Raw genomic sequence first — 54,616 nt, forward strand, 5'->3', positions numbered from 1 at the left:
CTGCTTGACAAGATGCGGACTTGCGGGGATGTACTTCGTGACATCGCCTCGCGAAAGGAACAGCGCAAGAGGGACGCACCCGCGAAGCGCCGGGCGCAAGATAAGGCCCAGCAGAAGTCAGAGTCGGAATCCGACCAGTCTACACTAAAACCGAGTGACCCGTGGACACCGGAAAAGACTCCGCGTGACCGCTACCTTGGTGAGCAGACAAAACGGAGAGTCTCGGATGACAACCTCGGCCCACCATAGGTCGAATCATTACCCCGGGGTCGCGGGACTCCTGAGCGACAGCTATCTCTTTTTGAGGTGGTTTCCGATAGTACGAGGGCATTCTCGCCCAATTTCTCACCAAATCCTCAAAGTGAAGGTCTCGAATGCCGAGTTTTCGTGCAAGACCTTGGTGCATCTGATAAACTGGACGTGAAAGCATGATTGTTCGATAGAGGTAAAATGGCAAATTTCGGGCTTTCTATGCCTTGTACGCGGGGTTTGGTGATGAAAATGTGGCACGTTCCTGTGCCAGTCCCCCTTAGACTATTGCGGCTAACAAAGGACGGGCAGGGCCGGTCCCGTTGGAGTCGCACTTGTTCGAAGTCAGGGCACGTTGGACACCACATCAAATATGGCATGTAGCCGCCGAAATTCTTAGAAAAATAAAAACCGCTGTGATTTATCGTATCTCCCGGCTGTCCACGATGAGATGCGATGTGGCCCGCCAGTGAGTTGCCTCGGTTGAGTTTGGCACGATGAAGAATCGGCAGGTAATGGCACGGGAAAAGCATACATGATGACGTTCGTCACGACCGAGACCGAAGATTCCGGCGTGGTCGTGAAGCAGGTGACGAGTCGATAAAGGACTCGCGCATGGGCGACCTGATGGCTCGATACGACGAGGAGACATACGAGGTGGTTCGGACAGCACTGACATACAAGGTTGACGGCGTACTCGTGACCGTCCAAGAGCCATCCATCGTTACGAGAGGTATGCTTATTTTACACCATATTGACGAGTTCATATGGATATGGAGAGACCCAACCCACCGGATGGAGTCCGCGACCTCAACAGTCAGCCAGCGGTGGCGAGCGACCGGCGACTGCTCGACCTGCGTGACAAACTGGAGGTGGGCTTGCCCGATGAGGTGTTCGACGACCTTTCCCGGTGGCCGATGCCTGATGAACCCGAAGCTGAGCAAGACGACGCGTATCGTGAGCGGGCGCTGGCGTACGTCAAGGAGTGTATTGAGTACCGCGAGACTATCCGTCCAGATTCGCTTCGCGCGCCCGAGGAACTGCCCGAGGAGGTAGAGCGAGTGACGGCGGGAGCGTGGGTGTGGTATCACGGCGACTATGAGGTGGAACACTCACGCCCTGAGACCGATGCGAAGGACGTGGAGGCTGGGAAGTACCTGCTGTTCGCGCCGGGGGACGCGCGGGTGCTTGAGGATGTTGTGCTGGAGGAGTTTCAGCAGAGGCCGTACACAGGGGCGAAGCTCCCGACGAAGCCGGGGAAGAAAGAAGACTGGGTGCTGTGTCTCTACCAGCCAGATAACCGCTACTGGTACGATGTGAAGGACGCTCACCACAACGAACCGACGGTGCGATTTCGGGGATTCAAGACGAATGCGGCCACGAAACGCGGAGACTACTCCGACCGCTTCGAGAACGCCCAGTAACGCCTGAACTCTTACTGGGACATATTCAACGTGCTTGTCGTGGGGGACTGCGACGTACGGTGGGCGGCTATTTTTCTCTACGTTCTTTCTCTAACAGAACACCGGAATCACAGCCTTTCTCATCGGTCGAATTCGTCCAGTCGTCGGTCACGGTCCAGCTACTTCCCTCTGACAAGCAAGTAACGAGGCTCTCCTCATCCATGTCATATAGCGCCGCCTCAAGAACACGGGACGCGGGTACATCCTCTTCGAACGCCGCCTGCACCCTCTCTACGCGTTGCATCAGCCCGCGAAACGGGGTGGGTTCAGTCTCAACCTCGACGATGACGCAACTCACGCCGTCACGGTGGTCTAACCACTGGTCATTATTGGGGTCAACATGCATCGTCTCGTATCGTCGGTAGTCTATGTCGAAAGACATCAACTTCTCCGATGCGCTGGGTAGTAAAAAATCTATGTCAGACATTTGAGTTGATGTACTTGAGTACGTTTGTTCGTACGTACACCGGCACGTACATGGGTACGTACGCCCGAATCTACGGACCTGAATGAGAATCGTCTAATTCATGCCAGCCAACATGAGTGCTCTCTTATACATCTACATCGTACCCACATTTGGAGAAGAAGAAATGACCCTCAGAGATTCCGTTTGGCACGCCGTGATGAAGCAGTTAATAAAAACCGGCCAATTCCGCATCAGCGACCTGCCGTTCAACGAATCACAGCGTACCACCGTCCGCAGGACGCTCCGAGAGATGGAGAAGCAGAAATGGCTCTCCCGCGAAAGCGACCGCGCGGCTACGTGGCGTATGGGCGAGTTAGCTGAGCTTCACCTGAATGTCTCCGCTGACAAAATAAAGGCGGCTAAGGCATAGTCTGACTCGTTAACCCCCGCCGTGTCAGACTGGGACGGCCATTAGAGGTCTCAGCATCGTCCTGATTCTCATGAGAAAACTCGTCTATCGCTAGGTCCCGGACCCATCATCCGGTCCGAGACGCTCACACCTCGCCGCCGAGGACGGCCAGCGCGTTACAGTAACCTTGGAGCTTAGCCTCCATCTCAGGTGAGAGGTCATCTCGGTCTTGATAGGGTTCAAGCAGGCGACGGACGCGGGCGCGAGCGTCATCAAGGTCCGTGGGGTCGTCTAAATCATCGAGCAAATTGTTGATGTCTTCAAGATTCTCCTCATCGTCAAGGAGGTGCTGGCGCTCCTCGATGGTAGCTCGGTCGTCGGAGCCATCGGAGTCTGACCGGTCGCCCTGCTCAAACATCCACGCCCACGCCGCGTGAAGGTCCCGCTCGCTATATCCGTCGGGCAGGTCGTCGATGTCGATTGTTGCCGTCGCGATGGCCCCGGGCTCATCGGCATCCCGGTCGAAGACAGAGAGCCTTGGTCCGCCTCGCCTGCTATCGAACGATACGTCTATGTGAAGTGGCGTGTCTCGGGGCTTACTACTGCGCTCGACGGCCTCGGGAAAATCCACCGCGAAGTGAAGCGCGGCTCTAACCTGTTCCTCGCTCAGGTGCGGATAAATCTTCTTGCCAGCGATGTCTTTGATGCCGAATCCAGCACGATAAAAATCCAGTATGTGATAGACTGCGATACGATGCCCGTCCAGCCGGGGCGAGCCGCCCAGCGTGTCCCGTGTCGATATGATGTCGATTACCTCATCATCGATGTTGTAGCTGGCCTCGGGGAAATCTGGCATACCCTTCGTTCGATGACTACTGACAAAAGAGCGCCGCACAGTTAATCGTCCGCTGGAGCGAACCTGTGGTCAGAGAAGAGTTGATGAGCGTTCTGAATGAGGGGTGGGTTACGTCAGGTCCGCGCCTGCTGGATGCCTTTCTTGATGTCCTCAATTACCTGCTGGAGATTGTATCCCTCGGCGGGCCGGACTGAGTAGAAGTCTAACCAGACGGTCTGAGTCTCCGGTTCAAGATTGTAGTGGATGTTGTATCCCCGGAACGGTCCGATAGTAATGAAGACGCGCCACTGGTCGTTGATGGCGTCTGCAACCCGCGTCGCGGTCTCCAGTTCGCCCCGGTTGAATTCTGGGCTTTTATAAAACACACGGGAATGGTTAGTGGCCGTTACGTTCGTCGAGTCGTTATCTACTTGACTCATACTCGGACCAACGAAAAACCCATGTATATACTCTGGTATCTTGCTGAAAGCCCCGATAACAGCGTTTAGAAGGCATCTATTCTCATTTTGGCAGTCAGTGGACTTGTCGTGGAACTGGTCGCATCCAGTGTATCCATCGACAAACCAGTCGCTTACAGAGATTGTAGATGGAAGAAGTATAGTCCTAGCTGGATTCGAACCAGCGTCATCGGCCCCAGAAGCCGATAGGATTGGCCACTACCCTATAGGACTGCACCATATTTGCTAGGGTTTCAGTTTCCCATTTCGCTTTCTTGTATTACCGGTTTGACACCGGCCCGACCTTATTTGCTAAGGTTCGAGTTTGTGTTGCCGGTGAAGGCAACCGAACTCAATCAGCCCTTGGGACTTGACCGTTTTAGGCGCTTTGAAACGCCATGTATCCCGTTGCCCCCAGAAGGCTTCAGGATTGGCCACTACCCCATGGGACTGCTGCACCCACGTCTACCCGGTGGTCCCTTGTAAGCGTTGCGCGATGGAATCGGGCGTGTCATACGCCAGCAGACGGCGCATCGACCGGCCGGACATCGACACCGCTTTGCCACGCTGTGTGCCACAGTCGCGTATGTACGTCGGACGCTTCGTCGTCGTCGCGCCCGAGGTCGGCGCGTACCGCGTCTCCTCGCGCTCGTTCCCGAACCGCCAGGCAGTCGACCGCGACGGCACGGTCACCGTCGAACCGACGCCGGACGCCCCGGAGACGGACAACCCCTACATCTCCTACAACGGCGTCCGCGTGACCGGGCGCGGCGCGGTCGTCGGCAACGGCTCCCACGTCGACCCCATCGCCGAGAAACTCGCGCTGGGCTACCCCGCTCGCGACGCGCTGGCCGAACCGCTGCTGGCGCTGGACTTCGAGAAGGACGACTACGACACACCCCGGATCGCCGGGATCGTCGGCCTCGACGAGTCGGACCCCACGACGACCGCCGACGGGCCCGGCGCGGTCGTCGGCACCGTCCGCCGGGACGCCCTGCTCGTCGAGGAGGTCACCGAGCCGACGCTCGTCGCCACCTACGAGGAAGACAGCCCGACTCCCTTCGACCTCGCCGCGACGGACGCCGAGGGCGCGGCCCACGAGGTGTACGACCACGAGTTCGAACACGCTGTCTGTGCCGCCGGCGTCGCCGGGACGGCCGGCGACTTCGACGTCACCGTCTACAACGGCGAGTAAGGTCCCCTCGAGCACCGACACTCAAGACCCTCCAGCGGGTACCGTCGGGGCATGAAGGTTGGGATACTCTCGGACATCCACGGGAACCGCGTGGCGCTCGAAGCCGTCCTCGAAGACATGCCACCGGTCGACCGGCTGGTCTGTGCCGGCGACGTGGTCGGCTACAACCCCTGGCACGCCGACTGTATCGACGCGGTGCGCGGCGAGTCAGGGGCGCTGCCCGACGGCGTTCCCTGGCCCGACGCGCCGGTGCCGACGGTGATGGGCAACCACGACCGGGCGGTCGCCAGCGAGACGCCCTTCGCGTTCAACTCGATGGCCGCCGCCGGCGTCGACCACGCCCGCGACCAGCTCGACGACGCGCAGCTGGCCTGGCTCGCCGACCTCCCCGAGGAACGGCGGGTCTGCGACGACCGGGTGAAGCTCGTCCACGGCCACCCGCGGGACCCGGACCACTACACCTACCCCAGCGAGTTCGGCCCCGGCCTGCTGGGCGACGAGGACGTCCTCGTGATGGGCCACACGCACCACCAGCACCACGAGGGCTACGACGAGGGCGTCGTGATGAACCCCGGGAGCGTCGGCCAGCCCCGCGATGGCGACCCCCGTGCGGCATACGCCGTGCTGGACCTCACCTCGATGACGGTCGAGGACCGCCGGGTCGAGTACGACATCGAGGCCGTCGCCGACGCGGTCGCCGACGCCGGCCTCCCGCGGCGAATCGGGTCACGACTGGCCGAGGGTCGCTAGACGGTCGAACAAAGAGCCACAGGCAGTCCCGTCGAGGGCCGGTCGCGGGTCAGAACTCGTCTTGAATCAGGCTGAGCGCCTGCTCGCGGTCGTCCCACGGGATGAACACGGAGACGGACGTCGCCGAGGTGAGGACGTCGTAGATGTGGACGTGTGCGTCGGCGACCGGTTCGATGACCCGCAGCGCCAGGTTGGGTTTGCTTGGGTCGCCGGCGGTGACCCGGATAACGGCGATGTCGTCCTCGACGGTCACCGAAGAGAGCGTCTCGTCGTCGACGATGCGGTCGTGGAGCAGTGCCTCGACCTGCTGGGCGTCGTCCTCGTCGACGTAGAAGGTCAGCGAGTCCATCCCCGAGGAGTTGGCCTCGATGTTGATTCCCGCGTCGCCGATGGCAGAGGAGAGCTCGGCGAGGATGCCGGGACTGTTGCGGATCGCGCGCCCGGCGACGGTGACACAGGCCACCGGGTTCTCCTGGAGGTCGATGAGGCTCTGGAACTCGCCCTCGATGGAGGTGCCGCCGGTCAACAGGTCGCCGTGCTGATAGTGGGCGACCCGCACCGAGAGGTCCGCGTCCTTGTAGGCGAGCGCCGACGGGGCGACGACCTCGGCCCCGCGGAACGACAGCGACCGGAGTTCGTCGACGGTGATCTTCCCGACGTTGCGGGCCCCCTCGACGACGCGGGGGTCGCCGGTCATGACGCCCTCGACGTCGGTGACGATGACGACCTCGTCGGCGTCCATGTAGTTGCCCATCATGACCGCCGACGTGTCAGAGCCGCCGCGGCCCAGCGTCGTGACGTTGCCCTCGTGGTCCTGGGCCAGGAAGCCCGTGATGACGGGCACGACGTCTTTCAGTTGGCCGGCCAGCGCGTGGGCACGCTTCCTGGTCTCCTCGACGTCGACCTCGCCGTACTCGTCGGTGATGATGGGCCACTCGTCGCTGCCCGGTTCGAGGAAGACGGCGTCGATCCCCCGGGCAGAGAGCGCCCCCTTGAGCATCCGGACCGAGGTGCGCTCGCCCATCGAGACGATCTCGGCGCGGTCGGCGTCGTCGGCCTCGTACTCGATCTCCTCGAGGAGCTCGTCGGTAGTGTTGCCCATCGCCGAGGCGACGACGGCCACCTCGTGGCCCTGTTCGACCGCCGTCGCGATGGAGTCGGCGGCCCGGTTGATGCGGTCGCCGCTCCCCAGACTCGTCCCGCCGAACTTCGCGACTACCCGCATACTATCACCCGCACGATGTGAGTGTGAGTCATTGGCAGCGCGTTCGCCGTCGTTCCGGTTAACTGTGTTCATCTGCTGTGGTTTCCGGAGTGGTAGGGACCGACACACCGTTTATTTGGATGGAAGCCTGAGTGACAGGTATGGAGATTCGTGACGCCGTCGAGTCAGACGCTGGGCGTCTCGCCGAGCTCGCCGACAGCCCACCCGACGTGATGCGCAACCTCATCCACGACCGGACCGTGCGCGTGGCGACAGTGGTCGGCGAGGACGGCGATGACCCCGAGGTCCGTGGCTTCATCAGTTTCGACGCCGGCCGGGGGACCGTCCACGTGACACAGCTCGCCGGCCCGGCCGACGTCTGCGAACGACTGCTCGACGAGCCGATCGCCTTCGCCGGGCGCGAGGGGATGGCCGTGGAACTGCTCGTCCCCGACGGTTCCGACGACGTCGAGTCGGCCGTCGAGGCCGTCGGCTTCGACGACACCGGGTCCGGCCCGCAGTTCGACGGGCGGCCGACGGTCCGCTACCGACTCGAGTCAGAGCGCGTCCGGCAGTGACCCGGGCCCACCGCCCTCCCCGCGAGTGTAGCCGGCATGAGTAACACAGAGCGCGTCGTCGTCGGGACGCTCGTCGCCCTCGTCGCCCTCGTCGCCGTCGGACTGCTCTTTCTCGGTCCCGTCGGCTGGTTGCTGGCGGCGGCCGTCGTCGTCGCGACGATTGTCCTCGCGGACTTCAGCGGCCTCTTCGAGGACGAGACGCGACCCAGGCAGTGCAACTGCGGCCAGTGCGGGGCCCCGAACCCGGTCGACAGCGACAGCTGCGGGCACTGTGGCGCGGCGCTGGCGAGCGAGTAGGCGGGTCGCAAGCGACACCCGGGTACGCAAGCACGGGGGCGTGTTTCGTCCGAGTGCCGCCGGCGCGCTCACCGCGGCGGGAGCGTCTCGAGGTGCCGGAGCGGGCGCAGGTCGCCGGCCGCGTCCCGGTCGGTCAGTTGCTGGGTGAACGCCCCCCGGTAACTGAGGACGTGCCCGGCAAGCGGGTTCTCGACGGTGGCGAGGACGTGGTACCGCTCGCCCGACTCGTCGTAGCGGTCCCGAACCTCGAGGTCGGCCTCGAGCGGCCCCGGCAGTTCGACGTATCGGTCCCCGAGGTGGGCCCACTGGCGGCCCGCCTCGACCACCAGCGCACCGTCCTCGACGCGGGGGTGCAGTTCCGTGGCGACGGGCCCGCCGCGTCCGAGGAAATCGAGCAGGCGCTCGCCTGCCTCGTCCCAGACGGTCACGGTGTCGAAGCGTCGGGTTCGCCGGTCGAAGTGGAACTCCCGGCGCGTCGTCATGGCCTCGTGGCCGTCGAGGTCGTAGCCGGCCGTCGTCACCGTGAACGGGACGTCGTGGCCCGCCTCGGGGAAGAGCATGTCCCGGGCCGTCATCGCGTACAGCGCCGGGAGGACGTGGGTGCCCCGGAGGATGTCCATCTCGCCCCGGCCCACCGTCACGCCGTCGTCGGGCCCGATGTCGTAGCGCTCACGGACCTTCGGGTGGAGGTCGGCGGCCGCCGACCCCAGCGCCCGTTCGTAGACGCCGGTCATCGGCACCACTCGCGGCGACCAGTTTCGACACTCGGCGATGCGTCCGTTCGGTTCCGGAGGGCGGTGTCCATACGCGCGACTCTTCTCCTCCAGATGACAAAAAGTCCCCGTCGACGCCCGCCGGCGTTACTTCTTCTTGCGGAGTTTCCGGTAGAGGTACGCGAGGCCGATCCCACCGGCGATGAGGGCCGGAATCGACGCCGAGTCGGCGGCCTTCGACGCCTGTCGCCGGACCGTCTCCCCGACCGACGACCCCTCGTCGATGAGTTCGAGGATGGCGTCGGTGTCGTTGGGCACGGGTTCGGGGTCGTTGCCCGCCTCGGCGGCCGCGTCGGGGTCTTTCAGCAGGTGGCCGGTCGTGAGACAGACCACCGATTCGTCGTCCTCGACGTCACCCCGGTCGCGGAGTTTCCGGAGGGCGGCCACGGACGCGGCGGAGGCGGGTTCGACGCCCACGCCCTCGCCGGCCAGGGCGCGCTGGGCCTCGGTGATCTCCTCGTCGGAGACGGCGACGGCGGTGCCGCCGGTCTCGCGGATTCCGGGCAGGGCCTTCGGGGCGTTGACCGGGTTGCCGATGCGAATGGCCGTCGCGCGCGTCTCGACGTCCTCCCAGCGGCGGGTCTCGTCGTACCCCTCCTCGATGGCCTCGACCATCGGCGCGGCGCCCTCGGCCTGTGCGCCGGTGAGTTTCGGCACCTGGTCTTCGGTGATGGCTCCGGACTTGACGAGTTCGCGGAAGCACTTGTACAGCGCCGCGGTGTTGCCGGCGTTGCCCACCGGGAGGACGATGCGGTCCGGGTACTCGCCGTAGTCGGCGTAGTGTTCCTCCATGATCTCGAGGCCGATGGTCTTCTGGCCCTCCAGGCGGAAGGGGTTCAGCGAGTTCAGGAGGTAGGCTTCCCCGCGCTGGGCGAGGTCCTGCACGCGGTCGAGACACTGGTCGAAGTTGCCGTCGACCTCGAGGATGCGGGCCTGGTGGAGCGCGGCCTGGGCGATCTTCCCGGCAGCGACCTTGCCGGCGGGCAGGAGCACGAGCGTCTCCATCCCGCCGCGGCTGCCGTAGGCAGCGAGTGCCGCGGAGGTGTTTCCGGTCGACGCGCAGGCCAGGCGGTCGACGCCGACCTCCTGAGCGACGCGGACGCCGACGGTCATCCCGCGGTCCTTGAACGACCCCGTGGGGTTCATCCCCTCGTGTTTGACCCGGAGGCTCTTCACGCCGGTCTCGTCCTCGAGTCGGGGGACGCGGTGCAGCGGCGTGTTCCCCTCGGGCAGCGAGACACCCTCGTCGAAGGGCAGTGCCGCCCTGTAACGCCAGACGCCGTCGCCCTCGCCCTCGAAGTCCTCGAAGGTCGGCAGGTCGGCGTAGCGCGCCTCGAGCAGTCCGTCACAGGACTCGCAGGTGTAGATGACGTCGTCGAAGGGGGCGAAAGTCTCGCCACACTCGATGCAGGCGAGCCAGACGCCGTCGTCGGCTTCCGGAGGTACCTCGTCGGTGAGTTGCAGGTCGGCCATTGTCGGTGCCACGGCGCGGGGAACAAAAAGTCGGGCGGTTGCCGGCCGGACCGTTCAGGCCGCGTCGAACCGGTCGATCTGCTCGTGGACGGCCTCGGCCCACTCGTTTAGCGTCTCGTGCATCAGGTCGCGGGCCTCCTCGAGCGGCGTCGCGGTGTACTGGTAGACGTGGCCGCCGCCGTCGAGCAGGCGCCGCCGGCGCTTCGCGAGGGACTTCTCGCGGAGCGTCGACAGCGACCGGTTGACGTTCGACCGGTCCCGGTCGAGCTCGTTTGCGAGCTCCTCGACGGTGCTGCCCGGATTCGACAGCAGCGTCTGGTAGGTCCGTACCTCGTGAGACTGGATGCCGAAGACACACGCCATCACCTCGTCGAGCGAGGGGTCGTCGTCGACCATGAGTTCGCGGAACCGGTTCGGTGAGGGGTTGACTGCCATGTGGGTACAGTAGCACCGCGTGCCGCATAAACGGGGTCGTTACCCGGAGCTCACCTGGTCGGGGCCTCCGGGATCAGGCCTGCGCGTAGCCCTGTCGTTCGAGACAGGTCCGCATCTCGTCGCGGCTCTCGTGTTTGTGGAGCCGGGTGGGTGTATCGCAGTACCAGACGTCGTCGTACCGGAGCGTGACCTCGTGGGAGCCACCGAGGAACTCCGTCGTGACGACGACCCGGCGGCCGCCCTCGAGCACGTCGAGTATCTCCTCGACGTCGGCTTCGCCGGCCTCGATTTCGAGCGGGTCCATCGCGCGTCTCTACCGCCGCCAGGCTAATAGTACCCACCCTGACCTGTCAGCCGCGGCTGTGTGCGTTGACCGGGCAGGCACATCGCCGCCACACCGGTATGTGTCGCGAGCCGTCCCGGTATGTAACCGCTTCCGGTGGGTGTACGCCGCCCACCCTGTCGGGGCACCACTTTTGAACGGAGCGGTGAAGCCAGACCTACGATGTACGACAGACGGACGATACTCGCGGGGACGTTCGGTGCACTCGCGGGCCTGGCGGGGTGTCAAGCGCCCGGGAGCGCCGGCGACGAGAACACCCCCACGGGTACGGCACGCGACGGCGCGACGGGAGCGACAGACACCGCGACGGCGGCTGACGTCGACTACGGCGGCTGGTTCGCCGACACGAGCAACTTCGACGGGACGGTCGACCGGACCGGGCAGTCCTCGGTCACCGTCTCGGTCGGCACGTCGGGCAACGGCGGCGCGTTCGCCTTCGACCCGCCGGCGGTCCACGTCGATCCGGGGACCACCGTCACCTGGGAGTGGACGGGCGAGGGCGGCGCCCACAACGTCGTCGCCCAGGACGACTCGTTCCGGAGCGGCGACCCGGTCGGTGAGTCGGGGACGACGTTCGAACGCACCTTCGAGAGCCCCGGGACGACGAAGTACTTCTGCTCGCCCCACGACTCGCTGGGGATGCGCGGCGCGGTGGTCGCCGGCGACCCGTCGGGCGGGTCCGGTAGCCAGGCAGCCACCTACGACTTCGCGGCGGCGACGTTCGACGCCTACTGGTACTCGCTGTACAACATGTCGACGAACATCGCGATGAGCGGGAACGGCGTCCCGTTCCCCCTGAACGACCAGATGGCACAGCTCAGAGATCAGCGGCTCCCGGCGATGCTCGAGACCGCCGGCGACGAAGGGCCGCCCATCCGGAACCCGAACCTCTCGTTGGCGGCATTCACCGAGGGCGACCCCCACTTCACGCAGCGACCGGACTTCGGGGGCGAGTCCGGGCGGCCCGACGCCGAGACGCTGGCGTGGGACCCCGAGCAGTCCTCCGGTATCGTCAGCCCGTCCTCGCTCGCGTGGACCCACCTGAAGGGCGTCACCTGGGCGAAGAACTTCCAGGCGCACTTCGACCTGTTGCCCGACGAGATACAGCCACAGTTCCGCGCGCAACTGCTGGCGACGCTGGCACAGGTGGGCATCAACGCGGCCGTCCTGGTCGGTGGTTCGCGGGGCAACGGCGCGCTCACCCACGGCGACAGCTTCGAGTTCCTCTCGGAGTACCGGCCGGCCGCGGGGGAGATCGTCGACGGGACGAGACGGCCCCACCACCACGCGGCGATGCTGTGGTTCCTCTCGGACATGACCAGCCTCGCCCAGAACGGGTGGTTCGGGTACGAGAACCCGCGCCCCCTGCTCCCGCGGGAGGCCGGCGCCGACGCCGTCTTCGACCCGCCGGTGGGCATCCAGGAGATAACGGACGGCGTCGCCGAGACGACGATGGGCCTGTTCGACCCGGCAACGGTGGCCCAGCAGGAATCGACCCGCTCGGTCGGGCTGTTGCTCGGCGCGGTGGGGTACTACGGCCCCCAGGCCGGGAGCGGCGAGTCGCGGTCGGCCGCCGCCGACTACGCGAACGGTCTCGCCGGGGTCATCGAGACGAACCTCGCCGGCAACGGTAAGGTCACGAACGGCGCCGCCAACCAGGCCGCCACGCAGGGCACCGTCGCCCAGGGGCTGCTGTGGGCCTCACAGCTCGACGGCGTGGACTACGAGGACACCGCCAGCGACGTCGTCGGCTACCTGGTCGACGAGCTGTGGCACGCCGACGCCGGCACGTTCGCCTCCGGGAGCGGTGACTCGACGTACACCATCACGGCCCGCGACGCGGGCGACATCACCGGCGGGCTCAATGCGGCCGACGCCGTCCTCGGGAACACCGAGGTGCGCCCGCTGTTCGCCGAGTTCTTCGACGCGACGTTCAACCGCGGCCGGCTCCAGCGCGCCCAGCGCCCGCCGTCGGTGAGCCAGTCCAACCCCGACGAGCCGCCCCTGCCCCCGGAGGCCGGCGGCGAGTTCGGGCAGGCCGCCGTCTACAACGGCGAAGTCGAGTACGACATCGGTGCCGGCGAGTGGTCGGTGACCGACGACCGGTTTTACACCGCCGACGCGCTCTATCTGGCCAACCAGGACATCTGGGTCGGGAACTGGGGCGGCGAGTTCTACCAGGGTCGCGGGGTCCCCGGCACCAGCGACGAACCGCCGCGCTGACGCCCGTTCCCCTGTGAACAGTTGGCAAACGTATCGGAAAGGGTAACGTTTCGGGTGGAACCACAGTCGCCACGCTGTGCGAGTTCGTGCTCGACGATCGTCCGCAGTCCCGCACGGAACGGGCGGTGGTCCGGACCGAGCGGCGCGGCGGCCGTCGCGGGGTCGCCGACGGAGGTGACGCCGGCGGGACGGATGACGGTGCCTGCCGTCACCCGGGAGTCGAACCACAAACCCCACAACGGACCGCGACGGCAGTCCGGCTATGGCCAGGACCGTCCACGAGCTGCGAAACGAGATTCGAACGTCCGTGGGGCGCTTCGAGCGGGAGGTATCCTCCGGGTTCACCAAGGAGACGCTGGCGGCCGTCTGCGAGGCCGTCGGTTACGAGATCGACACCGATCGCCTCCCGTCCAAACCCCGGATGCGGGCCGGCATCCTCTGGAGGGTCGGCGAACTCGAGACCGACGACCCCGCGAAGGCCGACGGGGCCTTCCGGAAGGCCCAACTCGAGGCTATCACGGACGCGTTGCGTGGGGAGTGAGCACTGGCCACGAGATCAAGGGCCGAATTTTTTCGTCGTATTTACTCCCATATTCCGAACAAACTTCTATTTTTTCTACATTTACATCGTAACATGCTAGTATAATACCCAGTAAAACTTAATATCCTGTGCCGAGGGGATTGGAACGTCGGAGATGTCACTCAAATCGTTCACGGCCGCGCTGACGCTGTACGAGAGCCAGACACTCACGCTCGAGCAGGCCGCGACGCACGGCGGCGTCACGGTGTCGAGGTTCGAGACGGCCCTCCAGGCACGTGGGATTCCGGTCCGCGAGACCGGACGGAACCGGGCGAGCGCGCAGACGGCGAAGTAGCCCCACTGCGATACGGGGTGGGCTAGCAATCGGCGCAAGTTCTATTGCCCGGTCGACCGGGGGTGAGAGTATGGGAGCGACACCGCTTGCAGGACAGGCCGTACTGATTACGGGCGCGAGTTCGGGCATCGGCGCGGCGACGGCCCGCCGGGTCGCCGCCGACGGGGGCGACGTGGCGTTGCTCGCCCGCCGCGAGGGGCGCCTCGAGGACCTTGCCGACGAGGTGGCCGACGCCCACGACGTCAGGGCCCACGTCGTCCCGGCGGACGTGAGCGACCCGGCGGCGATGACGGCGGCCGTCGAGTCGACCGTCGAGACGCTCGGGTCGCTCGACGGCGTCGTCGCCAACGCCGGCCTCGGGCGCGGGGACGAGGTCGAGACGATGACCGACGACGACTACCGGACGATGATGGACGTCAACGTCGACGGCGCGTTCTACACCGCCCGCGAGGCCCTGCCGTACCTCGGCGAGGCGGCCGGGAACATGGTCTTCATCGGGAGCTTCGCCGGCCAGTACCCCCGTCCGGCCAACCCCGTCTACGCCGCCACGAAGTGGTGGGTCCGCGGGTTCGCGATGAGTCTGGCCGCCCAGGTCGGCGACGAGGACGTGGGCGTCACCGTCGTCAACCCCGCGGAGGTCCGCTCGGAGTTCGGCAGCGAGGACGGCGAGGCCTTCGAGGAACGGTTCGAACCCGGCGAGGTGACCGAACCGGAGGAGGTGGCCGACGCCGTCGCCTTCGCGCTCGCCCAGTCGCCGCCGACGATGGTCAACGAACTGGACGTCTACCGCCGGGACAAGTTCGCGCACTTCTAGACCACGTTTTACTTCGTCGGGTCGTTCGCTCCGCTCACGACCACTCCTCGCAAAAACGTGGGGAGAAACTGCCGGACCCGAACGAAGTGAGGGTCCGGAGAAACGGCTCGCTGCGCTCGCCGTATGCTGGTTACCCGCTACGCTTGTTCTGCCAGCCACACCAGCAGCCCCTTCTGGGCGTGCAACCGGTTCTCCGCCTGGTCCGTCACCCACTTTTTCCGCGTCGGGTGTCCTCGCTCGCTGCGGACACTATTCGCGCAAAAACATGGGGAAAAAGCCGCTCACTCCGTTCGCGCCCCTCGCTATTGCTCTGCCAGCCACACCAGCAGCCCCTTCTGGGCGTGCAACCGGTTCTCCGCCTGGTCCCACACGATGGCGTTGTCGCCCTCGACGACCTCGTCGGTGACCTCCTCGCCGCGGTGGGCCGGGAGACAGTGCATCAGTCTGCGGTCGCCAAGCAGGTCCGACGTCACCTGGAAGCCGTCGAACGCCGCGAGCTTCTCCTCGCGGCGGTCCTCCTGGCCCATGCTGACGAACACGTCGGTGTAGACCACGTCGGCACCCGCGACGGCCGCCTGGGGGTCGTGAGTCGTCTCCGGAGCGTCGCCGAGTTCGGCGGCCCTCTCGAGGACGTCGTCGTCGACCTCGTAGCCCTCGGGCGTGGCGACGGTGAGGTCGATACCGGTCATGGCCGCGCCCAGCACGAACGACTGGCAGACGTTGTTCCCGTCGCCGACCCAGGCGACGCCGACGTCGAAGTCGCCGAACTGCTCGCGGATGGTCAGCAGGTCGGCCAGCGTCTGGCAAGGGTGGGCGTCGTCGGTCAGGGCGTTGATGACCGGCACGTCGGCGTACGCGGCCAGTTCCTCGACGTCCGCGTGGTCGTAGACGCGCGCCATGACGAAATCGACGTAACGGGAAAGCGCCCGCGCGGTGTCCTTGACCGGTTCGCCGTGACCCAGATGGATGTCGTCGGGCCCCAGGAAGATCGCGTGGCCGCCGAGCTGGGTCATCCCCGTCTCGAAGGAGACGCGGGTCCGGGTCGAAGGCTTCTCGAATATCATCCCCAGCGTCTGCTGGTCGAGCAGGTCGTTGCGCGTGGCCGGCCCGGTGCCGGCCTTCATGTCGGCGGCACGGTCCAGCACGGCGTGCAGTTCGTCGGTCGTGAGGTCGTCGACGTCGAGTAGGTGCATCGTCTTCAGTCCTCCAGGAGGCGTTCGGTGACGTCGGTCAGAACGCTGACCGAGCGGTCGTACTCCGCGAGTTCGATGTGTTCGTCGGGCGCGTGGTCCAGGTCGGAGTCGCCCGGGCCGTAGGTGACCATCGGGCAGTCCCAGGCCTTCGCGTAGACGTTCATGTCGCTGGTGCCGGTCTTGCGCAGCATGTGCGGTTCGCCGCCGTGCTGGCGGATGGTCGCCCGGAAGGCCCGCGCGACCGGCGTCCGGGGGCTCTGCATCACGGGTTCGACCTGGTCGTTCCAGTTGACCGTGCCGTTCTCGAGGTAGCCGTCGGCGATCTCGCGGATCTCGTCGGTCGTGTACTCCGGTGGCACCCGCAACTGGACCTCCATCGTCGTCTCGACGGAGAGGCCGTCCTCGGAGATACCGCCGTCGATGTCGACGGGCTTGCAGGTCACCCGCTCGAAGACGGGCATCCACTCGTCGGGGTCGAACTCGGCCTCGACGGCCGACCACCAGTCGATGGCGTCCTGGATGGCGTTGTTCTCCGGCCGCGAGGAGTGACCCGACTCGCTGGTGGCGACGTAGGTGCCACCGAGCAGGCCCCGGTAGCCCAGCGTGATGCCCTCCCAGCCCGAGGGTTCGCCGTTGATGACGGCGTCGGGTGCCGACTCGCGGTCCTCGACGAGGTACCGCCCCCCGGTCGAGTCGACTTCCTCCATGACGACGCCGGCGAAGGAGGCGCCCGTACGAACGGCCGCGACGGCCATCGCACACAGCGGTCCCTTCGCGTCGACGGAGCCACGGCCCCAGAGCACGTCGCCCTCGTCGCCGTCCTCGACGCGGACCGGGATATCGCCCGGCACGGTGTCGACGTGGGAGGTCAGGAGGACGCCGTCGTCGGCCGGGGCGCGGACGTTGCCGACCTCGTCGATCCACACCTCGCGGCCGTGGGCCTCGAAGAACTCGGCGAGGTACGCCGCCGCGTCACCCTCGTCTCCCGAGACGGAGGGAGTGCGGACGACGTCTTCGAGGAGTTCGCGGGCCTCGCCGTCGACCTCGCGGGTCTGGGCCTCGCTCATGTCAGCACCTCCGTCAGCGCGTCGACGACCTCGTCGACGTGGCTCTCGTCGATGGTCAGCGGCGGCAGCAGGCGCACGACGGTCCGGCCCGCCGGTAGCGCGAGCACCTGGTGGTTCAGGGCCAGTTGCTTCAGCGCCGTGTTGGCGCCGCGGCCGACCTCGACGCCGACCATCAGGCCCTCGCCGCGGACCTCGCGCACCTCGTCGCCGATGGCCGCTTCGAGTTCGGTCTGGAGGTACTCGCCCATCACGGCGGCGTTGCCGGGCACCGACTCCTCGATGAGCGCCGAGACGGTCGCGCCCGCCGCGGCCGAGATGACCGGCCCGCCGGAGAACGTCGAGGCGTGGGAGCCGTAGTTCTCGGCGATCCAGTCACGGCAGAGCGTCGCTCCGATTGGGAAGCCGTTGCCCAGGCCCTTCGCCGAGGTGATCATGTCCGGCGTGACGGCGGCCCGCGTGGAGTTCCAGAGCGCGCCGGTCCGACCCATCCCGGTCTGGACCTCGTCGAAGATGAGCGCCGCGCCGACGTCCTCGGTTATCTCACGTGCCGCTTCGAGGTATTCCTTCGACGCGGGGTTGATGCCGCCCTCGCCCTGGACGGGTTCGACGATGAACGCCGCGGTGTCCTCGTCGACGGCCTCGTCCAGCGCCTCGCTATCGTCGTAGGGGACGAACTCCACGTCGCCGATGAGCGGCTCGTAGGGCTTCTTGTACTTGGTCTTCCACGTGGTCGCCAGCGCGCCCATCGTCCGGCCGTGGAAGCCCTGCATGGTGGCGACGATCTTCGAGTCGCCCGTCGCCGACCGGGCGAACTTCAGCGCCGCCTCGTTGGCCTCCGTGCCGGAGTTACAGAGCCACGTCTTGTCGATGGGGTCCGGCGCGGTGTCCGCGAGCAGTTCGTACAGCGCCGTCCGCTCGGCGTTGGGGTAGGACGCCTGGACGTAGGTCAGTTTCTCGAACTGCTCGGTGACGGCCTCCTGGACCGCGGGATGGCCGTGGCCCAGCGGGACGCAGGCGTAAGATGCGCCCATATCGAGGTACTCGGTGCCGCTGTCGTCGGCGACGTACGCGCCGTCGCCGCGCTCGATCTGGATGGGTTTCTCGTTGAAGACGAATCCGGTCATGCTGTGTCCTCCTGAATCGCGCTCGCGTGGACGTGCGTCCCGCTCCCGTCAAGCGCCGAGAGAATCGGCTCCTCGGCGTTGGCGTCGGCCACGACCACCTCGGGCGCGCCGCCCGAAAGCGCCTCCTCGGCGGCCATGATCTTCCGGCCCATGAACCCCTCGGCGGCGTCCTCGAGGGCGGCCCAGTCGTCGGTCGTCTCGACGGACTCGATGAGCGTGTCGGGGTCGTCGGGATCTCCGTAGACGCCCTCGACGTCGGTCAACAGTACCAGGGTGGCGTCGAGTTCGCCGGCGATAGCGGCGGCCGAGCGGTCGGCGTCGGTGTTGACCGGGATAATCTGTTCTCGCGGCTCGTCGCCGCTCGAATCTTCCGAGGCGCTTCGCGCCTCGCTACCCGCCATCGGTGGCGCAGCCACCGGCGTGTAGCCGTCGGACAGGAGCGTCTCCAGCAGGTCGCCGTTGACCTGCTTGATGGTCCCGCTGTGGTCACCCCGGCGGATCTTCTTCGTGCCGTCCTCGACGACCCGGACCGCGGACTTGCGGGGGCCGTAGAGCAACTTGCCGTCGACGCCGTTCAGCCCGACGGCGTCCACGTCGAGGCTCTGGAGGCCGGCGACGAGTTGCGTGTTGAGGTGGCCAAAGGCCATCTCGAAGACCTCCATCGTCGTCTCGTCGGTGAACCGGCCGACGACGCCCGAGGGCGTCTCGACGTACTCCGGTTCGACGCCGAGTCGTTCGAGCGTCTCGTCGACCTTCGTCGAGCCGCCGTGGACCACGACGACCTGTTCGCCCGCTTCGACCAGCGTTGCGACGTCCGCAAGCGCCCCCGCGGGGTCGACCGCGCGAGCGCCGCCTACCTTGATAACTACAGTCATGAAAACACTCTCCAGTGGTCACGGTGCGCCGACGGGGTGGAGCCCCTGGAACTCCAGACCCGCGGTCTCCTCGATGCCGAACGCGACGTTCGCGGCGTGGACGGCCTGGCCGGCCGACCCCTTCATCATGTTGTCGATGGCCGAGAAGACGACGATACGCTTGTTCCCGGGGTCGAGTTCGAAGCCGACCTCGGCGTTGTTCGTCCCGGCGACGGCCTTGGGCTCGGGGTAGCGATAGACGCCACCGCCGCCCGCGACCAGTTCGACGAACGGTTCGTCCTCGTACTCCCCCCGGTACGCGCCCCAGAGGTCGCCCTTCGAGACGGGGCCGTCGGGGAAGACGTGACAGGTCGCGCTCGCGCCGCGGACCATGTCCACCGCGTGGACGGTAAAGGAGACGTCCAGACCGAGGAACTCCTGGATCTCGGCCTCGTGGCGGTGGCCCGTCGGCGCGTAGGGGCGGACGACGCCCGAGCGCTCGGGGTGCGAGGAGGCCTCGCCGCCGCCGGCCCCGCCCTCGCTTGAGCCGACCTTCACGTCGACGACGACCTGCTCGTCGCCCGAGAGGACGTCGTGTTCGAAGAGGGGGAGCAATCCGAGAATCGTCGCCGTGGCGTTACAGCCCCCGGAGGCGATGAGGTCGGCCCCTTCGAGGTTCTCGCGATTGAGTTCGGGCAGGGCGTACTCGCTCTCCGCGAGCAGTTCCGGGCGCGTGTGCCCGTCGTACCACTCGTCGTACTGTGCTTCGGTGGAGAGGCGGAAGTCCGCCGAGAGGTCGACGACGGTGCCGGCGGCCTCCTGGAAGTCGTCTATCTGTTCCATCGAGACGCCGTGGGGCGTCGCGGCGAACAGGACGTCCACCGATTCCAGGTCCTCCGGCGAGGAGAAGCGCAGGTCCGAGTGGCGCAGGTTCGGGTGCTGGTGGCCGATGGTCTTGTTCTCCTTCGACCGGCTCGTGGCCTGTGCGAGTTCGAACTCGGGGTGACCGTCGAGCAGGCGGAGGAGTTCGCCGCCGGTGAACCCGGAGCCGCCGACGACGCTCGCGGAATACGTCATGCCGACACCTCCGTATCGCGCTGGCTTTCGACCGTCGATTCGAGCCAGTCGACGACGGTGGCGGGTACGTCGACGTCGGCCACCTCGTTCAGCGCCTTGAACTCGACGGTGTGGTTGACCTCGTGGACGGTGTAGTCCTCGAACTCGCCCGTCTCCTCGTCGTACCCGACCTCCATCAGGTCGATGCCCAGCAGGCCGCCCCCGACCGCCTCGGACGCCTGCTCGACCAGTTCGAGCGCGCGGTCGTCCAGGTCGAAGGTGTCGGTCTCCGCGCCCTTCGCGGCGTTGGTGAGCCAGTGGTCCGACGAGCGGACCATCGCCGCGACGGGTTCGCCGTCGGTCGCCAGGACGCGGATGTCCCGGCCGGGCTTGTCGACGAACTCCTGGACGTAGAAGATCTTGTGCTCGTAGTGGCCGAGCGTCTCCTTGTGCTCTAAGATGGCCTCGGCGGCCGAGCGGGAGTCGATCTTCGCCATCAGGCGACCCCAGGAGCCGACGACGGGCTTGAGGACACAGGGGTAGCCGAACTTCTCGATGGACTCCAGCGCGGCGTCTTTCGTGAACGCCACGTCCGTATCGGGCGTGGGGACGCCGGCCTCGACCAGCGCGAGGCTGTTTTTCACCTTGTCCGCGCAGGTCTCGGCCACCTCGGGCCCGTTGACGACCGGCACGTCGTAGGCTCGCGCGAACTTCGTCGCGTAGACGCTGCGCGAGGTCGCCAGACAGCGGTCGACGACGACGTCGAGGTCCGCGAACGCCTCGGGCGGGTCGTTGATGTTGAACTGCTGTTTGCGGACGTCGATCTTCACCACGTCGTGGTCGCGGTCGCGCAGTTCCGAGAGCAGGAGCTTCTCGTCCTTGCGGATGCGCGAGTAGAGGAGTCCGACCTTCATGCTGTCACCTCGGTGTGGGCCGGCACGTCACGCCGTGCCGCCACCGCCATCACTCGCCCCAGTCCTCTTCGAGCTCGGGGGCGCTGTCGAGCTCGACCGGGTCCGTCTCGACGACTTCGAGTTCGGCCCCGCAGGTGGTGCAGTCGACGATCTCTCCGACTTCCAGGTCGTCGTGCAGGGAGACTTCGGCCCCACACTCGATGCAGTCTGCCATTGTACCTCACTCTCACGTAGCGACCCACTTAAAGACTTCGAACTTATCAGAAAACAATAGTGAAACGTACTACCGTCTAACGGAGCGACGCGGCCGATTGCAGCACGTGACTGATTCGTATATCAGAATTTTTGTATTTGAGCCCCTCGCGGGGGTCGTCGTCGCTCAGGCAAGGCGCCTCACCTCCGTCTGGCGGCGCTCGTGGGCCGCCTCGACGGCAGTCTGTCGTTCGACGAGCCCTTCCCGGTCCGTCGTGAGGGTCTCTTCGGCGACTGACACCTGCGCGGCGACGGCCTCGGGGGCAGGCCCTCCGCGGGAGTTCCGCATCGCGACGCTCTCGGTCGGGTCCAGCGCCTGTTCGACGGCATCGCGCTCGACGTACGCAGACAGCGGGTCGCCCAGCACGTCCTCGGCGACCGTCGACAGGGCCTCGTAGTCCGGCGCGTTCTCGTCCGGCCCCAGCTGTGCGGCGGCCTCGGCGACCACCTCGTGGGCAGTGCGGAACGGGACGCCGGCCATCGCCAGCAGGTCCGCGACCCCCGTCGCGGTGGCGAACCCGTCGGTTGCGGCAGCCTCGAGTGTCTCCTCGGGCCAGTCGGCCGTCGCGACGGCCCCCGCCGCCACCTCGACGCTCTCGGTGACGCTGTCGATGGCGTCCCAGGCGTGCCGGCCGGCGCGTTGCAGGTCGCGGTTGTACGCGCGGGGCTGTCCTTTGAGGTTGGTGAGCAGGCCGTTCAGCCCCGCCGTCGCGTCGCCGGTGCGCCCGCGGACCAGCTCCAGCGTGTCCGGGTTCTTCTTCTGGGGCATGATGGAACTCGTCGAGGAATACTCGTCGTGGAGGTCGACGTGGCCCTTGCTGGCCATCACGACGAGGTCCTCGGCCAGGCCCGACAGGGTCGTCGCAAGCGTCGCGACGGCGCTCGTCACCTCCACGAGGAAGTCGCGGCTCGCCGAGGCGTCCATCGAGTTCTCCGCGACCGAATCGAACCCCAGCAGCTCGGCGGTGCGCGACCGGTCGACGTCGAACGGCGTCCCCGCGAAGGCGGCCGACCCGAGGGGGTTCTGGTTGACGCGACGGTAGGCCGAGAGCAACCGTGCGGTGTCGCGCTGCAGCGCCTGTTCGTAGGACAGCACCCAGTGGGCCACCGTCGTCGGTTGCGCGGGCTGGAGGTGCGTGTAGCCCGGCATCACCGTCTCGTCGTGGTCGCGGGCGACCGCGAGCAGCTGCTCGCGGGCACCGACGAGCGTCTCGAGGAGGGTCAGCAGGTCCGCGCGCAGGCGGTAGCGGATGCAGGCCGCCACCTCGTCGTTGCGCGAGCGCGCGGTGTGCATCTTCCCCCCGTCGGGGCCGACGCGCTCGATGACGGCGCTCTCGATGGCCTCGTGGACGTCCTCCCCGTCCGGGAGGGCGTCGTGACCGGTGGCCTCGACGTCGTCGAGGGCCGCCAGGATCTCGCCGGCGACGTCGGCCTCGATTATCTCCTGCTCGACCAGCATCACGACGTGGGCGCGGTCGACGGCGAGGTCGGCCGCGAAGATGCGCTCGTCGTCTGAAAGCGACGAGAGGAACGCGCGGGCCGGGCCGCCGGCGAAGCGGTCGCGGCGGACGACAGTCTCGTCGGCCCCGCTGTCGTCGGCGTGCTCGTCCGTGCTGGGGTCCTCGCCGTCGGTCATGGCTTACTCCTGGTCGGCCTCGCCGCTCACGGCGGTGCCGTTCGCGTGCTCCGGGGCCTCCCCCTGGTCGGCCCCGCTCCCGTCGGGCACGGCCGTGTCTTTCTTCGCGTCCTCGAGGATGTCGTTGGCCAGGCGGGACTGGAAGCCGTGGTACTTCGCGACGCCGGTGGCGTCCTGCTGGGTGATGCCGCCGGTGATGGTCTCCTCGTCGAAGGAGGCCGCCGACTCGCTGTAGACGGCGTAGGCCGATTCGCGGGAGACCGGGCGGCAGTGGCCGCCCTCGAGTTTCATCGTCACGGTGCCGGTGACACGCTCGTTCGTGTCGTCGATGAACGCCTCCAGCGCACTGACCAGCGGCGCGTCGACCAGGCCCTCGTAGGCCTTCTGGGACCACTGCTGGTCGACCTGGGCCTTGAACGCGCGTTCCTCCTGTGTGAGGACGAGCCCCTCCAGTGCCTCGTGGGCCGTCAGGAGCACCGTCGCGGCCGGGTGCTCGTAGTTCTCGCGCACCTTCAGGCCGAGCATCCGGTCTTCCATCATGTCGGTGCGGCCGACGCCGAAGGAACCGGCCTGCTCGTTGAGCTGCTCGATGAGCTCGACCGTCCCCAGCGCTTCGCCGTCGAGCGCGACGGCCACGCCCGCCTCGAAGGTGATCTCGACGAGTTCCGCCGCCTTGCCGGAGGGGTTGTCGGTCCACTTGTAGATGTCGTCCTCGGGGATAGTCGAGGGGTCCTCCAGCTCCGAGCCCTCGATGGAGCGGCTCCAGAGGTTCGTGTCGATGGAGTAACGGCCGCCGTCGCCGCCCTCGACGGGCAGGCCCTGCTCTTTGGCGTACTCGTTTTCCCACTCGCGGGTGAGCCCGAGTTCGCGCACGGGGGCGACGACTTCGAGGTCCGAATCGCGCCAGATGGCCTCGAATCGCAGCTGGTCGTTGCCCTTGCCGGTACAGCCGTGGGCGATGCCGGCACAGTCCTGCTCCTGGGCCACCGAGAGGATGGCCTTCGCGATGACCGGGCGGGCCAGCGCCGTCCCGAGCGGGTAGCCCTGGTAGTCGGCGTTGGCCTTGACGGCGTCCATACAGAGGTCAGCGAACTCCTCGCGGGCGTCGACGACGTACTGCTCGACGCCCAGCGCCTCGGCGGTCTCTGCTGCCTCCTCGAACTCGTAGTCGGGCTGGCCGACGTCGACGGTGACGCCGATGACCTCGTCGTAGCCGTACTCCTCTTTCAGCAGCGATACGCAGACTGTCGTGTCGAGCCCCCCGGAGAAGGCGAGCGCGACGGTGCCGTTTCCGTCTGTCATTGGTAGGTCGTGGGTGGGTTCCGTGGTGTGACTGTCGATTTCGCTTCCCTGCCGGACAGCCGACGGCGGTGGTCGGCGACGAACGAACCGTGAGACGAAGTGTGGGTGGTAGTGGGCCTAACGGAGGGCCCGTCGTCGCAGTCGCAGAAGGGTGGTGGACCTCTCGCTGGCGTCGGCAGCCGTGCGCCGAGAGGTCACGATCATGTACGTGGTGGTACCGAGAGTCGGCTACAAATAACTTCCGTGTTCGAGAGAGTCTGCGCCGCGGTACCACGACAGATGTTCACACGACGTCAGGGGTTCCGGGAGTGATCGCCGTCGGCCGTCGCCGTCCCGTTCGGGGTCCGCCGGGTGCGCATCGTCTCGTCCGCGGTGCCCTCACCCATGTGCGGACCGTGGTCGTCACCCGCGTTCGGGCCACGGTCGTCTCCCGGTCCGGCGTCACCGCCCATCGGGCCGCCGACCGCACGGTCCTGACGGGGCGGGTCGCCGGCGTGCGGGCCGGCTATCTGCCGGGCCATCTCGGCCACGTCGGGGCCGGTCATCCGGTGGGCCCGGTCGGCGAGGTGTCGGACGGTGTCGACGTCGACGCCGTTGGCCCTGAGCGTGTCGGCGGGGAGCCGGTCGGCCGTCGTGGCGGTCTGGTTGGCCAGTCGGCCGGTGGCGCGGGTCTCGGCGTGCAGGTGCGCCATGCGAGCGCGGTACTCGCCCTCGCGCATCGAGCCGTTCGCCCGGGCCTGGTCGAAGGCGGCCCTGCGCTGTTCGAGGCGCTCGAGTCGGGTCTCGACGTCGCCGGCCTGCCTGGCGACGACGGCGGCGCGAGCATCGTCGGAGTGCGCCCTGGCGACGCTGATGCCGTAGGCGCGGGCCTCGACGTCACCGCCCAGTTCCGCGCCCTGAACGCCGACGGCGCCGGCGAACTGTGCACCGGGTGGGACGGCCGTCGATTCGGTGGTGGTCGTCTCCTGTGCCATCGTGGTGGCCGGCAGGCCGACCAGGGACACGGCGACGAGCACGGCGACGACCACTGCGGGGATACTTCGTCTCATCGTACGCTACACTTGGCGCGGGACCGCCGTATAACCGACAGACGGTCAGCCCGGATTTCCCCGGATTAAGGCGGATTAAACCGCCAGAAGGCGGCCACTTCCGGGCGAACACCACCACTCGCCGTCGAGCCCGGAGACAGCTAGGGTACAGTTTTGTCGGGCGGTCTGGTACGGACGGGCGTGACCGACGACGACTGGCGCGGCGACGACGAGGACGAGCCGGACAAGCGGGAGGTCGAGGAGCTGCTGGAAGACCTCAAGGAACTCGAGGACGTCGTCGACTCGCCGGTCGAGCGGCGGGTCATCATGCGAACCATGGAGACGCTCACCCGGTTCACCGCCGGCCGCATCTTCGGTCTCGACGACGTGGCCCAGCAGATCGTGGGCGGGTTCATCCTCTCGGCCCCGTTCGTCGTCACCGAGGAGGTGTGGAGCCTCGCCACGACGATGAACTGGGTGCAGTGGGCCGTCACCGTGCTGATGGTCCTGGGCATCGGCTACGGGACGCTCTATCGTGCAAACGACGACCGTGACCCCGACCAGGAGCGGTCCGTCCTCGGGATTCCGCTGCGTTTCGTCTCCCTGATACTCATCTCGTATCTCTCGGTGGCGGTCCTCGCGTTCGTGTTCAACGCCCCCGAGACGTTCGATGCCGGGCCCTCGACGACGCTGAAGGCCATCTGTATCGGGGCCATCTTCGGCGTCGTCGGGGCGGCGACGGCCGACTCGCTGTTCTGAGCGGGTTACTCGTCGTCGTCGGCGTCGGTCACGTCCACGTCCGGCAGCATGACGACGTTCTCCCGGCCGATTCGGAACGTCTCGACCCGCTCGTCGTCGCGCAGACCACCGATGACCTGGCTCGTCTTTGCGTCGGTCCACCCGAGTTCGCTGGCGACCGCCTGTTGCTTGATTCGGCCGCCGTTACGTTCGAGCAGGCGCAGCACCTGCTCCTCGTTGCTGAGGAGGTCGTCCGGCGGCGCCGTCTCGGCCTGCGCAGCGGCGTCCGCGTCCCCGTCGTCGGTCGCCGTCTGCGTGTCGCCGCCGTCGGGGCCGTCACCACCCTCACCGGCGAGGCGCCGACGAGTGAGGACCGCCGCGGCCGCCAACGCGAGCAGCACCACGAGCGCGCCGCCGACGACCAGCGGGTCGAGGCCACCGCTGTCGGAGGGCGCGCCTTCGGTGGCGACGACGCGGGGTTCGTCGGTCCCGAACTGTTGCTGGCCCCGCCAGGTCACGGAGGTGTTCGTCCGGTCGTCGGGCTGGGGGGTGACAGAGGTGGCGGTGTAGGCGGCCGGCCAGCGAAGCGTCAGCGAGGTGTCGCTGTCCAGGAAGAGGCCGGCGAGCGCGTCGCCGCTCTCGAGTTGCCCGTCGCTCGTCGCCGCAAAGTTGGTCCACCGGAACCGGTAGGTGACGACGCCGTACGTCTGGCCGAACGTCTCCTGCCGGGCGGTGACCGAGACGTTCCGGACGGCCATCGACCGGCCGGTGGCGTTCTCGGCCGTCGCAGCTGTCCGCCCCATCCGGTCGCCGAAGCGGTCGGTGTAGACCGACTCGTTGGCCTCGATGTCCGCCCGGAGGTCCCCGAAGGCCTGGGTGTCGTTGTCGTCGTCGAGGCGGATGCGGTAGGCGACCGTCCACCGGGCGTCCCCGTCCGCCTCGACGTCGGCGGTCATCACGACCACGTCCGGATCGACGGACTGCTGGGCGAGCGCATCGAAGACGCCGGCGGATGCAGTCGGGACGAGGAACAGCGTCACGACCAGTGCGAGCGCCAGGAGGCGGCCAGTCGGTGGCATCTTCGCGTGGCTTTCGAGGCTCGGATGAAATACCTTACCACCGAGACCGGGCCACAAGGGATATCTCCGTCCGTCGACAGGGCTCACCCATGGATCGCGCGAAACTCGAGGTCGAGACGCTGCTGAAGGTACTGCTGGTCCTCATCATCGTCTGGATCGGGCTCGAGGTCGTCGGAGAGGTACTGGGCATACTGGGGTGGTTGCTGGGACCGCTCCAGCCACTGCTCGGCATCGTTCTCATCGTCCTCATCATCCTCTACCTGACCGGTCGCCTGTAACGCCCGACCGCGCCCCTTTTGCCGTCCGCACGACTCCACACCACCGTGTACAGTCTGAACGTCTCGATTCCCGCCGCCGTCACCAGGCGTGCGAGTGAGCTTGCCCGCGAGCTCCCGCGAGCACGCGCCCGGCCTCGTGGCGAGCACACGCTGGTGATAAAGCGCCTCGGCGGGGGCGACCACACGGCCTACGCCCGCCTCGAGGGGCGAGCGCGGGACGCACTTCGGGGAACCGCTCCCTTCCAGGTCCGGGTGACGGGAATCGAGCAGTTCGAGACGGCCGTCACGGGCCCCTCGCCCGTCGTGTACCTCGCCGTCGAGAGCCCCGGACTGCTCGCCCTCCACGAGCGACTCTGCGAGTCGTTCGAGGCGATCGACGGGCTCGAAGGCGACGACTACACCCCCCACGTAACCGTCGCGCGCGGCGGCGACCGGGCGGCGGCCGACCGCCTCGTCGCCCGGGAGATCGACCCCGTGGAGTGGACCGTCGAAGAGCTGGTCTTCCAGGATGCCGAGCGCGGGCAGTCGGTCTCGCGGGTGTCCCTCCCGGCGTAGTGGCGAACAGGTGACACTCCCGGTCCCGGAGCGGCGTGTCACGCTATCGCGGGACGCCCCGGGGCGACGTTCAGCGCACAGCGGAACTGGTCCCGGGTTCGCATATGAACCTTCGGCGCGGGTGGCAACGTTTTTGCCCTCGCCTGCCGTGGCAATCGCGTATGGATTATCGCGAGGTCGACACCGCCTCGGAGTTCGTCTGCCGACTGGACCACGGCGCCGACTGGCGAGCGGAGATCGAGGGGCTCGCCGACGACGAGGACCTCGACGCGGCCTTCTTCTACGGGCTCGGCGCGGTGCAGGACGCCGAGATATGGTTCTACGACCAGGACCGACAGGAGTACGACCCCGTCACGTTCGACGAGGAACTCGAGATGGCCGCCTGCATGGGCAACGTCTCGTGGCTGGACGGCGAGCGGTTCGCCCACACCCACGCCGTCCTCTCGCGGCCGGACGGCGAGGCCATCGCGGGCCACCTGAACAGCGCGACGGTGTTCGCCGGCGAGGTGTACGTCCGTGGGTTCGACACCCACCTGGAACGCGCCCACGACGAGACGACGGACCTGGACCTCTGGGAGCGCTGAGATGCGAGAGGCCGACGAACAGTACTTCGAGACGCTGGAGACGCAACTCGACGAGGCGATGGCCGTCGCCCAGCGCGCGAAGAAACGAGGTGGGGACCCCAAACCCGAGGTCGAGATTCCCACGGCCAGGGACATGGCCGACCGCGTCGAGAACATCCTCGGCATCGAGGGCGTCGCCGAGCGCGTGCGCGAACTCGAGGGGCAGATGTCCCGCGAGGAGGCCGCCCTGGAACTCGTCGACGACTTCGTCGAGGGGACCGTCGGCGACTACGACACCCGCGAGGGGAAAGTCGAGGGCGCGGTCCGCACCGCCGTCGCCCTGCTGACCGAGGGTGTGGTCGCCGCGCCGATCGAGGGGATCGACCGCGTCGAGTTGCTCGAAAACGACGACGGGACGGAGTTCATCAACGTCTACTACGCCGGCCCGATCCGCTCTGCGGGCGGGACCGCCCAGGCACTGTCGGTGCTGGTCGCCGACTACGCCCGCGCGCTGCTCGGCATCGACCAGTACAGGGCCCGCGAGGAGGAGATCGGCCGCTACGCCGAGGAGGTCGACCTCTACGACAAGGACACCGGCCTCCAGTACTCCCCGAAGGAGAAGGAGACGAAGTTCATCGCCGAGCACATGCCCATCATGCTCGACGGCGAGGCCACCGGCGACGAGGAGGTTTCGGGCTTCCGGGACCTCGAGCGCGTGGACTCGAACTCGGCGCGCGGCGGGATGTGCCTCGTGCTCGCGGAGGGCATCGCCCTGAAGGCCCCGAAGATCCAGCGCTACACGCGGAACTTAGACGAGGTCGACTGGCCGTGGCTCCAGGACCTCATCGACGGGACCATCGGCGACGAGGACAGCGAGGCCGCCGAGGAAGCAGACGACGACGGCGAGGACGGGAGCGAGGACGCCAGGGAGGAGGACGACGACGCGAGCGAGGAACCGAGTGGGCCACCGCGCGTCGACCCCGCCAAGAAGTACCTCCGGGACCTCATCGCCGGCCGACCCGTCTTCTCTCACCCCTCGAAGCCGGGCGGCTTCCGCCTGCGCTACGGCCGGGCCAGGAACCACGGGTTCGCGACGGCCGGCGTCCACCCGGCGACGATGCACCTGGTCGACGACTTCCTGGCGACCGGGACCCAGATCAAGACCGAGCGGCCCGGGAAAGCCGCCGGCGTCGTCCCCGTCGACACCATCGAAGGGCCGACCGTTCGCCTCGCCAACGGCGAGGTCCGGCGCATCGACGACGCCGAGGAGGCCCTGGCGGTGCGCAACGGGGTCGAGAAGGTCCTGGACCTCGGCGAGTACCTGGTCAACTACGGCGAGTTCGTCGAGAACAACCACCCGCTCGCGCCCGCCTCCTACACCGTCGAGTGGTGGGAGCAGGACGTCGAGGCCGCCGGCGCCGACGTCCAGGCGCTGTGCGACGACCCCACCGTCGACCTCGCCGAACCCAGCGCCGAGGAAGCCCTGGCGTGGGCGAACGAGTACGACGCGCCGCTCCACCCGAAGTACACCTACCTCTGGCACGACGTCACGGTCGACCGAGTGACGGCCCTCGCCGACGCCGTCGAGGCGGCACGGGTCGCACAGACCGACGGGGCGGCGATGGAACGCGAGGCGGCCGTCGACGGAGCGCTCGTGCTCCCGAAGTCCGAGCCAGTTCGGGAGACGCTGGAGCATCTACTGGTCGAACACACCCAGGACGAGGACTCCCTGATCGTCGAGGACTGGGTGCCGCTGGTCCGGACGCTTGGCTTCTCGGGGTCGCTGGACCGGGACTGGACCCCGGCGGATCTCTCCGAGCGCGCCCGCACGTACGACGACGGCGACAACGCCATCGAAGCGGTGAACGAGATTGCCCCCTTCGAGGTCCGCGAGCGCGCCCCCACCCGCATCGGGAACCGGATGGGTCGCCCGGAGAAGTCCGAGCGCCGGGACCTCTCGCCGGCTGTCCACACCCTCTTCCCCATCGGCGAGGCCGGCGGGGCCCAGCGGGACGTCGCGACGGCGGCGAAGCACGCCGACTCGATGAGCGACACGCCGGGCCGCGTCGAGGTGGAGGTCGCCCGCCGGCGGTGTCTGGAGTGTGGCACCGAGACCCACATGGCCCGCTGTCCGGAGTGTTCGGGCGCGGCCGAGACCGTTTACGAGTGTCGCGACTGCGGGGAGGAGGTCGAACCCGACGAGTCGGGCCGGGCCGAGTGTCCTCGCTGTGAGACGCTGGCCTCGCCGGTCCAGACGAAGGAACTCGACATCCACGCGGCCTACCGCGACGCCCTCGAATCGGTCGGCGAGCGCGAGACGGCCTTCGAGCAACTGAAGGGCGTCAAGGGGCTCTCCTCGGCCGAAAAGATCCCCGAGCCGATGGAGAAGGGCGTCCTCCGGGCGAAACACGACGTCTCGTCGTTCAAGGACGGCACCGTCCGCTACGACATGACCGACCTGCCGGTGACCGCGGTGCGGCCGTCGGAACTCGACGTCGAAGCCGACCGACTGCGGTCGCTGGGCTACGAGTACGACATCCACGGCGAACGCCTCACCCACGAGGACCAGCTGGTCGAACTCAAGGTCCAGGACGTCGTCCTCTCGGACGGCGCGGCCGAGCACATGCTTCAGACCGCCGCCTTCGTCGACGATCTGCTGGAACAGTACTACGGCCTCGAGCGGTACTACGAGTTCGACGGCCGCGAGGACCTCGTGGGCGAACTCGTCTTCGGGATGGCCCCCCACACGAGCGCGGCGACGGTGGGCCGCGTCGTCGGGTTCACGTCGGCGGCCGTCGGGTACGCGCATCCGTATTTTCACGCCGCTAAGCGCCGCAACTGCGATGGTGACGAAGATTGCGTCATGCTCCTCATGGACGGCCTGTTGAACTTCTCGCGTGCCTATCTCCCCGACAAGCGCGGGGGCCGGATGGACGCCCCGCTGGTGATGTCCTCGCGAATCGACCCCAGCGAGATCGACGACGAGGCCCACAACATGGACATCATGGACGCCTATCCCCGGGAGTTCTACGAGGCGACCCGCGAGATGGCCGACCCCGCCGACGTCGAGGAGGTTATGACGATCGCGGAGTCGACGCTGGGCACCGACCGCGAGTACACCGACTTCCGGCACACCCACGACACCACGAACATCGCCGCGGGGCCGGCGCTGTCGGCGTACAAGACTTTGGGGTCGATGGAGGACAAGATGGACGCCCAGCTCGCCATCTCGCGGACGCTGCGCTCGGTCGTCGAGAGCGACGTCGCCGAACGCATCATCGAGTACCACTTCCTGCCGGACCTCATCGGGAACCTCCGGGCCTTCTCCCGCCAGGAGACCCGCTGTCTGGACTGCGGGGAGTCCTACCGGCGGATGCCCCTGAGCGGCGACTGCCGGGAGTGTGGCGGGCGGGTGAACCTCACCGTCCACGAGGGGTCGGTCACGAAGTACATCGACACGGCCATCCGTGTCGCCGAGGAGTTCGGCGCGCGGGATTACACGAAACAGCGCCTGAAGATTCTCGAGCGCTCCATCGAGTCCGTCTTCGAGAACGACCACAACAAGCAGTCGGGCATCGCCGACTTCATGTGAGCGCGGCCGACCGAACCAGTTCTCTGTGCCCCCCGACCCCGCTTGCGGCCACGTACGTACCAGATACGGACGCCGTGTGACGGTCGTGTGACAGTCGTCCGATGGGTGCTTTTGACCCCCTGTGCCGTCCTTGCGATATGGTCACACGCCCTGACGACGGGGCGACGCCCGAATCGCCGGCGGCGCCCAGCATCCAGGTACGCGAGCGCGGGCCGACCTACTCGCCCAGCACGCTCTACCAGCTCGAGATAGCGGTCCTGAAACACCAGGTCGCCACGCTCGAGTCGGAACTGGAACGCAGAGAACAGCAACGACAGGCGCTCGTCGACCGGTACGAGCGACTGTTAGAACAGCGGTAGGGGCCTACTCGTCGCCGAGGGCGACGTAGGTGGTCTCGATGATGCGGTCGTCGGCGTTCAATGTCTCGAGCAGTTCGGCGGGCGGTTTCTCGTCCAAGTTGTAGACCGAGAGCGCCTCGCTGCCGATGGTCCGGCGGCCGTTGAACATCCCCGCGATGTTGATGTCGGACTCGCCGAGTGCCGTCCCGATGAAGCCGATGGTGCCGGGTTCGTCCTTGTTCCGGACGACCAGCATGTGGCCGTGGGGGACCGCCTCGATGCGGTGGCCGTCGATGCGGACGATGCGGGACTCCTCGCCACCGAATCGGGTCCCACAGACGGAGACGGAGTCCTCGCCGTCGGAGACGGTGACGGTGATGAGGCTCTGGTAGTCCTCTGCGGAGCTCGTCTTCGACTCCGTGACGTCGATGCCGCGCTCCTTCGCGATCTGGGGGGCGTTGACCGCGTTGACCTGCATGTCGGAGGGCTCGAAGACGCCTTTCAGCGCGCTGGCAGTGACGTACTCGACGTCCTGGTCGGCGATGTCGCCGGCGTAGGCGACCTCGACGGTGGACATGTGCTTGTCGAACAGCTGGACGGCGATTCGGCCGGCGGTGTCGGCCAGGTCGAGGTACGGCTGGACCTGTTCGAACGTCGCGCGGTCGATGGAGGGGGCGTTCAGTGCGTTCGCGACCGGTTCCTCGTTGAACGCCGCGACGACCTGGTCGGCCGTTGAGGTGGCGACGTTCTCCTGGGCGGCCTCAGTCGAGGCGCCCAGGTGGGGGGTGACGATGACGTCGTCGACGTCCAGCAGCGGACTACCGGGGTCCAGCGGTTCCTCGCCGAAGACGTCCAGCGCCGCACCTTTGAGGACGCCGTCCTCGACGGCCTCGGCCAGCGCCGCCTCGTCGACGATGCCGCCGCGGGCACAGTTGACGACGTAGCCGCCCTCGAGCTGGGCGAGTTCCTCTTCGCCGATCATGTTCTCGGTCTCGGGGGTCAGCGGCGTGTGGATGGTGACGAAGTCGGCGGCCGCGAGACACTCGTCGAGTTCGTCGACAAGGTCGGCGCCGAACTGGCTGGCGCGTTCCTCGCTGATGTAGGGATCGAAGGTCACGATGTCCATCCCGAGGTGACCCAACCGCTTGGCGACCTCCTGGCCGACGCGCCCGAAACCGACGACGCCCAGCGTCTTGTTGTTGAGCTCGGTGCCGAGGAACTCGCCTTTGGCCCACTCGCCGTGCTTCAGGCGCTCGTGGGCCTGGGGGATAGAGCGCGCGGTGGCAAACGCCATCGCGACGGAGTGTTCGGCGGCGGCGCGGACGTTGCCCTCGGGGGCGTTCGCGACGACGACGCCGTGGCCGGTGGCGGCGTCGATGTCGATGTTGTCGACGCCGATGCCGGCCCGGCCGACGATGACGAGTTCGGGGGCGGCCTCGAACAGCGCTCTCGAGACGTCCGTGCCGGAGCGGACGATGAGCGCGTGGGCGTCGGAAACGGCGTCGAACAGTGCCTCGCCCTCGACGTCGTAGGCTGTCTCGACCTCGTGGCCCGCTTGGCGGAGGCGTTCGAGTCCGGCGTCCGCGATGGGGTCCGTGACGAGTACCTTCATACCGGGTCGGACTTCCTGGGGGGCCATAACGCTTGTTTTCTCGTCGCGTGTGTACGCGACCCGAAACCACAGACGGGCGAGAGACGAACGTCGGGGAAACCGGCGGTCCGTGGACCTGCCGACCGGCATCGGGACGTGGGCACGACAGGATCCACTGGTCGAGCGGGGTGATAAGATGGCGTTACCGGGCGAGAACCGTCGATAGCGTCTCGACGACCGGGTCGAAACAGACGCTTACCGCCATGCCGGGAGCGAGGCCGCCTCTACGAGTGGAAGTGTAAGATAGGCGTCGTCCTGCGAGACGTCCGCGATGATGAGGGTGTCGGTCGTGCCTTCCTCGACGGAAGCCATGACCTCTCCGTCCGCAGCAACTTCCACTGGGGCAACCGTGTCCGGCTCCATGCATGATAATATGTAACAATAGTATTTAAGAATAGCGGAACCGACGCACGGCGCGTCAGTGCCCTCAGAATTGACATCGTCCGGTCACTGCGATTCTCGAGTGTGAAACGACGCTACTGTTAGTTTCCAGCAAACGCTCGATTCGAGCGTCTGGGAGGGTAATCCGGGATGAAACCGGGTAATTGCTCGTTATCGTGACCGATTCTCCGAGTGACAGGATGGCGGGGGGCACTGGCCCATCATCCGCGGGTCGGGAGCCGTCCCGGCGACGCGAGGCGCCTGGGGGAGGGCGCCGAGGGCACCGCTGGCGGTCGAACGCGGCGGATGTTAAGGACTTAGTAGGTGCGGGGCGGACCCTTTGGCAGTATGAACGTTGCAGACGTCATGACGCCTCGCTCGGAGGTCGTCACCGTCGAGATTCCCGGCACCCGTGACGACGTTCTCGAGTACCTCCAGGAGCGGGCGTTCTCGTCCGTCCCCGTGATCAAAGCGACCGACGACGGCGAGGAGTTCCGTGGCATCGTCTCCCGGGACGCCCTCATCGACCGGCCGGACGAAGACCAGCTGGCACTGCTCGTCGAGGAAGTCGAGACCACGACCGCGGAGGCCACCGTCGAGGCGGCCGCCCGTCTGATGGTCGAGAAAGGCGAACGCAGACTGCCCGTCGTCGACGGCGAGCTCGAGGGAATCGTCACCGTCACCGACGTCATCCGCGCCATCGCCAGCGGCGACGCCGACGGGGAGACGGAGGTCGGCGACCTGGCGGGCCGCGACATCAACTGCATCTACGCCGGGACGCCACTGACGGTCGCCGAGCGAGAGCTGGCCCACGCCGGCGTCCCCTACGGCGTCGTCCTGGACGACGACGGCGACACCGCAGGCATGCTGACCGAAGTGGACATCATCGAGGTGGCTCGCGTCGTCGAGGGCGAGGACGACACCGGCGACTCCATCGCCGGCCAGGACGACGAGTGGGCCTGGGAGGGTATCAAGGCCGTCGGCGGTCGCTACATGCCGACGCGCAACGTCGAGATCCCGGTCGAACCCGTACGCGAGTTCATGACCGAGGACCTGGTCACCGTCAACAAGCGCCGGACCGCGACGGAGGCGGCCCAGCTGATGATCGAACACGAGATCGAGCAGATTCCGCTGGTCTCCGGTTCGGACCTGGTCGGCATCGTCCGGGACATCGACCTGCTGAGGGCCCTATGAGCGAGGGCGAGCGCCTCACCGAACTGGCCAAGCGCCGGGGCTTTTTCTTCCCGGCCGCCGGGGCCTACGGCGGCGCCGCCGGCTTCTGGACCTACGGCCCGCAGGGCGCGGCCCTGAAGTCGAACGTCGAGGAGGCCTGGCGCGACCGCTTCGTCGTCAAGGAGGGTCACCAGGAGATATCCGCGCCGGACGTGATGCCCGAACCCGTCTTCGAAGCCTCGGGCCACCTGGACGGCTTCGACGACATGATCGTCGAGTGCGGCGAGTGCGGCGCGACCCACCGGGCCGACCACGTCGTCGAGGACAACACCGACATCGAGGAGGCCGAGTCCCTGCCCAACGAGGAGGTCATGGAGATCATCGCCGACCACGACATCGGCTGTCCCTCCTGTGGCGCGTCGCTGGCCGACGAACCCGTCGAGAACTTCAACCTGATGTTCGAGACCAACATCGGCCCGGGCACCTCCTCGCCGGGCTACCTGCGCCCCGAGACCGCCCAGGGCATCTTCGTCGAGTTCCCGCAACTGGCCGAGTACGCCCGCAACCAGCTGCCCTTCGGCGTCGCCCAGATCGGCAAGGCCTACCGCAACGAGATCTCACCGCGAAAGTCCCTCGTGCGAGTGCGTGAGTTCACGCAGGCCGAACTCGAGCACTTCGTCGACCCCGAAGAAGACGAGCCGCCCCTCTCGGCGGTCGAGGACGTCGTCCTCCCGCTGTACTCCGGCGAGGCCCAGCAGGCCGAGGACGGCGGCCAGGTCGAGCTGACCGTCGGCGAAGCCGTCGCCGACGGCGTCATCGCCAGCGACTGGGTGGCCTACTACCTGGGCGTCGCGAAAGACTGGTACGAGCGCGTCGGCGTCGACATGGACCGGTTCCGGTTCCGCCAGCACCTCCCCGGCGAGCTGGCCCACTACGCATCGGACTGCTGGGACGCCGAGGCCGAGATCGACGGCGACTGGATCGAGATCACCGGCTTCGCCTACCGGGGCAGTTACGACCTCGACAAGCACGCCGAACACTCCGGCGAGGACTACACCGTCTTCAAGCAGTACGACGACCCCGTCACGGTCGAGCGACCGACCGTCGACCCCGACATGAGCTACCTGGGGCCGGAGTTCGGCGGCGCGGCCGGCGACGTCGCCGACGCACTCGAAGCGCTGGCCGAACGGGACCCCGGGGCCTTCGACGGCGACGAGGTGACCGTCGAGGCCGACGGTGAGTCCTACACGGTGCCGGTCGAGCGGACGAACTTCGCCGTCGAGGAGGTGACCGAGAGCGGCGAGCACGTCACGCCCCACGTCGTCGAACCCTCCTTCGGCGTCGGCCGGATCGTCTACACGGTGCTGGCCCACGCGTACTCGACCGACGAGGTCGACGGCGAGGCGCGGACGTACCTCGATCTCCCGCCCGAACAGGCCCCGACCACCGTCGGCGTCTTCCCCCTGATGGACAAGGACGGGATGGACGACGACGCCCGGGAGATCGCCGGAGCGCTGCGGGCGGCGGGCCACGCGGTCACCTACGACGACAGCGGCGCGATCGGTCGTCGCTACCGCCGCCAGGACGAGGTCGGCACCCCCTACTGCGTGACCGTCGACTACGAGTCCCTCGAGGAGGACACTGTCACGCTCCGGGAGCGGGACTCGACCGAGCAGAAGCGCGTCTCCATCGACGGGTTGGCCGAGACGCTCGACCAGCTGACCACCGGCGAGACGACGTTCGACGACCTGTAAGATGGCCGACGAGGTCGCCCGGCGACTGGTCCACGCCTCGGGGTCGGCGGTCCCGCTCGCGCATCTGGTGGCCCCCGGCCTCGTCACCTGGACCGTCGTGAAGGCCTTCATGGCGCTGGCCGTGGCGGTCGCCGTCGGCCTCGAGTTCCTCCGTCTCTCGGTCGGCCTCGACTGGGCCATCTACGACCGCCTGACCCGCGAGTACGAACAGGACAACCCCGCGGGCTACGCGCTGTACATGGTCGGGATGGCGGCCGTCGCCTGGGCGGTCGGCCCCGCCGGGATGACCACCGCCATCGCGGTCCCCGCGATGCTGATGCTCACCGTGGGCGATCCAATCAGCGGCCTGCTGGGCTCCGCGGACGCGAGCAACGTCAAGCAGGCCTGGGTACTGTTTGTGATGTTCGGCGTCTGCACCCTGCTGGCCGCGCCGTTCGTGCGCCCGGTCGCGGCAGTCATGGGTGGGGCCGCCGCGACCTTCGCCGACGGCGTCAAGCCCAGAATCGCCGGCTACGTCGTCGACGACAACTTCTCGATTCCGGTGCTGGGTGCGGCCGCGATGTGGGCCGGCGTGGTCGTCGTGCCGGTCTGAGTCCGCGGCGGGGACGTTCCACTTTCACCGCGCTACCTGAACCCTTAACCGCCGCCGGGGCCAACGGTTCGCCAATGGCGACCACCGACGCCGAGTCCGGTGGCGAACACCTCGACCGCCCGCTGGTGACGCCGGGGTTCCTCGAGAACCGGCGATACCAGGTCGAACTGGCCGCGACGGCGAGCCGGGACCACGCGCTCGTCTGTCTCCCGACCGGACTCGGCAAGACCACCGTCTCGCTGCTGGTGACCGCCGAGCGGCTGTCGACCGTCGGCGGGAAGGCGCTCCTGCTTGCCCCGACGAAGCCGCTGGTCCAGCAACACGCCGAGTTCTACCGCGAGGCCCTCGAGGTCGACGCCGACGACGTCGTCGTCTTCACCGGCGAGGTCCGCCCGGACGACCGCGCCGAACTGTGGGCGGACGCCCGCGTCGTCATCGCGACCCCGCAGGTCGTCGAGAACGACCTCGTGGGCAACCGCATCTCGCTCGCCCCGGTCACGCATTGCACCTTCGACGAGTGTCACCGTGCGACCGGCGACTACGCCTACAACTACATCGCCGAGCGCTACCACGCCGACGCCGAGAACCCGCTGGTGACCGGGATGAGCGCCTCGCCCGGCGACGACGAGGAAGCGATTCTGGAGGTGTGTGAGAACCTCGGGCTCTCGGAGGTGGCGGTGATGACCGAAGACGACGCCGACGTCGCCGAGTACACCCACGACACGAGCGTCGAGTGGAAGCGCGTCGAGCTCCCCGAAGTCGTCCTCGAGATACGCGACGCCATCAACGAGGTGGTCGCGGAGCGACTCGAGAAGCTGCGCGACCTGGGCGTGACCCGCAAGACCTCGCCGGACATCTCCGAGCGCGAGATACAGGGGATGCAAGCCGAGTTGCGACAGCTGATGGACAACGACCAGAGCGAGGGGTACCAGGGGATGAGCCTGCTCGCCGAGATCCGCAAGCTCCGGACCGCCGTGACCTACGTCGAGACCCAGAGCGTCGAGTCGCTGATCCGGTACTTCGAGCGTCTGAAGGAGGCCGCCCGCACCTCCGGCGCGTCGAAGGCCGACCAGCGACTCGTCTCGGAGCCGAAGATTCGCGAGGCGATGCGCAAAGCGAACAGCTACGACGACCTGCACCCGAAGTTCCGCCAGACCCGAATGTTGCTCGCCGAGACGCTGGGCATCGAGAACGGCGAGCGCATCATCGTCTTCACCGAGTCCCGGGACACCGCCGAGACGCTCGTGGAGTTCCTCTCGGGACACTTCGACGTCGAGAAGTTCGTCGGCCAGAGCGACACCGACGGCAGCGAGGGGATGACCCAGACCCAGCAACAGGACACGCTGGACCGCTTCCGGGCCGGCGAGTTCGAGGTGCTGGTCTCGACCTCCGTCGCCGAGGAGGGGCTGGACGTCCCCGAGGTCGACCTCGTGCTCTTCTATGAACCCGTTCCGACCGCCATCCGGGCCATCCAGCGCAAGGGCCGGACCGGGCGACAGGCCGAAGGTCAGGTCGTCGTCCTCCTGGCCGAGGACACCCGCGACGAGGCGTACTTCTGGAAGGCCCGGAACGACCAGAAGCGGATGCAAGACGAACTCCAGGAGCTCAAGGGCGTCGCCGGCGAACTCGAAGCAAAACTGGACCAGACCGCCCTCGACGAGTACGACGAGGAGAGCGCCGCGGACGACGAATCGGGCGACGAGGGGGCGGGGAGTCCACCCGAAACGGGGGGTGGACGGGACCCTGATCCGGTGGCCGGGGACGGCCAGGCGGGGCTGGACGCGTTCGCGCCGGCCGACGACGGAGCCGATGACGCCGCCGGGGACGAAGCGGCCGACGACCCCGAGGGTCCCGTCGCGAAGCCCGAGAGCGACGCCGGGGCCGTCGAGATCGTGGCCGACCAGCGCGAACTCGACTCGACCATCGCCCGCGACCTCTCGACGCGCGAGGGCATCGAGACGCGCCTAGAGACCCTGGCCGTCGGGGACTACGTGCTCTCGGACCGCGTGGTCGTCGAGCGAAAGACCGTCGCGGACTTCCTGGATACGCTGACCGGCGGCGACCGCTCGATGTTCGAGCAGGTGGGCGACGCCGCGCGTCACTACGCCCGCCCGGTCGTCGTCATCGAGGGCGAGGACCTCTACGGAGCCCGGAACGTCCACCACCGGGCCATCCAGGGGGCGCTTGCCTCGCTGGCCGTCGACTTCGGCGCGTCGGTCCTCCGGACGAGCGACGAAGCGGAGACTGCCGACCTGCTCGCGGTCGTCGCCGAGCGCGAACAGGACGTCTCCGAGCGCGAGGTGAGTGTCCACGGCGAGAAGCAATCGAAGACCCTGCCCGAGCAACAGGAGTACGTCGTCGCCTCCATCGGCGAGGTCGGCCCGGTCACGGCCCGGAGCCTGCTTGAACACTTCGGGAGCGTCGAGGCGGTGATGACCGCCACGAAGGAGGACCTCATGGAGGTCGCGGGCGTCGGGGAGGTGACCGCCGACCGCGTGCGCGAGGTGGTCGGCGGCACGTACGGCGAGTGACGGACGTCGGGAACGCGTCAGTACGTCAGTGCGTCCAGCGCCTCGGCGGCCTCGCGCGCTGCCTCGAGGTGTTCGCGAGCGCGTCGTGGGTTGTCCGTCTGAGCCGCTCGCTGCGAGAACTCCCGGAGCGTCTGTGCGAGGAGCCGTTCGGCCGCGGCGACGTCCCCCCCGACGTCCGCATTCTCGTCAATGGTTCTAGATGAAACGGAGGGGTCGGCAGAGGGGATCGACCGGGACTCGTCGGCCGCGGGTTCGGGTTCTGTACCGTTCCTCGGCACGTCAGCCGGCCGATCTTCGGGACTCGGGTCATCGGCGTCGGCCACCGTTTCACGTGGACCGGCGGCAGCCCCGGGCTGCGCCTGCGCCTCGTCGGCCCCGCGCGGGTCGTCGGCACGCTCGGCGTCCTGTCGTGGGTCGTCGGCACGCCCGGCGGGCTGGTCGTCGGTCTGATCGTCCGACTCCGCCTGGTTGCCAAACTGGACGCGAGCCTCGTCGCCGGGGTTGGCGACCTCGATGTGGTCGTCCCCGTCGCCGCCCTCGGCGTCCTCCTCGGCCGGTTCGCGTGTGATCGGTTTCTGGCAGGTCGGACAGAACTCCTGACCGTCGTAGCGAAAGACGGGGTCGCCACAGTCGCTGCAGTGGGCGTTGGTCATCGTCGCGCCCTTCAAGAGCAGTTCGCTCATCTCCTCGGTGGCCTGGCGTCGCTCCTCCTCGGCCTCGAACTTCTCGCGGAGTTTCTCGCGTTCGGCTTCCTTGTCGAAGTCGCTCATACGCGTTCGAACGTGGCGGGACTGAAAACCGTTTACGACTCCCGGTAGCCACCGCGGCGTCCGGAGACGTTCCCAGGACGCGCCGGGCGGGACGGCAGACGCCGAGATACCGGGAGTCCGCACCCGTTCGGCAGGGGTTCGACACGTTTAACGTGTGTGCGCGTCGGCATTCGAATGCTATGACAAAGGTAAGCGTAGTCGGAGCGGCGGGCACCGTCGGTGCCGCTGCGGGCTACAACATCGCGATTCGGGACATCGCCGACGAGGTCGTGCTGGTGGACATTCCGGACAAGGAAGAAGACACCGTCGGCCAGGCGGCCGACACCAACCACGGCATCGCCTACGACTCGAACACGACGGTCCGCCAGGGCGGCTACGAGGACACCGCCGGCTCGGACGTCGTCGTCATCACGGCCGGCATCCCCCGTCAGCCCGGCCAGACCCGCATCGATCTGGCGGGCGACAACGCGCCGATCATGGAGGACATCCAGTCCTCGCTCGACGAGCACAACGACGACTACGTCTCGCTGACGACGTCGAACCCCGTCGACCTGCTCAACCGGCACCTCTACGAGGCCGGTGACCGACCGCGGGAGCACGTCATCGGCTTCGGCGGGCGACTCGACTCGGCGCGGTTCCGCTACGTCCTCGCCGAGCGCTTCGACGCCCCCGTCCAGAACGTCGAGGCGACCATCCTGGGCGAACACGGCGACGCACAGGTCCCGGTCTTCTCGAAGGTCCGCGTCGACGGGAGCGACCCCGACTTTTCGGCCGACGAGCGCGAGGAGATCCTCGCCGATCTGCAGGAGTCCGCGATGGACGTCATCGAGCGCAAGGGGGCCACCGAGTGGGGCCCGGCCCGCGGCGTCGCCCACATGGTCGAGGCCATCGTCCGCGACACCGGCGAGGTCCTGCCGGCGTCGGTCACGCTCCAGGGCGAGTTCGGCCACGAGGACACCGCCTTCGGCGTGCCGGTCAAACTGGGCAGCGAGGGCGTCGAGGAGATCGTCGAGTGGGACCTCGAGGACTACGAGGAAGAGCTGATGGCCGAGGCGGCCGACAAGCTCGCAGAGCAGTACGACACGATAGCGTAACCGGGAGAACACCCCGTAGGGGGTGGGTTTTGGGTTGAACGGCCGACCGGGAGCGTCGGGTCACTCCCGGTACGTCTCGGGGACCTGGATGGAGTAGCGGCCGTCCTCCTGGAGGGCGACGATGTACTCCTCGCGGTCGTACAGCTCCATGAGGTTGAGCTCGTACTGCCCGGGTTCGAGCACCTTGATGGACTCGAACTGGTCGTTGAGCTCCTTGCGGAGTTCCTGGAGGTCCGGTCGGTCCGGGTCCTCGTCGGGGTCCTCGGGCGGGTCCGGGTCCGCGCCGACGGGGCGAAACCGGTGTTCCTCGTCGGACTCGGCGGACGTATCCGAGGGGAGTTCGTCCGGCGAGACGACGTCGCCGCGCGCACTCGCCTGCGCGGCGTCCTCGCCGGGTTCGGCGGCCGCCGCGGCGCCGTCGTCGGGCATCGCGGCGTCGGCGCCCACGCCCGAATCTGCCGGGGCGGGTCCGGCCGCGCCCTCCGGATCGGACCCGCCGACGAAGTCCCGGACGGTCGCGGCCGTCTTCCCGACCGTGCGGGCGACCGAGCTGTCCGGACCCGGCGGTTCGGGAGGTTCTGCGTCGGTGTCCGGCGGCGATGGGTCGTCGGCGCCGCTGGGCTGGAACTGGAACTTGTTCCCGCCACAGTCCGGACAGCCCGAGAGCATCTCCTTCGAGCCGTCCTCGAACACGCGCGCGCAGTTCGTACACTGGTGTGGCATTATTTCCTGGAGACGAGCGCGCTGATGAGGGTTTCGTCCTTGTGGAGCGTCTCGATCTGGTTGGCGGGGCCGATGACCGTGAGTTTCTTTGCCGACTCCTTGCCCATGATGCGGTCTAAGATGCTCGCGTCTTTCGTCTCGGATTTCGGGTAGGTCTCGATCTCGATGCCGTTGAACTCGTCGGGGCTGATCTCGGTCATCGTCACCTCGATGAGCCGGGACTCCTCGTCCGGGGAGAGTCCCTCCTCTAAGATGACGATGTTGCCGTCGCGGACGCCGTCCAAGATGGTCCGGATCTTCTCCATGGACGTGAGCCCGTCCATGCGTTCGCCGCTGATGAGGTCGATCTGGACGCCGTCGCTTGGGTCTTTGACTTCTGCCATACTATCTCACCCGAAGTACTCCGCGATCTTGTCGTAGACCTCGTCCATGTTGTCGCCCTCGAGCGCCGACAGCGGGATGGTCTCGTGCTGTGGGTAGGCGTTGGCGATGCGCTGGACCGACGAGTCCTCCAGGTCGATCTTGTTCGCCAGGATGAGCACCGGGAGGTCCTGGCTCTCGATGATGCCGATGAGCATCGTGTTGACCTGGGTGAACGGGTCGGTCGCCGAGTCCAGGACGTAGATGACGCCGTCGACGTCTTCGCGGAGCCAGTGCATCGCCTCGGCGACGCCCTCGGTGGCCTCGCGGGAGCGACGGACGGCGTCCTCTTTCTCCATGTCGTGTTCGAGGAACTCGGTGTAGTCGACCTTCGTCGTCACGCCGGGCGTGTCGACGATGTCGATGGTGACTTTCTTCCCGTCTCGCTCGATCTCGACGTTCTCCTTGCGACGTGCGCGACGCGTCTCGTGGGGGACGTGACTCTCGGGACCGACCGCGTCACCGGTCCAGTCGCGAGCGATTCGGTTCGCGAGCGTCGTCTTCCCCGCGTTCGGCGGCCCGTAGATGCCGATTCGCTTGGGGTCTTCCTCGGAGAACAGCGTCGATGCTGCCCGTGAAATGCTATCTTTGAGGTTTGTGAGTATTCCCATCCTATCCTCCCGCCGCGCGGCATAGCCGGTATGGCGGCGTCTGCACGTAGAAGCCGGCCGAATTCACTTAAGCCTACGTCAGACAAATTAAAATTACGTGACAGGATGGTCACGGACCGGGATCGAGTGAGCCGAACCCGGACGGTACATCGCCGACGAGCAGCGAACGAGCCTGGTGACGGGCCTCGACGACGGCGGGCCCGTGATGGACCGTCCGACGGGGAGGCGACGAGAGACTGGTGTGAAAGCAGGGAGACGACGGAACAGCCCGGACGGGTGCGGCTGCCCACCGGACCACGAGGGAGATAGACCCGAAACGGCGTGGGGGGGAACGCCCCCCACCCCTTCGTTTCGACTGGAACGGGAACCACCCCCGTGGTCGGGACCGGCGATTCGACCGGAAACGGACCGGATCGAACGGACGGGACGGGGCAGTGCGCAGTGGAAACGGTGGAGGCCGCCACGGAGAAACCTCTAGACCCTAGTTCTAGCCCATCTATATCCCTCTATATGTTTTTACTTTCCAGTGCGGGTTTGGTTTTATAGTATACGATATAAATCTTTCCTAGTCTAGAGCGCAATCACCGTAACCGCTCCCCCCCACCCCGTCCCGATTCACCGTTCCACCCGAAATGAAGGGGTGGGGGGTCCACCCGGAATCGTCCCTCCACGGCACCCCCCCGGTCCTGTCACGGCCCGCTCATCTCGGGCGCCCACGAGGTCGCCCCTCGGGTGGGTCGGAGTCGGTGTTCGACGGCCGCCCGACGCCGGACTCCCCTCGCCTTCCCGTCGACGACGCCCGAGATGCCCCCGCGATGGGTCCCGTTCCCCACGCCTGCTTCCTCTCGAGCGTCCTCCCCGCTTCCCGCCGACCGAGGAGTCCAGCAGGTACAGTGACGAATCCCGACGCTGAGCCGTCGCTACACCCCGTCGTGGGATGTCTGGATCTTGATACCGGTGACACTCGAGACCCGCCGGACCGAAATATTTAATATCGAATCACCCACGGGTTCACGTGGTTCATCTGGACGGACCGACGAGTGGCGAAGTCGATATCCACGGCGAATCCGGTCGTATCGAGACGTCTCACTCGGTGCGTCCGACGGTTTCCACCCGAAACGAAGGGGTTTGAGTACAGAGCATGACCGACGAATCCAACGACCACGACACCGACGACGGCCCGACGTCCGGCGAGAGTGGCCCGCTCGACGACTCGTCGAACCTCCTCGACCGTTCTGGCGCCGACCGGTCTGGCACGCCGGACCTCGACGACATCGTGCTCGACAATCTCGACACTGGCGACGAGGACGCCTCGGACGAGGCCTCCCGCGGCCTGTTCGACGACCTCCTCGAGGGTGAACCAATCTTCGAGAACAAGGAGGTGCTCAGGCCGTCGTACACCCCGCACAAACTGCCCCACCGCGAGGAGCAGATCAACAACATGGCGACCATCCTCGTGACGGCCCTGCGGGGCGACACCCCGTCGAACATCCTCATCTACGGGAAGACCGGGACCGGCAAGACCGCCAGTGCGAAGTTCGTCAGCGAGGAACTCGAGACCACCTCCCAGAAGTACGAGGTCCCCTGCGAGGTCGAGTACATCAACTGCGAGGTGACCGACACCCAGTACCGGGTGCTCGCCCAGCTAGCGAACAAGTTCATCAACAAGAACCTCGGGGTCATCGAGGACCGGCTCGCGGACCTCTCCGACCTGCGCTCGCGCGTGCGAGACGACTCCTCGGTGCTGGCCGAGACCTCGTTTGCGTCACTCGACGCACTCGAGGCGGAGATCGACGCCCTCGAAGCGGACCGCGACGAGTTCGAGGAGGTGCCAATGACCGGGTGGCCCACCGACCGCGTCTACTCTTCCTTTTTCGACGCCGTCGACTACCACGAGCGCGTTGTCGTCATCATGCTCGACGAGATCGACAAGCTCGTCGAGAAGTCCGGCGACGACACGCTCTACAACCTCTCGCGAATGAACTCCGAGCTGGAGAACTCGCGGGTCTCCATCATGGGCATCTCGAACGACCTGAAGTTCACCGACTTCTTGGACCCCCGCGTCAAGTCCAGCCTCGGCGAGGAGGAGATCGTCTTCCCGCCCTACGACGCCAACCAGCTGCGCGACATCCTCCAGGCCCGGGCCGACGTCGCGTTCAAGGGCGACGCACTCTCGGACGACGTCATTCCCCTGTGTGCGGCCTTCGCGGCCCAGGAACACGGCGACGCCCGCCGGGCGCTGGACCTCCTGCGGACGGCGGGGGAACTCGCCGAGCGCGACCAGACCGACCACGTCGAGGAGGATCACGTCCGACAGGCCCAGGAGAAGATCGAACTCGACCGCGTGGTGGAGGTCGTCCGCACGCTCCCCACCCAGTCGAAGATCGTCCTCTTTGCCATCATCCTCCTGGAGAAAAACGGCGTGCGCAACATCAACACCGGCGAGGTGTTCAACATCTACAAGAACCTCTGTGAGGAGATCGACGCCGACGTGCTGACTCAGCGCCGCGTCACGGACCTCATCTCTGAACTGGACATGCTCGGCATCGTCAACGCCGTCGTCGTCTCGAAGGGGCGCTACGGCCGGACCAAGGAGATCTCGCTGTCGGTCCCGACAGACGAGACGGAGGCCGTGTTGCTCTCTGACTCCCGGCTGGGCGACATCGAGGACGTCCAGCCGTTCGTCCAGGCACGCTTCGACAACTGACGCCGTTTCTCATACTGCCGGCTGTACGTTCGTACCAATTCTCGGCACCCCGGGGTGCCGAGTATTTTCTACACGTTACAGCCGGCAGTATCAGGCTCCCGCTTCGAACCCCGTCGCCGCGCCGGGGCCGGCCGTCGTCGCATTCATTGACCCGGCGTTCGGCGGGCGGGCGGCCGCCTGATTCCAGCGGAGGCGGATCTGGCCAAGCACCGGCACCCGCAGTTCCGCGGTGCCCACGACCCACTCGGGTTTCACCGGGGCGCTGATGACGGCCGACCCGACCTGGTCGTAGCGGGCGTTGTTGTCACCTTTCGTGATGAACCCGGCGTGGGGGGCCGGACAGTTCGATAGTTCCGCACAGCTCTTTGCGTCCCCGATGTCGCTGGGGTCGGCGCGGTCGTACCAGTTCTCGCCCCGGTCGACCCACAGCATCGCGCGGTGGATGATGGGCGTCGCCCGCCGGTTCCCGTCGGGGGCGTAGACGATGACGTCGCCGGTCCCCTGGAACCGGACGTAGGTGCTGGTGTCGGCCGCCGTCGTCACGCCGTGGCGTGCGTCCGGCCCGGGGAAGCGCTCTTCGTCCATGACGAACACCAGGTCGCCCGTGTCGATGTGGGGTTCCATGCTCGGGCTCTCGATGGCCACCAGCGGGGGCCAGACGCCGCTGACCGAGAACAGTAACAGCCCAACCAGGAGGACGGCGCTGGCGCTGCTGATGACGTCTGTCACGTACACCATCGCGCCGCGGCGGTCGGCCTCGTCCGTCGACGCCTCCTCACCGACGGCCGAGCGGCGCTCGTCCCCGGACATTCCTATCGCGGTTTGTCAGAGGCGCGGTATCAACTTTCCGCTGTCCGGACCGCCGTTGTGCCGTTGGCGGGTCTGATCGGCGTCGGTACGGTCTCGGGGTCGCTCGTTTGCGTCCCGGCCCCGGCCACTGCCTGCGAGCGCAGGCGGACCCAGCCCAGGTCGGGGAGGCGGACCTCGCCGGTCCCGATGACCCACGACGGGCGGACAACGGTGCTCGTGGTGCCGGCCTGATCGTACTCGGCGTTGAAGTCCCCCTTCGTGACGAACCCGGCGTGGGGGGCCGGACAGTTCCGCAGCTCCGCGCAGTCGGTCGCCGTCCCGACGGCGTCGGGGTCGGCGCGGTCGTACCAGTTCTCGCCCCGGTCGACCCACAGCATCGCACGGTGGATGATGGGCGTCGCCGACGCGTCGCCGTCGGGCATGAACACGATGACGTCGCCCGGGCGACCGAACGCGACGTACCCGTCCTGTTCGCCGGCCGCCGCCGTCACGACGCCGTGGCGTGCGTCCGGCCCGGGGAAGCGCTCCTCGTCCATGACGAACACCATGTCGCCCGTCTCGATGTTCGGGGTCATGCTGGCGCTCTCGATGGCCACCAGCGGGGGCCAGACGCCGCTGACCGCAAAGAGGAACAGGCCGACCAGGCAGACGGCGACGACGGCGCTCGCGAGCTCGGTGGCGAGGTGGCCGGCCGCTCCCCCCGACCGGTCGTCTCGCCCGGCAGGTCCGCCGTCGCCGTCCATCACTGGTCCGGATAGTCGGGAGCGGGCTATCAATGTTGGGTCCGCTATCCTTTTGCCCGCCCACACTGAGTAGGGAGTGTGCCCCTGGAGACGCCGGCACGAATCGTCAGGGAACTCGCCAGCCGCGGCTACAACGCCGAGCGGGAAGCGGTGACGCGCCTCGCGGACGCGCCGGACCCCGCGGCCGCGCTCGACCGTGCACTGGAAACGATGCCCGCGGACGCGCTGAAACTGACGACCGATCACGTCGACGCCGTCCTCGAGAGCCACGCAGAACGCCGCGAATCCCACCGTGGCCAGTCGGAACCCGGCGGAACTGGGGCCGACTCCGAAACCGAACGATACCCCCCTGTTTCGACTGGAACGGCGGCGCCGAACCCGCCCGACGACGGTGGGGCCGTTCCACACGAAACAGGGGGGTCTCGGGACGTCGACCTCTCGCTTCGTGCCGTCGAGGTCGCCAACGACATGACCGGCGACTCGACGGGGACCGGCGAGTACGCCGATTTCGTCGCCGTCTTCCGGGACCGCTACGAGAAGCTCGCGAGCAAGCTCCGCGGGCGGGTCAACCACCGGCCGACAGATGCCATCGAGGCGATGGGCGGGGGCAGCGAGGCGGCGCTTATCGGGATGGTCTCGGACATCCGCTCGACCGCCAGCGGTCACTGGCTGGTCGAACTCGAGGACACCACCGGGACCTTCCCCTGTCTCGTGATGAAAGACCGGCCCATCGCCGACCTGGTCCAGCACCTGCTGTTCGACGAGGTCGTCGCCGTCGAGGGGACCTTGGCCGACGACGGCGGCATCCTCTTCGTCGACTCGCTGTACTTCCCCGACGTCCCCCGGACCCACAAACCGTCGACGGCCGACCGGCCGGTCCAGGCCGCGCTGATCTCGGACATCCACGTCGGCAGCCAGGAGTTCATGGCCGATGCCTGGCACCGTTTCACCGACTGGCTCCACACCCCCGAGGCCGAGCGCGTCGAGTACCTCCTCATCGCCGGCGACATGGTCGAGGGCGTCGGTATCTATCCCGACCAGGACGAGGAGCTGGACATCATCGACATCTACGAGCAGTACGAGCGGTTCTCGGAGTACCTCAAGGAGGTGCCCGGCGACATGGAGATCCGGATGATCCCGGGGAACCACGACGCCGTGCGCCTGGCCGAACCCCAGCCGGGCTTCGACGAGGAACTCCGGGACATCATGACCGCCCACGACGCGACGGTCCACTCGAACCCCTCCGTCGTCACCGTCGAGGGCGTCTCGGTGCTCATGTACCACGGCGTCTCACTCGACGAGGTCATCGCCGAACTCCCCGACGAGGAGGCCAGTTACGAGGAACCGTACAGGGCGATGTACCACCTCCTGAAGAAACGCCACGTCGCCCCGCAGTACGGCGGCCACACCCGCCTGGCCCCCGAGAAACAGGACTATCTGGTCATCGAGGACGTCCCCGACGTCTTCCACACCGGCCACGTCCACAAACTGGGCTGGGGCGAGTACCACAACGTGCTCGCACTCAACTCGGGGTGTTGGCAGGCCCAGACCGACTTCCAGAAGTCCGTCAACATCGATCCCGACGCCGGATACGCCCCGATTCTGGATCTGGACACGCTGGATATGACGGTCCGGAAGTTCACGTAACCCCACCTTTTTCGTCGTCGGGTCGGCGCAGGCGACCACTCCTCGAAAAACGTGGGCGAAAAAGGCCGTGACCCGCTTCGCTCGTCACGGTGAAACGACTCCCTCCGGTCGCGTATGCTCGACTTGTCCCGGGACCCAAACTACCGTCCGTATTTGCCGTTGTCTCGGGGCACTGGCGGGGTTCTCCGGTGTGGGGAATCTTTATTCTCCGGGAGGTGAAGATGCGTATCACATCATGAGCGACGACCACGGATTCGAGACAGACGCGCTGCACGTCGGGCAGGAAGAGCCGGGCACCGACGCCCGCTCGCGGGCCCCGCCGATCCACCAGACCACCTCGTACGTCTTCGAGGACGCCGACGACGCCGCCGCACAGTTCGCCCTGGAGAAGCCGGGGCACATCTACTCGCGCCTGATGAATCCCACCGTCGCGATGCTGCAGGAACGGCTCGCTGCACTCGAAGGCGGGGTGGGGGCCGTCGCGACGGCGTCGGGGATGGCGTCGCTGAACCTCGCGACCTTCCTGCTTGCCGACGTCGGCGACAACGTCGTCACGGCCTCGTCGCTCTACGGCGGCACCTACACCTACTACACCCACACCGCGCCGCGCAACGGCGTCGAGACCCGGTTCGTCGACACGCTGGACTACGAGGCCTACGAAGCGGCCATCGACGAAGACACGGCCTACGTCCACTGTGAGACCATCGGCAACCCGGCGCTGGTGACGCCGGACTTCGAGCGACTGGCAGCCATCGCCCACGACCACGGCGTCCCCTTCTTCGTCGACAACACCTTCGCGACGCCGTACCTGTGCAATCCCATCGAACACGGCGCGGACCTCGTCTGGAACTCCACGACCAAGTGGATCCACGGCCACGGCACCACCGTCGGCGGCGTGCTGGTCGACGGCGGGTCGTTCCCCTGGGACGAGTACGCCGAGAAGTACCCCGAGATCGGCGGCGACAACCCGGCCTATCACGGCGTGAACTTCCAGGAACGGTTCGGCGACGCCGCGTTCACCTACGCCGCCATCGCCCGCGGCCTGCGCGACCTGGGCTGTCAGCAGTCGCCCTTCGACGCCTGGCAGACGATGCAGGGTCTGGAGACGCTGCCCTCGCGGATGGACCGCCACTGCGCGAACGCGATGGCCGTCGCTGAACACCTCCAGGACCACCCCGAGGTGTCGTGGGTCACCTACCCCGGCCTCGAGGACCACGAGACCCACGACGCGGCCTCGACGTACCTCGACGGCGGCTACGGCGGCATGATAACCTTCGGGCTCGAGGCGGGCTACGAGGCCGCCCGGACGACGGTCGAGTCGACCGAGATCGCCTCGCTGCTGGCGAACGTCGGCGACGCGAAGACGCTCATCATCCACCCGGCGTCGACGACCCACCAGCAGCTCACCGACGAGGAGAAGGCCGCTGCCGGCGTCACCGACGACCTGGTGCGCCTCTCGGTGGGGACCGAGGCCGTCGAGGACATCAAGGCGGACCTCGATCAGGCCATCGACCAGGCGACGAACTGACCCGACACGGCGTCTAACCCTCTCTCGCTGCCGATCGACTCTCTTTTCCCGACCCACCTCAGCACCCGCTGTCCGTCGCTCGACCCGACGTTCATCTAGCAGTATCGTCCACTACTGAGCGACATTTAACTAACTATGGTGTATTCGAACGGTAATACTGAAACGAACAGAAGAAATAAGTGGATATAGTTGCTCATACTGGATGAACCGAGCCAAAAACACCGACATTCGAAACCCATGCCCGTACTCAGTGCCCTCAAGACCGTCGTCGGCCACTCCCGGTCGACCTACGTCTGTCGGTTCTGTAACCATTCGTTCGAGCGCGAGCTCTCGAACTGTCCCGCGTGTGGCTGTGGCCACGTCGAGTAGGTCCCGACGTCGAGAAGCAGTCTGCCGTCGTCGACCGGTTACAGGACCCCTTCGGCTTCCAGCAGGTCCAGCAGTTCCGCCATCGTCTCGACGGTTACGTCACAGGCCGGTTCGACGGCCGGTTTCGGGTCGAACCCGACGGCGAGGCCGGCGACCTCGAGCATCGGCAGGTCGTTCGCACCGTCACCGACGGCGATCGTGTCCTCGCGGTCCTCGCCGACGACGGCCGTCGCGACCGCGAGCGCATCGTCTTTCGTCCCCTCGATGAGCGGCCCCTCGACCTCGCCCGTGAGCTTCCCGTCCGCGACGGCCAGGCGGTTGGCGACGATGGCGTCGACGTCGACGCCCTCCGCTGCGAGGGCCGCCTCGACGCCGCGCTCGAACCCGCCGGTGAGGATGGCGACGAAGACGCCCGCCTCGCGCAGCGCCCGGATGACGTCGGCCGCGCCGGGACGCAGTTCAACGGCGTCGAACGCCGCCTGTGCCTGCTCGTCGGGCAGATCGGAGAGCAGCGCACAGCGCTGGCGCAGGCTCTCCGCGTACTCGATCTCGTCGTTCATCGCCCGTTCGGTGATATCGGCCATGTCCTTGGCGGTGCCGTTTTGCTGGCCCAGCAGGACCGTCATCTCCGAGTCCGAGAGCGTCCCGTCGAAGTCGAACGCGACTAGCATTACCGGATGGTACCGTGGCCGGGGTTTCAAAGTATCCGGTTTCGACCGGTGTCTCGGCGCGTTCGCTCCGTCCGCTCCGGCCTCAGTGGCCCAGCTACGGCTTCGGCGGTGCCCCGTCGTACGCGTCCACGTCCTGGTAGAAGTTCAGCATCGCGAACTTCAGTTTCTGGGGGTCGATGTCGACCATCTCACTGCGCTCTTCGGGCGGGAAGGCCCCCCGGACGGCGTAGTCGTGCATCTCCATCTCGGCGGCCTCGGTGTAGCGCTTGTCCAGCAGGATGCGGGCTCCGAAGTCCTCGGGCGAACGGACCACCCGTCCGAGCGCCTGACGGGTCTTCCGGACCGTGGGAATCTCGACGGCGTAGCGCCACCCAGCCTCGTCCTCGCCGTCGCCGAAGGCCGTCTCGTAGGCGTCCTGGACGGCGTCCATCCGGTCGTCGAGGTGCGGGTACGGGACGCCGACCACAACGACGGTCCGGGCGTCGTCGCCGTCGTAACTGACCCCCTCGGCCAGCGTCCCCCACAGCGAGGTAAAGAGGACGCCGCCGTCGTCGTCGACGAACGCCTCCCGGAGGTCGCGGGCCTGCTTCCCGGGTTCGTCCAGGTAGCGGGTCCCGCTGACGGCGACCATGTCATGATACCGCTCGGCCTCGCTGTAGGAGGGGAAGAAGGCGAGCGTGTTGCCCGGCGTGAAGCGGACGACGTCTTCGAGCGTGCGGGCGATGGTCCGCTGGGTCTCGGGGTCGTCGCGCTTGCTCGCGAACAGCGCTGGCCCGTCGACGGCGTAGGTCCGCCGGCGCTCCGCGGGGAACTGCGCGCCGTAGGCCATCGTCACCGGGTCCGAGAGGCCGACGACGTTCTCGGTGACCTCGAAGGGACGCAGGGTGGCGCTCATCAGGACCGCTGCGTGCAGGTCGTCGAACAGCGACCGGGTGACCTGCTCGGGGATGCACGTGTAGAGTTCCGCCCGGCCGTACACCTCGTCGGTCGACTCGTCGCGTCGGACGCTCACGACGGGATACTGGCCCGCCTCGTCGGACTCGGCCAGCCAGTCGGCGAGGAACCCCGCCGCCTGCAGGGTCTGACACTCCTTGCGGGTGTCCAGTTCGCCGTCCTTGAACTGTTCGAGGTACCGTTCGTCGAGTTCGCGGCCCAGGTCGACGGCGTCGTCGAGCTCCGCGTGGAAGCCCGGGCCGGAGTACCCCTGGAGGAAGGAAAGCGTCAGGTCGTCCCTGCGGTCCGGGTTGGCGACGGTGACGTCCTCCCAGTGCTCCTCGACCGATTCCCTGTCGCCGAGCCCGAAACTGTCCTCGTAGGTCTCGACCAGCGCCTCCCGGAACGTCTCGATGACGTTCCGTGCCGCCTCGACGCGGGCGTCCTCGACCCCCTCGAGTTCGTCGAGCGCCTGGTCGAGCGTGGTCTCGGTCAGCGTGCGCCGGGCGTGGTCCCGCGCGGCGGACTCGACGTTGTGGGCCTCGTCGAAGACGGCGACCACGTCCTCGGGGTCGCGGCCGAGCCACCGGAAGAACTGCTCGCGGATGGTCGGGTCCAGCAGGTGGTGGTAGTTACAGACGACCAGATCGACGCCGTCCATCCCCTCTTTCAGCAACTCGTAGCCGCACAAGCCCTGGTCGTGGGCGTACCCGTAGACGTCGTCTGGCGTGCGCACGTCGTCGTAGAGCCAGGCGTAGAACGCCTCGGTGTCGACGGTGAGGTTCTGGTAGTAGTAATCACAGACGGAGCGCTCCTCGCGAATCTCGTCGCGCTCGTCCTGCAGGTTCCGAAGTTCGTCGACGACGGCGCTGCGGGCCTCCATGGCCTGGGCGTTGCCCGACTGTCCCTCGTCTAAGAGTTCCCCCTCGCGCCGTTCGAGGTCGGCGATGTCCCCCTCGACGTCGACCAGGTCGCGGGTCGTGTCCCGCAGGGCCTGGCACTCCTGGTAGTCGACGTCGATGTGGCACATCGACCCCTTGCCGCGGAAGACCACCGCGCGCAGGCGCTCCTGGTCCGTGATGGCGCGGGCGTCCGCGACGAACTGGCGCATCTGCTGGTGGACGTTGGTCGTGATGACGACGGTCTTGTCCGTCTCGCG

Annotated in this window: 55 protein-coding genes and 1 tRNA gene (2 of these 56 only partly in view); 26 read left to right on the top strand and 30 right to left on the bottom strand. The window is 67.2% G+C overall.

Annotated elements, in window-relative coordinates; genetic code table 11:
• Positions 1-249: the final stretch of a DUF7845 domain-containing protein gene (locus P1K88_RS02075; RefSeq protein WP_276412156.1), read on the top strand. Its footprint begins 1,449 nt before the window's first position; only the last 249 of its 1,698 coding nucleotides appear in the window; the start codon falls outside the window, past its left edge; its stop codon occupies positions 247-249.
• A gap of 773 nt (positions 250-1,022) precedes the next feature.
• Entirely contained in the window at positions 1,023-1,673 is a 651-nt protein-coding gene (locus P1K88_RS02080; RefSeq protein WP_276412157.1) for a hypothetical protein, read from the top strand.
• A gap of 67 nt (positions 1,674-1,740) precedes the next feature.
• Here the strand turns inward: P1K88_RS02080 and P1K88_RS02085 are convergent, their stop codons facing one another.
• Positions 1,741-2,094: a hypothetical protein gene (locus P1K88_RS02085; RefSeq protein WP_276412158.1), complete on the bottom strand. Its 354-nt coding sequence runs from the start codon at positions 2,092-2,094 to the stop codon at positions 1,741-1,743.
• 208 nt (positions 2,095-2,302) lie between these two features.
• Here P1K88_RS02085 and P1K88_RS02090 point away from each other — a divergent pair, with 208 nt between their 5' ends.
• Entirely contained in the window at positions 2,303-2,548 is a 246-nt protein-coding gene (locus P1K88_RS02090; RefSeq protein ID WP_276412159.1) for a hypothetical protein, read from the top strand.
• Positions 2,549-2,672: 124 nt separating this feature from the next.
• Here P1K88_RS02090 and P1K88_RS02095 read toward each other — a convergent pair whose 3' ends face one another.
• The 3 genes from P1K88_RS02095 to P1K88_RS02105 all read right to left on the bottom strand — a co-directional run bounded on the left by P1K88_RS02095 (position 2,673) and on the right by P1K88_RS02105 (position 4,054).
• Positions 2,673-3,383, bottom strand: a complete 711-nt coding sequence (locus P1K88_RS02095; RefSeq protein ID WP_276412160.1) for a DUF433 domain-containing protein — start codon at positions 3,381-3,383, stop codon at positions 2,673-2,675.
• A gap of 113 nt (positions 3,384-3,496) precedes the next feature.
• On the bottom strand, positions 3,497-3,802 hold the full coding sequence (locus tag P1K88_RS02100; RefSeq protein WP_276412161.1) for a hypothetical protein: 306 nt from the start codon (positions 3,800-3,802) through the stop codon (positions 3,497-3,499).
• 179 nt (positions 3,803-3,981) lie between these two features.
• Positions 3,982-4,054, bottom strand: a tRNA-Gln gene (locus P1K88_RS02105).
• Between the two features lie 352 nt (positions 4,055-4,406).
• On the opposite strand from P1K88_RS02105, the gene P1K88_RS02110 reads away from it, so the two are divergent.
• Positions 4,407-5,015 carry an IMP cyclohydrolase gene (locus tag P1K88_RS02110; RefSeq protein ID WP_276412163.1) on the top strand — a complete coding sequence of 203 codons (609 nt, stop codon included), beginning with the start codon at positions 4,407-4,409 and terminating at the stop codon, positions 5,013-5,015.
• Positions 5,016-5,066: 51 nt separating this feature from the next.
• Entirely contained in the window at positions 5,067-5,765 is a 699-nt protein-coding gene (locus P1K88_RS02115; RefSeq protein WP_276412165.1) for a metallophosphoesterase family protein, read from the top strand.
• 49 nt (positions 5,766-5,814) lie between these two features.
• Here the strand turns inward: P1K88_RS02115 and P1K88_RS02120 are convergent, their stop codons facing one another.
• Positions 5,815-6,990, bottom strand: a complete 1,176-nt coding sequence (locus P1K88_RS02120; protein ID WP_276412167.1) for an aspartate kinase — start codon at positions 6,988-6,990, stop codon at positions 5,815-5,817.
• A 140-nt stretch (positions 6,991-7,130) separates the two neighbouring features.
• Here P1K88_RS02120 and P1K88_RS02125 point away from each other — a divergent pair, with 140 nt between their 5' ends.
• Together P1K88_RS02125 and P1K88_RS02130 are read left to right on the top strand one after the other, a co-directional pair.
• Positions 7,131-7,547 carry a hypothetical protein gene (locus tag P1K88_RS02125; protein ID WP_276412169.1) on the top strand — a complete coding sequence of 139 codons (417 nt, stop codon included), beginning with the start codon at positions 7,131-7,133 and terminating at the stop codon, positions 7,545-7,547.
• Between the two features lie 36 nt (positions 7,548-7,583).
• On the top strand, positions 7,584-7,844 hold the full coding sequence (locus tag P1K88_RS02130; RefSeq protein ID WP_276412173.1) for a zinc ribbon domain-containing protein: 261 nt from the start codon (positions 7,584-7,586) through the stop codon (positions 7,842-7,844).
• A gap of 68 nt (positions 7,845-7,912) precedes the next feature.
• On the opposite strand, the gene P1K88_RS02135 is transcribed toward P1K88_RS02130, so the two are convergent.
• The 4 genes from P1K88_RS02135 to P1K88_RS02150 all read right to left on the bottom strand — a co-directional run bounded on the left by P1K88_RS02135 (position 7,913) and on the right by P1K88_RS02150 (position 10,829).
• Positions 7,913-8,578: a DUF4166 domain-containing protein gene (locus P1K88_RS02135; RefSeq protein ID WP_276412174.1), complete on the bottom strand. Its 666-nt coding sequence runs from the start codon at positions 8,576-8,578 to the stop codon at positions 7,913-7,915.
• A 126-nt stretch (positions 8,579-8,704) separates the two neighbouring features.
• On the bottom strand, positions 8,705-10,090 hold the full coding sequence (gene thrC / locus P1K88_RS02140) for a threonine synthase (protein ID WP_276412175.1): 1,386 nt from the start codon (positions 10,088-10,090) through the stop codon (positions 8,705-8,707).
• A gap of 54 nt (positions 10,091-10,144) precedes the next feature.
• Complete coding sequence (locus P1K88_RS02145) at positions 10,145-10,525, bottom strand: helix-turn-helix domain-containing protein (RefSeq protein WP_276412176.1); 381 nt, start codon at positions 10,523-10,525, stop codon at positions 10,145-10,147.
• A gap of 73 nt (positions 10,526-10,598) precedes the next feature.
• Positions 10,599-10,829, bottom strand: a complete 231-nt coding sequence (locus P1K88_RS02150; RefSeq protein ID WP_276412178.1) for a DUF8001 family protein — start codon at positions 10,827-10,829, stop codon at positions 10,599-10,601.
• Between the two features lie 201 nt (positions 10,830-11,030).
• Between P1K88_RS02150 and P1K88_RS02155 the strand changes: the two genes are divergently transcribed.
• From P1K88_RS02155 to P1K88_RS02170, 4 genes are all read left to right on the top strand, one after another.
• Complete coding sequence (locus P1K88_RS02155; protein ID WP_276412179.1) at positions 11,031-13,091, top strand: halocyanin domain-containing protein; 2,061 nt, start codon at positions 11,031-11,033, stop codon at positions 13,089-13,091.
• A gap of 262 nt (positions 13,092-13,353) precedes the next feature.
• Positions 13,354-13,632, top strand: a complete 279-nt coding sequence (locus P1K88_RS02160; protein WP_276412181.1) for a hypothetical protein — start codon at positions 13,354-13,356, stop codon at positions 13,630-13,632.
• A 154-nt stretch (positions 13,633-13,786) separates the two neighbouring features.
• A complete protein-coding gene (locus P1K88_RS02165) occupies positions 13,787-13,966 on the top strand; it encodes a DUF7317 family protein (protein WP_276412183.1) in 180 nt (59 codons plus the stop codon).
• Positions 13,967-14,036: 70 nt separating this feature from the next.
• A complete protein-coding gene (locus P1K88_RS02170) occupies positions 14,037-14,780 on the top strand; it encodes an SDR family oxidoreductase (RefSeq protein ID WP_276412184.1) in 744 nt (247 codons plus the stop codon).
• A gap of 302 nt (positions 14,781-15,082) precedes the next feature.
• On the opposite strand, the gene argF is transcribed toward P1K88_RS02170, so the two are convergent.
• The 10 genes from argF to P1K88_RS02220 all read right to left on the bottom strand — a co-directional run bounded on the left by argF (position 15,083) and on the right by P1K88_RS02220 (position 25,227).
• Positions 15,083-15,973, bottom strand: coding sequence for an ornithine carbamoyltransferase (gene argF, locus P1K88_RS02175; RefSeq protein WP_276412185.1), 891 nt, complete (start codon positions 15,971-15,973; stop codon positions 15,083-15,085).
• Between the two features lie 5 nt (positions 15,974-15,978).
• Complete coding sequence (locus P1K88_RS02180) at positions 15,979-17,040, bottom strand: [LysW]-lysine hydrolase (protein WP_276412186.1); 1,062 nt, start codon at positions 17,038-17,040, stop codon at positions 15,979-15,981.
• Positions 17,037-18,164, bottom strand: coding sequence for an aspartate aminotransferase family protein (locus tag P1K88_RS02185; protein WP_276412187.1), 1,128 nt, complete (start codon positions 18,162-18,164; stop codon positions 17,037-17,039). Before P1K88_RS02185 ends, P1K88_RS02180 begins: the two co-directional genes overlap by 4 nt.
• Complete coding sequence (locus P1K88_RS02190; protein ID WP_276412189.1) at positions 18,161-19,039, bottom strand: acetylglutamate/acetylaminoadipate kinase; 879 nt, start codon at positions 19,037-19,039, stop codon at positions 18,161-18,163. Before P1K88_RS02190 ends, P1K88_RS02185 begins: the two co-directional genes overlap by 4 nt.
• 18 nt (positions 19,040-19,057) lie before the next feature.
• Positions 19,058-20,095 (bottom strand): N-acetyl-gamma-glutamyl-phosphate reductase, encoded by a 1,038-nt coding sequence (argC, locus tag P1K88_RS02195; protein ID WP_276412190.1) that lies wholly within the window; start codon positions 20,093-20,095, stop codon positions 19,058-19,060.
• Positions 20,092-20,988 (bottom strand): lysine biosynthesis protein LysX, encoded by an 897-nt coding sequence (lysX, locus tag P1K88_RS02200; RefSeq protein ID WP_276412192.1) that lies wholly within the window; start codon positions 20,986-20,988, stop codon positions 20,092-20,094. Before lysX ends, argC begins: the two co-directional genes overlap by 4 nt.
• A gap of 49 nt (positions 20,989-21,037) precedes the next feature.
• Positions 21,038-21,202, bottom strand: coding sequence for a lysine biosynthesis protein LysW (gene lysW, locus P1K88_RS02205; RefSeq protein ID WP_276275789.1), 165 nt, complete (start codon positions 21,200-21,202; stop codon positions 21,038-21,040).
• 165 nt (positions 21,203-21,367) lie between these two features.
• Entirely contained in the window at positions 21,368-22,876 is a 1,509-nt protein-coding gene (argH, locus tag P1K88_RS02210) for an argininosuccinate lyase (RefSeq protein ID WP_276412193.1), read from the bottom strand.
• Between the two features lie 3 nt (positions 22,877-22,879).
• On the bottom strand, positions 22,880-24,178 hold the full coding sequence (locus P1K88_RS02215; RefSeq protein ID WP_276412195.1) for an argininosuccinate synthase: 1,299 nt from the start codon (positions 24,176-24,178) through the stop codon (positions 22,880-22,882).
• A gap of 293 nt (positions 24,179-24,471) precedes the next feature.
• Positions 24,472-25,227 carry a hypothetical protein gene (locus P1K88_RS02220; protein WP_276412197.1) on the bottom strand — a complete coding sequence of 252 codons (756 nt, stop codon included), beginning with the start codon at positions 25,225-25,227 and terminating at the stop codon, positions 24,472-24,474.
• A gap of 315 nt (positions 25,228-25,542) precedes the next feature.
• Here P1K88_RS02220 and P1K88_RS02225 point away from each other — a divergent pair, with 315 nt between their 5' ends.
• A complete protein-coding gene (locus tag P1K88_RS02225) occupies positions 25,543-25,965 on the top strand; it encodes a DUF2391 family protein (protein WP_276414107.1) in 423 nt (140 codons plus the stop codon).
• Positions 25,966-25,970: 5 nt separating this feature from the next.
• On the opposite strand, the gene P1K88_RS02230 is transcribed toward P1K88_RS02225, so the two are convergent.
• A complete protein-coding gene (locus tag P1K88_RS02230; RefSeq protein WP_276412199.1) occupies positions 25,971-27,023 on the bottom strand; it encodes a helix-turn-helix transcriptional regulator in 1,053 nt (350 codons plus the stop codon).
• Between the two features lie 89 nt (positions 27,024-27,112).
• Between P1K88_RS02230 and P1K88_RS02235 the strand changes: the two genes are divergently transcribed.
• The 5 genes from P1K88_RS02235 (at position 27,113) to P1K88_RS02255 (ending at position 32,370) form a co-directional block, all read left to right on the top strand.
• Positions 27,113-27,301, top strand: a complete 189-nt coding sequence (locus tag P1K88_RS02235) for a DUF7554 family protein (protein ID WP_276412201.1) — start codon at positions 27,113-27,115, stop codon at positions 27,299-27,301.
• Between the two features lie 45 nt (positions 27,302-27,346).
• Positions 27,347-27,856 (top strand): 2'-5' RNA ligase family protein, encoded by a 510-nt coding sequence (locus tag P1K88_RS02240; protein ID WP_276412202.1) that lies wholly within the window; start codon positions 27,347-27,349, stop codon positions 27,854-27,856.
• Positions 27,857-28,017: 161 nt separating this feature from the next.
• Complete coding sequence (locus tag P1K88_RS02245) at positions 28,018-28,440, top strand: PPC domain-containing DNA-binding protein (protein WP_276412204.1); 423 nt, start codon at positions 28,018-28,020, stop codon at positions 28,438-28,440.
• A 1-nt stretch (position 28,441) separates the two neighbouring features.
• Entirely contained in the window at positions 28,442-32,011 is a 3,570-nt protein-coding gene (locus tag P1K88_RS02250) for a DNA polymerase II large subunit (protein WP_276412205.1), read from the top strand.
• A gap of 137 nt (positions 32,012-32,148) precedes the next feature.
• On the top strand, positions 32,149-32,370 hold the full coding sequence (locus P1K88_RS02255) for a hypothetical protein (RefSeq protein WP_276412206.1): 222 nt from the start codon (positions 32,149-32,151) through the stop codon (positions 32,368-32,370).
• Positions 32,371-32,374: 4 nt separating this feature from the next.
• On the opposite strand, the gene serA is transcribed toward P1K88_RS02255, so the two are convergent.
• Positions 32,375-33,961 (bottom strand): phosphoglycerate dehydrogenase, encoded by a 1,587-nt coding sequence (serA, locus tag P1K88_RS02260; RefSeq protein ID WP_276412208.1) that lies wholly within the window; start codon positions 33,959-33,961, stop codon positions 32,375-32,377.
• A gap of 234 nt (positions 33,962-34,195) precedes the next feature.
• The gene (locus P1K88_RS02265) at positions 34,196-34,363 is read right to left on the bottom strand and encodes a DUF7556 family protein (protein WP_276412210.1); all 168 of its coding nucleotides are present in this window, start codon (positions 34,361-34,363) and stop codon (positions 34,196-34,198) included.
• 366 nt (positions 34,364-34,729) lie between these two features.
• Here P1K88_RS02265 and P1K88_RS02270 point away from each other — a divergent pair, with 366 nt between their 5' ends.
• The 4 genes from P1K88_RS02270 (at position 34,730) to P1K88_RS02285 (ending at position 40,431) form a co-directional block, all read left to right on the top strand.
• Complete coding sequence (locus tag P1K88_RS02270; RefSeq protein WP_276412212.1) at positions 34,730-35,575, top strand: CBS domain-containing protein; 846 nt, start codon at positions 34,730-34,732, stop codon at positions 35,573-35,575.
• A complete protein-coding gene (gene glyS / locus P1K88_RS02275; protein ID WP_276412214.1) occupies positions 35,572-37,308 on the top strand; it encodes a glycine--tRNA ligase in 1,737 nt (578 codons plus the stop codon). The genes P1K88_RS02270 and glyS overlap by 4 nt, the downstream gene beginning before the upstream one ends.
• 1 nt (position 37,309) lies before the next feature.
• On the top strand, positions 37,310-37,900 hold the full coding sequence (locus P1K88_RS02280) for a dolichol kinase (protein WP_276412216.1): 591 nt from the start codon (positions 37,310-37,312) through the stop codon (positions 37,898-37,900).
• Between the two features lie 74 nt (positions 37,901-37,974).
• Entirely contained in the window at positions 37,975-40,431 is a 2,457-nt protein-coding gene (locus P1K88_RS02285; RefSeq protein ID WP_276412218.1) for a DEAD/DEAH box helicase, read from the top strand.
• A gap of 17 nt (positions 40,432-40,448) precedes the next feature.
• Here the strand turns inward: P1K88_RS02285 and P1K88_RS02290 are convergent, their stop codons facing one another.
• Positions 40,449-41,201: an Sjogren's syndrome/scleroderma autoantigen 1 family protein gene (locus tag P1K88_RS02290; RefSeq protein ID WP_276412220.1), complete on the bottom strand. Its 753-nt coding sequence runs from the start codon at positions 41,199-41,201 to the stop codon at positions 40,449-40,451.
• A 179-nt stretch (positions 41,202-41,380) separates the two neighbouring features.
• Between P1K88_RS02290 and mdh the strand changes: the two genes are divergently transcribed.
• Positions 41,381-42,295: a malate dehydrogenase gene (gene mdh / locus P1K88_RS02295; RefSeq protein ID WP_276412222.1), complete on the top strand. Its 915-nt coding sequence runs from the start codon at positions 41,381-41,383 to the stop codon at positions 42,293-42,295.
• A 60-nt stretch (positions 42,296-42,355) separates the two neighbouring features.
• On the opposite strand, the gene P1K88_RS02300 is transcribed toward mdh, so the two are convergent.
• Genes P1K88_RS02300 through P1K88_RS02310 form a run of 3 tightly spaced genes read right to left on the bottom strand, consistent with a single transcriptional unit; the run spans position 42,356 to position 44,049 of the window.
• Positions 42,356-43,018 (bottom strand): Zn-ribbon domain-containing protein, encoded by a 663-nt coding sequence (locus tag P1K88_RS02300; protein WP_276412223.1) that lies wholly within the window; start codon positions 43,016-43,018, stop codon positions 42,356-42,358.
• Entirely contained in the window at positions 43,018-43,401 is a 384-nt protein-coding gene (locus P1K88_RS02305; protein ID WP_276412225.1) for a DUF2073 domain-containing protein, read from the bottom strand. Before P1K88_RS02305 ends, P1K88_RS02300 begins: the two co-directional genes overlap by 1 nt.
• Positions 43,402-43,407: 6 nt before the next feature.
• Positions 43,408-44,049 (bottom strand): Era-like GTP-binding protein, encoded by a 642-nt coding sequence (locus P1K88_RS02310; RefSeq protein WP_276297507.1) that lies wholly within the window; start codon positions 44,047-44,049, stop codon positions 43,408-43,410.
• Between the two features lie 1,141 nt (positions 44,050-45,190).
• Here P1K88_RS02310 and P1K88_RS02315 point away from each other — a divergent pair.
• Positions 45,191-46,756: a Cdc6/Cdc18 family protein gene (locus tag P1K88_RS02315; RefSeq protein ID WP_276412229.1), complete on the top strand. Its 1,566-nt coding sequence runs from the start codon at positions 45,191-45,193 to the stop codon at positions 46,754-46,756.
• Positions 46,757-46,846: 90 nt separating this feature from the next.
• Here P1K88_RS02315 and P1K88_RS02320 read toward each other — a convergent pair whose 3' ends face one another.
• Together P1K88_RS02320 and P1K88_RS02325 are read right to left on the bottom strand one after the other, a co-directional pair.
• Positions 46,847-47,494, bottom strand: coding sequence for a S26 family signal peptidase (locus P1K88_RS02320; protein ID WP_276414108.1), 648 nt, complete (start codon positions 47,492-47,494; stop codon positions 46,847-46,849).
• Between the two features lie 101 nt (positions 47,495-47,595).
• Positions 47,596-48,309, bottom strand: coding sequence for a S26 family signal peptidase (locus P1K88_RS02325; RefSeq protein WP_276412231.1), 714 nt, complete (start codon positions 48,307-48,309; stop codon positions 47,596-47,598).
• A gap of 78 nt (positions 48,310-48,387) precedes the next feature.
• Between P1K88_RS02325 and P1K88_RS02330 the strand changes: the two genes are divergently transcribed.
• The 3 genes from P1K88_RS02330 to P1K88_RS02340 all read left to right on the top strand — a co-directional run bounded on the left by P1K88_RS02330 (position 48,388) and on the right by P1K88_RS02340 (position 51,853).
• Positions 48,388-49,956: a DNA-directed DNA polymerase II small subunit gene (locus P1K88_RS02330; RefSeq protein WP_276412233.1), complete on the top strand. Its 1,569-nt coding sequence runs from the start codon at positions 48,388-48,390 to the stop codon at positions 49,954-49,956.
• Between the two features lie 235 nt (positions 49,957-50,191).
• A complete protein-coding gene (locus P1K88_RS02335) occupies positions 50,192-51,484 on the top strand; it encodes an O-acetylhomoserine aminocarboxypropyltransferase/cysteine synthase family protein (RefSeq protein ID WP_276412235.1) in 1,293 nt (430 codons plus the stop codon).
• A gap of 237 nt (positions 51,485-51,721) precedes the next feature.
• Positions 51,722-51,853, top strand: a complete 132-nt coding sequence (locus tag P1K88_RS02340; RefSeq protein ID WP_276412236.1) for a hypothetical protein — start codon at positions 51,722-51,724, stop codon at positions 51,851-51,853.
• Positions 51,854-51,891: 38 nt separating this feature from the next.
• On the opposite strand, the gene serB is transcribed toward P1K88_RS02340, so the two are convergent.
• Both serB and P1K88_RS02350 read right to left on the bottom strand, forming a co-directional pair.
• A complete protein-coding gene (serB, locus tag P1K88_RS02345; protein WP_276412238.1) occupies positions 51,892-52,524 on the bottom strand; it encodes a phosphoserine phosphatase SerB in 633 nt (210 codons plus the stop codon).
• Between the two features lie 94 nt (positions 52,525-52,618).
• Positions 52,619-54,616: the 3' portion of an ATP-dependent DNA helicase gene (locus P1K88_RS02350; RefSeq protein ID WP_276412240.1), read on the bottom strand. 180 nt of this gene lie beyond the right edge of the window; the window shows 1,998 of its 2,178 coding nt (coding positions 181-2,178); the start codon falls outside the window, past its right edge; its stop codon occupies positions 52,619-52,621.

Origin of the sequence: Haloarcula halobia (assembly GCF_029338255.1) — an archaeon.
GTDB lineage: Archaea > Halobacteriota > Halobacteria > Halobacteriales > Haloarculaceae > Haloarcula > Haloarcula halobia.

What these genes read in the sequence shown, in the direction of transcription:
- P1K88_RS02080 (WP_276412157.1), top strand. Translation starts at nt 1,023, where the DNA reads ATGGAGAGACCCAACCCACCGGATGGAGTCCGCGACCTCAACAGTCAG.
- P1K88_RS02085 (WP_276412158.1), bottom strand. Translation starts at nt 2,094, where the DNA reads ATGTCTTTCGACATAGACTACCGACGATACGAGACGATGCATGTTGAC.
- P1K88_RS02090 (WP_276412159.1), top strand. Translation starts at nt 2,303, where the DNA reads ATGACCCTCAGAGATTCCGTTTGGCACGCCGTGATGAAGCAGTTAATA.
- P1K88_RS02095 (WP_276412160.1), bottom strand. Translation starts at nt 3,383, where the DNA reads ATGCCAGATTTCCCCGAGGCCAGCTACAACATCGATGATGAGGTAATC.
- P1K88_RS02100 (WP_276412161.1), bottom strand. Translation starts at nt 3,802, where the DNA reads ATGAGTCAAGTAGATAACGACTCGACGAACGTAACGGCCACTAACCAT.
- P1K88_RS02110 (WP_276412163.1), top strand. Translation starts at nt 4,407, where the DNA reads ATGTACGTCGGACGCTTCGTCGTCGTCGCGCCCGAGGTCGGCGCGTAC.
- P1K88_RS02115 (WP_276412165.1), top strand. Translation starts at nt 5,067, where the DNA reads ATGAAGGTTGGGATACTCTCGGACATCCACGGGAACCGCGTGGCGCTC.
- P1K88_RS02120 (WP_276412167.1), bottom strand. Translation starts at nt 6,990, where the DNA reads ATGCGGGTAGTCGCGAAGTTCGGCGGGACGAGTCTGGGGAGCGGCGAC.
- P1K88_RS02125 (WP_276412169.1), top strand. Translation starts at nt 7,131, where the DNA reads ATGGAGATTCGTGACGCCGTCGAGTCAGACGCTGGGCGTCTCGCCGAG.
- P1K88_RS02130 (WP_276412173.1), top strand. Translation starts at nt 7,584, where the DNA reads ATGAGTAACACAGAGCGCGTCGTCGTCGGGACGCTCGTCGCCCTCGTC.
- P1K88_RS02135 (WP_276412174.1), bottom strand. Translation starts at nt 8,578, where the DNA reads ATGACCGGCGTCTACGAACGGGCGCTGGGGTCGGCGGCCGCCGACCTC.
- thrC (WP_276412175.1), bottom strand. Translation starts at nt 10,090, where the DNA reads ATGGCCGACCTGCAACTCACCGACGAGGTACCTCCGGAAGCCGACGAC.
- P1K88_RS02145 (WP_276412176.1), bottom strand. Translation starts at nt 10,525, where the DNA reads ATGGCAGTCAACCCCTCACCGAACCGGTTCCGCGAACTCATGGTCGAC.
- P1K88_RS02150 (WP_276412178.1), bottom strand. Translation starts at nt 10,829, where the DNA reads ATGGACCCGCTCGAAATCGAGGCCGGCGAAGCCGACGTCGAGGAGATA.
- P1K88_RS02155 (WP_276412179.1), top strand. Translation starts at nt 11,031, where the DNA reads ATGTACGACAGACGGACGATACTCGCGGGGACGTTCGGTGCACTCGCG.
- P1K88_RS02160 (WP_276412181.1), top strand. Translation starts at nt 13,354, where the DNA reads ATGGCCAGGACCGTCCACGAGCTGCGAAACGAGATTCGAACGTCCGTG.
- P1K88_RS02165 (WP_276412183.1), top strand. Translation starts at nt 13,787, where the DNA reads ATGTCACTCAAATCGTTCACGGCCGCGCTGACGCTGTACGAGAGCCAG.
- P1K88_RS02170 (WP_276412184.1), top strand. Translation starts at nt 14,037, where the DNA reads ATGGGAGCGACACCGCTTGCAGGACAGGCCGTACTGATTACGGGCGCG.
- argF (WP_276412185.1), bottom strand. Translation starts at nt 15,973, where the DNA reads ATGCACCTACTCGACGTCGACGACCTCACGACCGACGAACTGCACGCC.
- P1K88_RS02180 (WP_276412186.1), bottom strand. Translation starts at nt 17,040, where the DNA reads ATGAGCGAGGCCCAGACCCGCGAGGTCGACGGCGAGGCCCGCGAACTC.
- P1K88_RS02185 (WP_276412187.1), bottom strand. Translation starts at nt 18,164, where the DNA reads ATGACCGGATTCGTCTTCAACGAGAAACCCATCCAGATCGAGCGCGGC.
- P1K88_RS02190 (WP_276412189.1), bottom strand. Translation starts at nt 19,039, where the DNA reads ATGACTGTAGTTATCAAGGTAGGCGGCGCTCGCGCGGTCGACCCCGCG.
- argC (WP_276412190.1), bottom strand. Translation starts at nt 20,095, where the DNA reads ATGACGTATTCCGCGAGCGTCGTCGGCGGCTCCGGGTTCACCGGCGGC.
- lysX (WP_276412192.1), bottom strand. Translation starts at nt 20,988, where the DNA reads ATGAAGGTCGGACTCCTCTACTCGCGCATCCGCAAGGACGAGAAGCTC.
- lysW (WP_276275789.1), bottom strand. Translation starts at nt 21,202, where the DNA reads ATGGCAGACTGCATCGAGTGTGGGGCCGAAGTCTCCCTGCACGACGAC.
- argH (WP_276412193.1), bottom strand. Translation starts at nt 22,876, where the DNA reads ATGACCGACGGCGAGGACCCCAGCACGGACGAGCACGCCGACGACAGC.
- P1K88_RS02215 (WP_276412195.1), bottom strand. Translation starts at nt 24,178, where the DNA reads ATGACAGACGGAAACGGCACCGTCGCGCTCGCCTTCTCCGGGGGGCTC.
- P1K88_RS02220 (WP_276412197.1), bottom strand. Translation starts at nt 25,227, where the DNA reads ATGAGACGAAGTATCCCCGCAGTGGTCGTCGCCGTGCTCGTCGCCGTG.
- P1K88_RS02225 (WP_276414107.1), top strand. Translation starts at nt 25,543, where the DNA reads ATGGAGACGCTCACCCGGTTCACCGCCGGCCGCATCTTCGGTCTCGAC.
- P1K88_RS02230 (WP_276412199.1), bottom strand. Translation starts at nt 27,023, where the DNA reads ATGCCACCGACTGGCCGCCTCCTGGCGCTCGCACTGGTCGTGACGCTG.
- P1K88_RS02235 (WP_276412201.1), top strand. Translation starts at nt 27,113, where the DNA reads ATGGATCGCGCGAAACTCGAGGTCGAGACGCTGCTGAAGGTACTGCTG.
- P1K88_RS02245 (WP_276412204.1), top strand. Translation starts at nt 28,018, where the DNA reads ATGGATTATCGCGAGGTCGACACCGCCTCGGAGTTCGTCTGCCGACTG.
- P1K88_RS02250 (WP_276412205.1), top strand. Translation starts at nt 28,442, where the DNA reads ATGCGAGAGGCCGACGAACAGTACTTCGAGACGCTGGAGACGCAACTC.
- P1K88_RS02255 (WP_276412206.1), top strand. Translation starts at nt 32,149, where the DNA reads ATGGTCACACGCCCTGACGACGGGGCGACGCCCGAATCGCCGGCGGCG.
- serA (WP_276412208.1), bottom strand. Translation starts at nt 33,961, where the DNA reads ATGAAGGTACTCGTCACGGACCCCATCGCGGACGCCGGACTCGAACGC.
- P1K88_RS02265 (WP_276412210.1), bottom strand. Translation starts at nt 34,363, where the DNA reads ATGGAGCCGGACACGGTTGCCCCAGTGGAAGTTGCTGCGGACGGAGAG.
- P1K88_RS02270 (WP_276412212.1), top strand. Translation starts at nt 34,730, where the DNA reads ATGAACGTTGCAGACGTCATGACGCCTCGCTCGGAGGTCGTCACCGTC.
- glyS (WP_276412214.1), top strand. Translation starts at nt 35,572, where the DNA reads ATGAGCGAGGGCGAGCGCCTCACCGAACTGGCCAAGCGCCGGGGCTTT.
- P1K88_RS02280 (WP_276412216.1), top strand. Translation starts at nt 37,310, where the DNA reads ATGGCCGACGAGGTCGCCCGGCGACTGGTCCACGCCTCGGGGTCGGCG.
- P1K88_RS02285 (WP_276412218.1), top strand. Translation starts at nt 37,975, where the DNA reads ATGGCGACCACCGACGCCGAGTCCGGTGGCGAACACCTCGACCGCCCG.
- P1K88_RS02290 (WP_276412220.1), bottom strand. Translation starts at nt 41,201, where the DNA reads ATGAGCGACTTCGACAAGGAAGCCGAACGCGAGAAACTCCGCGAGAAG.
- mdh (WP_276412222.1), top strand. Translation starts at nt 41,381, where the DNA reads ATGACAAAGGTAAGCGTAGTCGGAGCGGCGGGCACCGTCGGTGCCGCT.
- P1K88_RS02300 (WP_276412223.1), bottom strand. Translation starts at nt 43,018, where the DNA reads ATGCCACACCAGTGTACGAACTGCGCGCGCGTGTTCGAGGACGGCTCG.
- P1K88_RS02305 (WP_276412225.1), bottom strand. Translation starts at nt 43,401, where the DNA reads ATGGCAGAAGTCAAAGACCCAAGCGACGGCGTCCAGATCGACCTCATC.
- P1K88_RS02310 (WP_276297507.1), bottom strand. Translation starts at nt 44,049, where the DNA reads ATGGGAATACTCACAAACCTCAAAGATAGCATTTCACGGGCAGCATCG.
- P1K88_RS02315 (WP_276412229.1), top strand. Translation starts at nt 45,191, where the DNA reads ATGACCGACGAATCCAACGACCACGACACCGACGACGGCCCGACGTCC.
- P1K88_RS02320 (WP_276414108.1), bottom strand. Translation starts at nt 47,494, where the DNA reads ATGGTGTACGTGACAGACGTCATCAGCAGCGCCAGCGCCGTCCTCCTG.
- P1K88_RS02325 (WP_276412231.1), bottom strand. Translation starts at nt 48,309, where the DNA reads ATGGACGGCGACGGCGGACCTGCCGGGCGAGACGACCGGTCGGGGGGA.
- P1K88_RS02335 (WP_276412235.1), top strand. Translation starts at nt 50,192, where the DNA reads ATGAGCGACGACCACGGATTCGAGACAGACGCGCTGCACGTCGGGCAG.
- P1K88_RS02340 (WP_276412236.1), top strand. Translation starts at nt 51,722, where the DNA reads ATGCCCGTACTCAGTGCCCTCAAGACCGTCGTCGGCCACTCCCGGTCG.
- serB (WP_276412238.1), bottom strand. Translation starts at nt 52,524, where the DNA reads ATGCTAGTCGCGTTCGACTTCGACGGGACGCTCTCGGACTCGGAGATG.